This is a genomic window from Brevibacterium sp. HMSC08F02, from assembly GCF_001807555.1.
GTDB lineage: Bacteria > Actinomycetota > Actinomycetes > Actinomycetales > Brevibacteriaceae > Brevibacterium > Brevibacterium ravenspurgense.
Genome location: NZ_KV789343.1, coordinates 1 through 57,671, shown reverse-complemented (window position 1 = coordinate 57,671; position 57,671 = coordinate 1). Strand labels below are relative to the sequence as shown.

Here is a 57,671-nt window from a genome sequence, read left to right as displayed (position 1 = left end):
CAGAGAACAGCCAGCGGCTGTCAGCCCTGCAGACAGCGCGGGCCCAAAAGGGCCTTGAGGTCACCGAAGAGGCTCGGGCCGCTGGTCACACTGCAGGAACTGTCCAAACGCATAAGGGTGGTGCGTCCAGGTTCCTTGATAGCCAGGCGCACCTCTGTGGCCCCGCGGTTGGACCGCAGGATGTCACCGAGCTGGGTGACCAACTGTTCGCTCAGCAGCGAGTGCGGAACGGTGAGCACGAGGGGGCGGTCCTCGGGGTCAGTGACATCCGGAATCGTCATCGACTGGGCCATGAGCGACGTCGGCCGGTCATCCGACTGGCGGACCCGGCCGGTGATCGTCACCACCAGGTCGATGGCCAACAGCGAGGCAACGGGTTCGTAGACGTCGCCGAAGAACATGATCTCCAGGCTCGCTTCCAAGTCCTCGACCGTGACGATGGCATAGGGCTTGCCGGAGTTCTTCGACACTTTGCGCTGCACCTGCGTGATGATGCCGCACACCGTCACATTCGAACCGTCGCGCACGTGGCTTTCAGGATCCAGCAGCTGCACAATCGACGTATCGGCTTCGCTCGCCAACACACCCTCGAGTCCGTTGAGCGGGTGATCCGACACGTACAAGCCGATCATTTCGCGCTCAAAGGCGAGCTTTTCCTTCTTGTCCCATTCGGGCCTGTCCGGCACGGGGACCGAGAATTCAGCTCCCTCGCCTTCACCCAAACCGGCAAACAGGTCGAACTGGCCGACAGCCTCCTGCCGTTTGACGCCGATGACCGAGTCCACAGCTTCCTCGTGGATCTCGACCAGAGCGCGCCTGGTTTCACCGAGAGAGTCAAAAGCGCCCGATTTGATGAGCGATTCCACCGTGCGCTTATTGCACACGTGGGAGGGCACTTTGTCCAGGAAATCCGAGAACGAGGTGAAGTCGTCCTTTTCAGCGCGGGCGTTGACGATTCCATCAACCACGTTGTCGCCCACATTGCGCACGGCACCCATGCCGAAGCGAATGTCGTCGCCGACCGGTGTGAAGTTCAGCTGCGATTCGTTGACGTCCGGCGGCAGCACCGTAATGTGCATCTTCCGGCACTCGTTGAGGTAGAGGGCAAGCTTGTCCTTGTTGTCAGCAACCGAGGTCAGCAGCGCCGCCATGTACTCGGCCGGATAGTGCGCCTTGAGGTAGGCGGTCCAGTAGGACACCACACCGTAGGCGGCGGAGTGCGCCTTGTTGAACGCGTAGTCCGAGAACGGCAGCAAGATGTCCCACAGCGCCTGCGCAGCTTCTTTCGAGTAGCCGCGTTCCTTCATGCCGCCGAAGAAGCCCTCCTGCTGGGCATCCAGTTCGGCCTTTTTCTTCTTGCCCATAGCGCGGCGCAGAATATCTGCCTGACCGAGCGAATATCCGGCGACCTTCTGCGCGATCGCCATGACCTGCTCCTGGTAGATGATCAGGCCGTAGGTCGTGTCGAGGATCTCTGCCAGGGGTTCGGCAAGTTCCGGGTGGATTGGGGTGATCGGCTGGAGACCGTTTTTGCGCTTGGCGTAGTTGGTGTGTGAATCCGCGCCCATGGGGCCTGGGCGGTACAGGGCCAGGGTTGCCGAAATGTCTTCGAAGTTGTCCGGCTTCATCAGCCGCAGCAGACCTTGCAGTCCCCCGCCGTCCAGCTGGAACACACCGAGGGTGTCCCCGCGGGCCAGAAGTTCGTAGGTCGCCCGGTCATCCAGTTCGAGGGTTTCCAGATCGAGGTCGAAGTCGCGGTTGACCTTGATGTTCTCAATCGCGTCCGAAATGATCGTCAGGTTCCGCAGCCCCAAGAAGTCCATCTTGATCAGTCCGAGGCCCTCGGCTGTCGGATAGTCGAACTGCGTGATGACCTGGCCGTCCTGAATACGGCGCATGATCGGGATGACGTCGATGATCGGCGCTGAGGACATGATGACGCCGGCGGCGTGCACACCCCACTGCCGTTTCAGGCCCTCCAGGCCAAGTGCTGTGTCGAAGACTTCGCGTGCTTCCGGATCGTTTTCGATGAACGTACGGAAGTCCCCGGCTTCCCCATAGCGAGGCGCCTTGGGGTTTTCGATATCGGCCAGGGGAATGTCCTTGGCCATGACCGCCGGCGGAAGCTCCTTTGTCAGCCGCTCCCCCAGCGAGAACGGTTTGCCGAGCACGCGCGCGGAGTCCTTCAGCGCCTGCTTGGTTTTGATGGTGCCGAAGGTGACGATCATCGAAACGTATTCGGAGCCGTATTTGCGGGTTACGTATTCGATGACCTCGCCGCGTCGACGGTCGTCGAAGTCGACGTCGAAGTCGGGCATCGACACGCGGTCGGGGTTGAGGAACCGTTCGAAGATCAGTCCGTGTTCAAGCGGATTGAGGTCGGTGATGCGCAGGGCGTAGGCGACCATGGAGCCCGCACCGGAGCCTCGGCCGGGGCCTACGCGAATGCCGTTGTCCTTCGCCCAGTTGATGAAGTCGGCAACCACGAGGAAGTAGCCGGGGAATCCCATATTCGAGATGATTCCGAGCTCATAGTCCGCCTGCTTGCGCACATCGTCGGGAATGCCGTCGGGGAACCTGTAGTGCAGACCCTTGTCGACTTCCTTGTACAGCCAGGACTCTTCGTCTTCGCCATCGGGTGTGGGGAACTTCGGCATGAAGTTCGCATTCGTGTCAAAAGACACATCACACATTTCGGCAATGCGCAGGGTGTTGTCGCAGGCCTCCGGCATTTCTTTGAACAGGGCCCGCATTTCGGCCGCGGATTTCAGGTAGTAGCCGGTGCCGGAGAACGCAAAGCGCGAACCGCCCTGATCGTAGGTCGGTTCGATGAGCTTCGAACCGGATTGGATGGCCAGGAGCGCTTCGTGGGCTTTTGCGTCAGATTCGTGGGTGTAGTGGAGGTCGTTGGTTGCCACGAGCGGCAGGTCGAGGCGTTTGGCGATCTCGAGGAGGTCTTTGGACACGCGCTTTTCAATGCTGAGCCCGTGGTCCATGATTTCGCAGAAGAAGTTCTCTTTGCCGAAGATGTCTTGGAACTCCGCTGCGGCGGCAAGTGCCTCATCGAACTGACCGAGGCGCAGGCGCGTCTGCACTTCTCCGGAAGGGCATCCGGTTGTTGCGATGATGCCCTCGGAGTACTGCGACAGCAGTTCCCGGTCCAAACGGGGCCATTTGCCGAAAACCGAGTCAAGAGAAGCCATGGAGGCGGCTTTGAACAGGTTCGACATTCCTCGGTTGTCGCGTGCCCACATGGTCATGTGGGTGTACGCACCGCCGCCGGATACGTCGTCGCCGCGCTGGGCTTCGTCAGTCCGCCATTTGACGCGGGTCTTGTCGTGCCGGGAGGTTCCCGGTGTCACATAGGCTTCCAGGCCGATGATCGGCTTGATTTCATTGGCGACAGCCTGCGAGTAGAAGTCGAACGCACCGAAAAGGTAGCCGTGATCGGTGATCGCAATCGAATCCATACCGCTGGCTTTGACAGCCTGCATGAGATCACTGAGGCGTGCCGCCCCGTCGAGCATCGAGTATTCGGTGTGAACGTGCAGGTGCGAAAAGCTGTCAGCCACGGATTCTGCTCTCCTTACTCGCCGGCGGCAGCGCGCAGGTGGTCGAGCGCGTTCTGCAGATCAGCCGGGTACTGGGATTCGAATTCTACGTACTCCCCCGATTCGGGATGTACGAACCCCAGTCGCACGGCGTGCAGCCATTGCCGCTCAAGCCCCAGTCGTTGGGCCAAGACCGGGTCGGCTCCGTAGGGAAGGTCACCGCAGCACGGGTGTTTCGTAGCGGACATGTGCACGCGAATCTGGTGGGTGCGCCCGGTTTCCAAATCGATTTCGAGCAGACTGGCTGACCTAAAAGCTTCCAGCAGCGTGTAGTGGGTGATGGCGTGTTTGCCTTCTGACCGGACCGCGTACAGGCCGTCACGGCGCGGATGGCGTCCAATGGAGGCTTCAATTGTTCCGACCACGGGATCTGGCAGCCCCTGAACGAGCGCGTGGTAGGTCTTGTCGACTTCCCTCTGTTTGAAGGCCCGTTTGAGGACAGAGTAGGCGTGTTCGCCTTTTGCGACGACCATGACTCCCGAGGTGCCAACGTCAAGGCGGTGCACGATGCCCTGGCGTTCCGCGGCTCCGCTCGTGGCGATCTTGTGCCCGGCTGCCGCAAGACCGCCGATGACCGTCGGCCCTGACCAACCGGCTGCGGCATGAGCCGCGACGCCGATCGGTTTGTCTACGACGATGATGGCGGGGTCTTCGTAGAGGATCTTCATGCCGGGCACGGGGTCAGCCACGATGCTCAGCGGTTTTTCCGGTTCTGGCATGATGACATCGACGCGAGCTCCGCCGGTCACACGCGAAGACTTCTGGGCGAGAGTGCCGTCAATGTGCACTCCGCCCTCAGCCGCAATCTGGGCGGCTTTGGACCGTGACAGGCCCAAAAGCCTCGACAGTGCGGCGTCGATGCGTTCACCGTCAAGACCTTCGGGAATGAGAAAAGAGCGCTCAGTCATGGTTCTCCTGCGGTTGAGCCTGCGCTTCGTCCAGCGGGGTGCCCTTGAGTGCAGCCAGCATGAGAATGGCCGCCGCCCCGGTGATCGCGATGTCGGCAACATTGCACACGAAGAAATGCAGGTCAATGAAGTCGACAACCGCGCCGTGGAAGAAACCCGGTGGCCGAAACAGGCGGTCGAACAGGTTGCCCAGCAGGCCTCCCTGCAGAAGCCCGAGTCCAACCGCCCACAGCGGTGAGCGCAAACGGCGGGCCGCAATCACGATTGCAAAGAACACGGCAACGGCAATCGCGCTGAAAATCCACGTGCTCGATGCGCCCATGCCGAAGGCCGCACCGGGATTGCGCAGGAACGCGAATCCCACAAGGTCCCCGATGACTGCAATGCGCGGCTGGCCTTCAAGTACCATGACTGCGATCGCCTTGGTCGCTTGGTCAAGTGCGAAGGCCAAGGCTGCTATGCCGGCCAACAGCAGACGTGCTGAGCGTCGAGTCACGGTTCTCCTGGGAAGCTGCGTTCAGGGATCGGATACAAGCAGAGGCGGCCATCAGAAGATGGCCGCCTCTGTCATGTGAGAGATCAGAGTGAGTTCGAGTTTCCGCCCACCTTGCTGCCGGAAAGGGTTTCCGGTGCGAGGGTGCCCGAGCTTTCGAGGTCGCGGAGCTGGTCCGACAGGTAGCTCTTGAGGCGGGTGCGGTACTGGCGTTCGAAGTTCTGCAGACCGTCGATTTCGCGTTCGAGCGAAGCCTTCTGGTTCTCCAGCTGGCTCAGCGTTTCGTCGCGCTTCTTTTCGGCGGCCGACAGGATGTCAGCGGACTTCTTTTCGGCTTCGCCGATCAGCTTGTCGCGGGTGCGCTCACCTTCGGCAACGTGTTCGTCGTGGACGCGCTGGGCCAGAGCGATCAGGCCGTGAGCGTCCTGGTCGCCGCCCTGTGCGGCGGGAGCAGCAGCAGACGCACCGACGGCGGCGCCGGCAACACCGGCGGAAACGGCCGGGGCGGCAGGAGCCTTGGGAGCTTCCTTGGCTTCAGGAGCTTCCTTAGCGGCTGCTTCTTCCTTAGGCTTGTCAGCCTTCTCAGCCTTGTCGGCTTCGACCGGAGCAGAGGTTTCGGTCTTGGCGGGAGCCTGCGGAGCAGTTGCAGGAGCAGCCTCAGCCTTCTTTTCAGCCTTGGGAGCTTCAGCCGGAGCAGAGGCGGGAGCCTTCTTCGACTGCAGTTCTTCAACCTTGGCTTCGGCAGCCGAGAGCTTCTGGCGAAGATCGTCGTTTTCGGTGTAAAGACGGCGCAGTTCAACTACGACCTCGTCAAGGAAGTCGTCGACTTCGTCCTGGTCGTAACCTTCACGGAACTTAACGTGCTGGAACCGCTTGTTAACTACGTCTTCAGGCGTAAGCGCCATGAGCCCACCTTTTATCGAGATTACAGTTGCTACATCGATGAACGATATTAAACAACACTTTAGACCACAGCGAGGCGTTTTGTCTTTTCGAATGCCTGCTCAGGCCGGCTGAATTGTGATTTTTTGCAGAACTTCGCTATGTGAAAGCCACTGCTACAGCATTGTGTAGCCGAAGCGAATGAGCATCCCGGCGAGAACCTGCACCGCGATGAAGACGATGATGAAACCCAGGTCAAGGGCAATGCCTCCCAAGCGCAGCGGGGGAATCACCTTGCGAACCGCTTTCACCGGCGGATCCGTCAGTGTGTAGATGATTTCAGCGACTGCCAGCATGAAGCCCTGCGGCCGCCAGTCACGGCTGAAAACCTGAATCAGATCAAAAATCACGCGCGCGATGAGCACGTAGACGTACAGGTTGAGCAACATGCCCACGATGATGAATGGATAACCCACTCTGTGCCCTTTCCAATGAAGAAGGCGGCGGGTGTTGCCCCGCCGCCCCCTAGAGTACCCGGAGTACCCGGTCGGTTCTCTCAGCTCTGGTTGAAGAAGCTCGCCTGCGAATCTTCTTCACCGTCAGCTTCTGCGGTCACTTCGATGTTCTCGGGTGTCAGGAGGAACACCGAGTTCGTGACCTTTTCGATGGAACCGCGCAGGCCGAAGATCAGGCCGGCAGAGAAGTCCACGAGCCGCTTGGAGTTCGCTTCGTCCATAGCGGACAGGTTCATGATGACCGGCACGCCTTCACGGAAGGTGGTGCCGATGATCTTGGCGTCGTTGTACGAACGGGGGTGAATCGTCTGAATGCGAGACATAGTTGAGGGTGCCGCCGTTTCTACCGGGCGCACGGATGCGCGGATGGGAGTGACCTGCGCGGGTTCGGGAGCAGGTTCATTCGGGACGATCGAGGTTGGCTCGGACGCCGGTTCAGCCTGCTCGGGCTGTTCAGCGCGCACTTCTTCGTGCGCGTAGGCGTCGTCGTACTCTTCTTCGCCGAAGCCGAAGTAGTTGCCGATCTTCTTCAGAGTAGACACGGGACCTCCTGGTGCCGTCCGGGGGAAACTCTTTCCACGAAACTATCGCAGAGCGAGTACAAATAGATCGATCATCTAAGGCGTGTCGCGGCGTGATTCAAACCATGCGACAACAGCCATCCGGCCGGTGGTCTGTTCGCGCCGGTAGGAGTACAGCTCAGAAGCTTCATATGTGCAGGTGCGCGAAAACTCCGCGATCTCAACACCCGACTGCACCAGCTGATGAGCAACTCCGCCCGCTACGTCGATCGCGGCTGTTCCCGCAGCGGAAACTGCTCCGGCAACCGGGCAGACTTCCATAGCCTCGGCGCGCATCCGATCAGGAACCTCATAACAGCGAGGGCAGATGGACGGGCCGATGTAGGCGAAGATGCTTCGGGCACCCGCCTCGCGCATTTCTTCGACAGCGCGCACCGCAACGCCGTCCAGCATGCCGCGGCGTCCCGCGTGCACAACTCCGATGTGTCCAGTGTCCGGTGCAGCGAGTGCCACGGGAACGCAGTCAGCGGTCAGTACGGCCAACCCGATTCCCGCCAAAGACGTGATCTGCGCATCGGCCTGCGGCCCTTCAGCGACGTCGCCTTCCGTCTGCACGTGGTGGACGTCAGTTCCGTGCACCTGGCTGACGAAGCTGATCTTGTCGGCCGAAAGCGACAGTGCCGCAGCCAACGCGGAACGGTTGGCGTCGACGAGGGTGTCGTCGTCGCCAACCGAACGGCCCAGATTGAGCGAACTGAAGCGGCCAGAGCTGTAGCCGCCCCAGCGGTCGGTGAAAGCCACGTGGGCTTTCCCCGCTGAACCGCTGAGAACGTGCCTGGCCTGCAGCACTGCGTTACTTCAGGAAAGAGGGAATGTCGAGCGAATCGCCGCCGAAGTCATCGCGCTCATCCGGCAGTTCCTGCGGGATGTCGTTCTTCGGTTCAGCTTCAGTGACCTCCGGAGCAGGGCTCTCTTCGCGAGCTGCCTGCGCCGTGGCGGCGGTCTGTGCGGAAGGCACAGCCGGCGCGGCCTGCTGGCCTTCGCGGTCGCCCTTAGGGGTCGGGTCGAAGCCAGCGGCGATGACGGTCACGCGGACTTCGTCACCCAGGGCCGAGTCGATGACATTGCCAAAGATGATGTTTGCTTCGGGGTGAGCGGCTTCCTGCACGAGGCGGGCAGCTTCGTTGACCTCGAACAGGCCGAGGTCTTCGCCACCCTGGACGAGCATGAGCACGCCGTGCGCACCGTCGATGCTGGCCTCCAGAAGCGGCGAGGAGATGGCAGCTTCCGAAGCCTGGATCGCGCGGTCTTCGCCGACTGCCGAGCCAATGCCCATGAGCGCCGTGCCGGCGTCCTGCATAACCGACTTGACGTCAGCGAAGTCGAGGTTGATGTAGCCGGGAGTGGAAATGAGGTCCGTGATGCCTTGCACACCGGAGCGCAGGACTTCGTCTGCGGCGTTGAACGCTTCGACGATTGTGACGTTCTTGTCGGAAATCGACAGGAGGCGGTCGTTCGGGATGACGATGAGCGTGTCGACTTCTTCACGCAGTGCGGCAATGCCGGCCTCGGCCTGTTCCGAACGGCGGCGCCCCTCGAATGTGAAGGGACGTGTGACAACGCCGATCGTCAGAGCCCCCAGGCTGCGTGCGATGCGCGCAACAACGGGAGCCGCACCGGTGCCCGTGCCACCGCCTTCGCCGGCGGTGACGAAGACCATGTCGGCGCCTTCGAGCGCTTCCTTGATGGCGTCTTCGGAGTCTTCTGCGGCGCGCTTGCCGATCTCAGGATCAGCGCCTGCGCCGAGGCCGCGGGTAAGTTCGCGGCCGATTTCGATTTTGGTGTCTGCTTCGGACAGAACAAGGGCCTGGGCATCGGTGTTGATTGCGATGAACTCAACTCCGCGCAGACCGGCGTCGATCATGCGCTGGACAGCGTTGACACCACCACCGCCGGTGCCGGCAACTTTGATCTCAGCTCCGGAATTGGGGTATTCAGCCAAGTCGATTCCTCTTTCAGCGGTCGATGCCGATAATGGTCTTCGTCAGAACGGTATTAAAGCCGCTATGCGTGTGCAACCACCCGCGCGGTGTGTCTTAGACGGTCAGTCTTGGGAGTCTGCTTCCCGCGGCAGACGAGCCCACGCCGGCGCGTCCTCTTTTGTCGCGGGGACTGCTGTGCTCTGCACGTCAATGACCGGTGGTTCGTCTTCCATGATTGTGCGCGCCGTCGTGAGTTTCGCTTTGATATCCGTCGGCTCGCCGAGTATGACTGCGACCGTATAGTCCTCTTTGGGCCGCATGATCACAGCCGTCCGCGTGGAGCTCTTCACGGCGACGGCCTCGGTCTGCTTGAGGTTCTCCCCCAGGCTGCTGACAACCGTGGACGCGATTTCGATCCCCTCCCGGTCAGCAGTTCCGACGAACATGGGAACGTCTTGCGGTTTGTCATCGGGGTTGCCCAACACGACTGCTTCGCGGTCGTAGATCTCCCAGGCTTCTCCGCGCTTAACCGTGAACGCCGGCTGTCTGTCGTGCACTTTCACCCGGAGTGAACGAGGTCCGGCAGGACTGATGTCAAAGCTGCGCGCCAGCGGAAACTCTTCCGCAAGCTCATCTTTCAGCCGCTGGGATCGCAGCTGCGGCAGCGGTGTCCCTTCGTGCTTTTGAAGCATGAAGGCAGCCACTTCATCGCCGTCGACGAGCTGCGCGCCCTCAGCTTTGACGTCCGTGAGCGCAAGCAGCGGGGAAAACCATACGACCGCTCCCAGAGCGAGCACAGCAACAGCAGCGACGACCCCGTACAGGATCCGCCGCACCCGCAGAGAACGGTGTTCTCTGCGTCGCTCGTCGAGGCTCGCGGTGTTCATCGCCTGCTCAGCGAATCCAGGATTTCCGGTCCGACGATCGTCACGTCCCCCGCCCCCGCGGTGATGACCACGTCACCGGGCCGGCAGCGCCCCGCAACCAGGTCTGCCACCTCGGCAAAGGACGGAACAAAAGTGACCTTGTCAGCCGACAGCGGCACCTCGGCGGCGACAATAGCCCCGGTCACGCCCGGGATCGGGTCTTCGCGAGCCGGATAGACATCCATGACGATGACGTCGTCAGCCAGACCCAGCGCCTCGCCGAACTCGCGGCGGAAGTTCTGAGTGCGGCTGTACAGGTGCGGCTGGAACACAACGCGGACGCTGCGCTCTGGGTCAACTACCTGCTTGGCCGCGGTCAGCAGGTTGTGCAACTCCGTGGGATGGTGGGCGTAGTCGTCAAAAACCCGCACGCCCCTCTGCGTTCCTTTGAGCTCAAAGCGCCGTTTGGTGCCGCCGAAGCGGCCTAAGCCTTCGGCTGCAGCGTCAACGTCGAGGCCGAGTTCAGCCACGATCGTCAGTGCGGCAGCCGCGTTGCGCAGGTTGTACAGCCCCGGCAGGCTCAATTCGTACGGGCCGGATCGACCGTCTGCGGTCTCCAGTGCGAAGCTCTGAGACTGGTGTGTGTGGTGGGCGTCGACGATCCGCACGTCAGCGTCTTCCGAGGTGCCGTAGGTGATGACGCTGACTCCTCGGCTGCGTGCCAAGTCGGCCACTTCCCGGCTGCCGGCATCGTCGGCACACGCAATGAGCACTCCCCCGTTCTCTTCGACCCGGTGAGCGAACTGTGCAAAAGCCTCGCGGACCTTCTCCCAGCTGCCGTAGTGGTCGAGGTGGTCAGCCTCAACATTGGTCACGACGGCAATTTCGGGACTGTACAGAAGGAACGAACCGTCTGACTCATCGGCTTCCGCAACAAAGACGTCGCCGGTTCCGCTGTGCGCGTTCGTGCCCGCCGCCGTCAGCACTCCCCCGATGACGAATGACGGGTCGGCCCCGCAGGCCTGCAGCGCCACCGTCGCCATCGACGTGGTGGTTGTTTTCCCGTGGGTTCCGGCAATCGCGACCGTGCGGTACCCATCCATGAGCGAAGCAAGCGCCTCGGAACGGTGAATGACGGGGATTCCCTTGCTGCGGGCGGCGGCAAGCTCGGGGTTGCTTTCACGGATTGCGGACGACACGACGATAGTTCCCGCACCGTCGACGGCTTCTGCACTGTGCCCGATGTTGATCTGGGCTCCCTGTGCGCGCAGAGCCGTGACGACGGAGGAGTCTTTGGCATCAGAGCCAGTGACGGAACATCCGCGCATCAGCATGACGCGCGCGATGCCGGACATCCCTGCTCCGCCGATGCCGATGAAGTGGATGGGCTCGCTGAGGGCGGGTTTCATTCAGCTCTCCTTTGTGCCGCGCTCACGGCGCGTTTGGCGGGCGGGTGGGTACTCGCGCCCGGGGTGCGCAATGCCTGCGGCGGCGAAGATCTTCTTCGTCATCGCCCGGTCGGCGTTGACGGGGAACTCCAGTCCGCGGGCCGCTGCACTCATCTTTTCCAGCTGTTCGGGGTTTCGCAGCAGCGGCAGGACAGTGCTGCGCACGCTTTCGGCAGTGAAGTCGGCATTGTCGATCAGAATTGACGCGCCGGCAGCCACAGAGTCAGCGGCGTTGCGCTTCTGCTCTCCGTTGCCGATTGCCAGCGGCACATAAACGGCCGGCACTTCTGCGACCGTCACTTCGGCTACTGTTCCCGCACCCGAACGACACACGATGAGGTCCGCGGCAGCATAGGCGTTTTCCATACCGTCAACGTATTCGACGACGTGGTAGTCAGGGCTGTCCTTCGCTGCTTCGCGCAGTTCATCGGCTTTGCCAGCACCCGTGATGTGCAGAACCTGGATTCCGGTGAACTCTGCCGCGGTCTGGACGAAAGCCTCGTTGATCTTCTGCGCGCCAGAGGACCCTCCCGTGACAACGAGGGTCGTCATATCCGGGTTGATGCCGAGCCGTTCGGCCGCCTGCGCACGCTGCCGCCTGTCGCTGCGGTCAACCTGGGCGATTTCAATGCGCATGGGCATGCCCACCTGCTCGCCGGCCATGGGGGTCGAAGCGAAGGTGAAGCCGATGTTCGATGCCTCGGCGTACCGGGCACCGAGCTTGTTGGCCATGCCGGGAACCGCGTTCGCTTCGTGCAGAATAATCGGGATGCCCAGTGATTTGGCAGCCAGGTACGCCGGCGGGCACACGTAACCGCCCACGCCGACGACAACATCTGTCTTCTGCTTCTTCAGCAGACGGCGCACCTGGCGGATGCTGGAGGTGAACTGGAACGGAAAGGTGAGAATCTTAGGGCTCAGTCCTCGTGGGAAGGGCACCTTCGGGATTGTCTGCAGGCGGTAGCCCGCCTGCGGAACCAGTCGCTTCTCCAGTCCTTCGTCTGTCCCCAGCATGAGGATGTCAGAGTCAGGGTCCTGGAACCGCAGGTCTTCGGCAATCGACAGCATCGGAGCTACGTGCCCCGTTGTGCCGCCGCCGGCAAAGAGAACGTTGACCAAATTCAGCTCCTCCTCTTAAGGAACGACAGCGAGCCCCAGAACCGGGACCGCCGCTCACGCAGAGCATCGGCGACCCCCTCCTCTGAACGGGCAAAGGACAGCAGAAGACCAGCGGCGATGAGTGCCGCGAGCATCGACGACCCACCGTAGGACACAAAGGGAAGCGGCACGCCGATCACCGGGGCGATGCCCGCAACAACCGCGATGTTGACCGCGGCCTGGCCGATCAGCCAAGCGAAGACAGCCGCGGATGCCGTCTGCACAAAAACACTTGTGGACTGCACCATGAGCCGGTAGATCCCAAAGCCAAGGACGGCAAACAGCGCAATCACTGCGGCTGCGCCCAGCAGGCCGAGCTCTTCGCCGATGATTGCGAAGATGAAGTCGTTGTGGGCTTCTGGCAGCCACGACCATTTTTCGCGGCTGGCACCAAGACCGACACCCAGCCAGCCTCCGGAGGCCAGTGCGTACAGACCGTGGTCTGACTGCCAGTGCGCACCCAGCGGATCCCCGGAATCACCGCCACGGCCAGAAAGCATGGCCATCACGCGGGTCATGCGGTTCTCGCTAGTCAAGACGAAGAAGGCGACGATCCCGGCCGCGGCTGTGGCCAAACCGAAAATCCAGCGTTTGGGAAGACCGCCGATCACCAGTGCCGTGCCCAAGATCAGGAACAGGACCATGACCGTTCCCAGGTCCTGCCCCGCAATGACCAGGCCCACCGTACAGCCGGCGAAAAGCAGAAAGCCCACCATGTTCTTAAAGGTGAACGGCCTGCGAACCATCAATGCCATGTAGCGGGCAGTGAAGAGCGCCAGGGCAATCTTGACGAACTCCGCCGGCTGGATCTGCACAGGTCCCACCCGGATCCAGTTGCGGTTGCCGTTGATCTCAACTCCCAGCGGCGTGAGCGGCAGAACCTGCAGGATCATTGCTGCGATCAGAACGGGATAGGCCAGTCTGAAGCTCGCTTTCACGGGCGTGAACGACACGGCGACCATGAGGGTCAGGCCGAATGCCGCGTAGATCGCCTGGCGCAGGAAAACCGAAAAAGCCGAAGACACGCTGGCATCACCGGAGGTGACTGACGATGCCGAGAGCACCATGAGCAGGCCGAAGCCGGTCAGTGCTGTGACGGGAATGAGAATCAGGTAGAACGTTGTCGTCTTCTGCGCAAGCAGGCGCTGCCACCGGTCGGAAAGCTCGGTGATCTGTGTTCGGAAGCCCCTCCGCCGGGTGGGGGCGGATCCGGTCACGACAGAGCACCTCGCACAGCGTCGGCAAACAGATCGCCGCGCGTTGCGTAATTGAGGAACTGGTCCATGCTGGCCGACGCCGGCGCCAAGAGCACCGTGTCGCCGTCTTCGGCGTACTGGCCGGCGGCTGCCACCGCCCGCCGCATGACATCTGCTCCGCGAGTTCGGCTGTCCTCCACGATGTCGGGCCCTGATGGCGGCACGACCGTGTAATCGACGTCCGCGGCTTCAAGAGCAGAAATCAGCTCGGATGAATCAGTGCCGATGACGACGGCGGTGCGAATCCGGTCGGCAAATGTCTGGACCAGGTCGGTGAAGTCTGCCCCCTTGGCCAGTCCTCCGGCGATCCACACGATTGATTCGTGTGCGGCCAAAGCGGCGGCAGCGGCATGCGGGTTGGTGGCTTTTGAGTCGTCCACCCAGGTCACGCCGTCAGCTTCTGCCACGATCGCGCTGCGGTGATCGCCCACTTGATGATTGCGCAGCCCATCACGGACGGCCGCGGGTTCAACGCCGATGCTGCGAGCCAAGGCGGCGGCCGCCAAAGCATTGAGAACCTGATGGTCAGCTGGTTTTGCACCGGGTGTTCCGGAGGCCTGCGCGACGTCGTCCAGCGAACCGAGTTCCTGTGCAGATGTCTGGCGGCGCTGGGCAAAGGCCCGGTCGGCGAGGATCTCTCCGACAACGCCGAGCTCGCCAACACGGGGTGTGTCCAGACGGAAGCCCACCGCGCGAGCCCCTTCGATCACTTCGGCTTCCTCGACGAGTTCACGCGTTACGGGATCCTCGCAGCTGTAGACGCACGCCAGCTGGACATTGGAGTAGACTTTCGCCTTGTCGGCCACATAGCCGTCCCAGCCGCCGTGCCAGTCGAGGTGGTCATCGGCCAGGTTGAGAACGGCAGCCGAATGGGCGGCCATGGAGAACTGCCAGTGCAGCTGGAAGCTCGACAGTTCGATCGCCAGAACCTCAGCACCCGGATCGAGCACAGCTTCCAGCAGCGGGGCACCGATATTGCCGCAGGCCCGCGACTGCAGACCCTGTGCCCTCAGCATTGAATCAAGCATCGAGGTGGTGGTCGTCTTGCCGTTGGTTCCGGTGACGACAAGCCACGGGGCGCTGTTGGCTCCCCGCACCCGCCAGGCGAGCTCCACCTCGCCGATGACCGGAATGTCGTGTTCGGCAGCCTCAACCAACAGGGGCTGGTCGGGACGCCAGCCCGGCGAGGTGCACACGAGGTCGGGCAGACGACCCGAGCTGGTGCGCGGCAGCTTCTCGACATGTTCGGGTCCGCGGCGGATATCGACGTCGAAGACCCGCAGGATTGTTTCGTGTTCCGATTCGTCACGCTGGTCATCAGCGTCGACGACGATGACTTCGGCACCCCGCTCAGCCAGGTGCACCGCCATGGGGTAGCCGGAAACGCCCAACCCGGTCACGCACACGACGATGCCGGCAAGCGACGACTCCGGGCCGTGGATAGCCGCCGGGATCCGCTCTTTGTTCGGATAGTCGACAGGTTCGGCACCCGGTGGGCTGATGGCGGGAATGAGCATCAGCTGTTCACCGGCGGGATCACCGGAGGGCGTGAGCGCGTCATCAGCCAATGTGCGACACCCACTCCCCGTAGAACAGCGCGACGCCGATGACCGCGAACACCAGCGCAACAATCCAGAAGCGGATGACGATCGTCACTTCGGCCCAGCCTTTGAGCTCAAAGTGGTGCTGCAGCGGGGCCATGCGGAAAATGCGTTTGCCCGTCAGCTTGAACGAGCCCACCTGCAGAATCACCGACAGGGTGATGATGACGAACAGACCACCCAGAATGACAAGCAGGATTTCCGTGCGCGACAGGATCGCCAGACCGCCGAAAGCACCGCCGATCGCCAGCGAGCCGGTGTCGCCCATGAAGATCTTCGCGGGTGATGCGTTCCACCACAGGAAGCCCACGCAGGCGGCCGCGATGGCTGCGGCGACAATAGCGAGGTCGCGCGGGTCGCGAACCTCATAGCAGCCAGCGCGGGCTGAGGACATGAGGTCACAGTTCTGTGTGGACTGCCACGAGGTCATGAGGACATAGGCGGCAAACACAATCGCAGAGGCGCCCGCAGCCAAACCGTCGAGACCATCGGTGAGGTTGACCGCGTTCGAAACTGCGGTGACGATGAGGTTCGCCCAGATGATGAACAGAACCAGGCCCACCCCGAAGCCGGCGAACGCGAGGTCGAAGCGGGTGTCGCGGAAAATCGAGATCGCGGTGGTTGCGGGAGTCTGCCCGTAGGCATTCGGGAAGAACAGCGCGGCAACGGCAAAGGTCACTCCGACGAAGGCCTGCCCGATCATCTTGGGCACCGGGCGCAGACCAAGGGAGCGCTTCTTGGAGATTTTGATGAAGTCGTCCAAGAAGCCGACAACGCCCAGCCCCGTCATGAGCCACAGGACCAGCAGACCCGACACTGTCGGCGTGGAGCCGGTCAGCAGGTGCGCCAGGAAGTAGGCCACGAGGGTCGCCAGGATGATGACGACACCGCCCATTGTGGGAGTGCCCCGCTTGGTTGCGTGGGACGCAGGACCGTCGTCGCGAACGAACTGACCGTAGTTCTTCTTGACGAGGATCTTGATGTACTGCGGCGTGCCCAGCAGCGTCAGCAGCAGGGCAAAGCACGGGGCGAGGACGACTGCGATCATTGGGCTACAGAAACTCCTGCGAATTCGTCTCCCAGGTATCGCAGACCGGCGTCGCGGGAGGACTTGAACAGAACAATGTCACCGGGTTCGACTTCGGAAGCCAGAAGTTCTCGCGCTTCCGTGACCGTGGGCACCCAGGCCGCCTCGCTGCCCCAGGATCCTTCGAGGTTGGCAGCCTGGTAGATGGGCAGGGCGCCCTGTCCGACGGCGATGGTGCGGGTGATGTTGAGACGGACCACCAGGTGGCCGATCTCGTAGTGAGCCGCCGCGGATTCGTCACCGAGCTCGAGCATTTCGCCAAGCACCGCGAAGGTCCTGCGCGGCGGATGATCGGCATCACCGGCGCCCATGGCGGCAAGCGTCTTCAGGGCGGCGCGCATTGAATCGGGGTTGGCGTTGTAGGCATCGTTGAGCACGGTCACGCCGTCAGGCGAGTCGATGAGCTCCATGCGCCAGCGGCTGGCCGCACCGGACGTAGCCAGGATGGTGGCGATGTCTTTCGGCGCAACCCCGCACAGGTGTGCAATGGCCGAAGCGGCCAAAGCGTTGGTCACGTGGTGTTCGCCCAGCAGCGCAAGTTCGATGTGGAGTGGTTCGTCGTGGTCAGGCAGGTGCAGATCGAACGCCGTGCGACCGGATGGCTGGATGTCGACGTTGGACGCCCACACGCCTTCGTCAGGGTTCGAACCGAAGAACAGGGTGTCAACACCTTCGGCGAGAACTGACTGCATGGAGCGCACGCGCGGGTCATTGCCGTTGAGCACCGCGGTTCCGCCGGGCACGAGCGCTTCAATAAGCTCCGCTTTTGCCCGTGCCGTGTTCTCAATCGAGCCGAAGACCCCGGCGTGGGCCGAGCCGACTCCGAGCTCAACGCCGATGTCGGGACGCACGAGCGAGGTCAGGTAGGCGAGGTTGCCGATGTTGCGCGCACCCATTTCAAGCACGAGGAAGCGGGTGTCAGCGTCAGCGCGCAGCGCCGTGAGCGGCACACCGACTTCGTTGTTGTAGGAATTCGGCGGCCACACGGTCTCGCCGGCTGTTGACAGCAGTGCTGCCGCGAGGTCTTTGACGGTGGTCTTTCCGGCAGAACCGGTGATTGCGACGACTGTGAGTTCGCCTGAGCTGCGAAGGGCTTCGACGTTCGCTTTGGCCAGCTGACCGAGAGCGGCCGTTGCATCGTCGACAACACAGGACGGCAGGTGTTCGCCGTCGACGGATGGGACGGCCTCGGCGATGACGAGGGCCGCACCGGCCTGTACGGCCGCCGCGGCGAATTCGAGGCCGTCGTGGTTTTCGCCGGTGCGCGCAACGTAGATGTCGCCCGGCGCCACTTCGCGGGAGTCGGTGACGACACCGGCGCACAGAACCGTGTCCGGTGTGATTCCGTAGAGTTCGCCGCCGGTCGCGGCGGCGATTTCTTCAGCAGTGAATTCCTTCATATACCTTCAGACCTTACCGGGTGGCGGCGGAAGAACCGCGCTGTGAAACGGCGGTGCGTGTTATCTCACGATCGTCAAACGGCAGCTTGGTATCGCCGTAGTCCTGGCCGGGCTCGTGTCCCTTGCCCGCCACCAGCACGGTGCCGCTCTCACCCGCTGCCGCAACACCGGCCTCAATTGCCTCGCGCCTGCTGGCGTACTCGACGATCGCGTCAGCGGCTGCCCGGCTGGTGCCGTCAGCCACTGCTGCGCGGGCGCCGGCAATCACTTCAGCGCGGATCGTCACGGGGTCTTCGCTGCGCGGGTTGTCGTCGGTGATGATGACGACGTCGGCGTTTTCTGCCGCGGCCCGCCCCATGAGGGGGCGTTTGCTGTGGTCGCGTTCTCCACCGGCACCGCACACCACAACCAGCGGCTGGCCCGAAAGCCCCGCCAGCGCCTTTTCTATAGCGTCGGGTGTGTGGGAGTAGTCGACGATGGCGCGCGGAGCCTGTTCTGAGACGACTTCCATCCGGCCCGGCACATTGACGCTGAAGCCTTCGGCTGCCGTTGCGAGTTCGTCAGCGGACACACCGGATTCGAGCAGCATGGCCATTGCCAGCGCGGTGTTGCTGATGTTGAAATCGCCCGGCAGCGGGCTCTTCGCCCGAAGACTCACGGAAGACCCGCGGAGGGTGAAGGCAAGACCGTCGATGTCTTCGATCCTGTAGTCCGCATTGTCTTCGGGACGAGCGGAGACGGTGACGACGGGAATCTGTGAGTCATTCACCAACTGACGTGCCCAGTCGTCAGCCAGCACGATGACGCCGCGCGATGCGAACTGCGGCGTGAACAGGAGCGCTTTTGCCCGGTAGTACTCCTCCATGGTCCCGTGGAAGTCCAGGTGGTCCTGGGACAGGTTGGTGAAGCCGGCCACCGTGAAGTGTGCGCCGTCGACCCGGTGTTGGCTAAGCGCGTGGGAGGACACCTCCATGGAGCAGGCGTCAGCGCCCTGGTCGCGCATGTTTTTGAACAGACGGTGCAGGTCGGGGGCTTCCGGGGTGGTTCGCACACTGGGCTGTTCCTGGCCGGCGATGACGGTCGCGACAGTTCCGATCAGCCCTGTTGTTCTGCCGATGCTGCGCAGCAGAGCGTCGAGGATGAAGGTGCTCGTGGTTTTGCCGTTGGTTCCGGTGATGCCGAATAGGGCGGGCGTCTGCGGGCCTGTTCCGTAGATCGCGGCCGCGATGTCACCGAGAATCGCACGAGGTGCCGGGTGGGTCAGCACGGGGAGGTCACCAGCTGACGCCGGTAGGAGGTCGTGGCCGGCTGGGTCCGTGAGGATTGCCGCGGCACCGCGGTCGAGTGCCTGCTGGGCGAACTGGGCTCCGTGGGCGTTCGCGCCCGGCAGTGCTGCGTAGAGACCGCCGGGTTCGACGGTTCGGGAGTCCAGACTCACACTGTTCACGGTGGTGTTCCCGTCACCGTGAACAGCTGCGCCGCCGGGGAGTTCGCTCAGCTTCATCATTTCCATTCTTTCGGAATCAGTTTCGGTTCTTCGGTTGATGGGGCGACACCCATCTGCCGCAGCGCGTATCCGGTGACCTCGGAGAACACCGGTGCAGCGGATGTACCACCGTAGTACCCCTTGGTGGGTCGCTGCAGGGTCACACTCACAGCGACCTTGGGGTTTTCTGCCGGTGCGAATCCGGAGAAGTTCGCGGTGTAGCCGCTCTCCCGGTCTTTGCCGGCGGCGATCTGCGCGGTTCCGGTTTTGCCCGCGGTCCTGTAGCCCTTGACCCGGGCGGATGTTCCCGTGCCATCGGCAACGACGGCTTCGAGCATGGTTCCCACAGAATCCGCTGTCTCTTCGCTGACGACGCGAGTGCCCTCTTTCGGCGGGATTTCTGAGACCCTGCCGGAGTCGCTCACTGTGCCCTTGACGAGCTGCTGGGGTACGCGCACTCCTCCGTTGCCCAGGGTCGCAAACACGGAAGCGCTCTGCAGCGTGGTCGCGGACAGCCCCTGGCCGAACATGACGGTGTACTCGGTGCGGCCGTCCCACTTGTCATAGGGATGCACGATGCCCTTCGCCGCTCCGGGAAAGTCGATGCCGCTGGATTCACCCAGACCGAACTTCTTCAGATAGTCGTAGCGCTGCTGCAGGCTGAGCTTCTGCCCCGCCATGAGCGTTCCGGTATTGGATGACTTTTCGATGATCCCGGAGAACGTCAGCTTCTCGTCCTCGTGCGGACTGGAATCACGGAACTCTTCGCCGTTGGGCGCTTTCCATTTGTCCGGCACCGTGAATTTGCTTTCAGGTGTGACCAGGCCTTCTTCTATGAGCGCTGCGGCCGTGATGGCCTTTCCGCTTGAGCCGGGCTCTACGGGGTCGGTGAAAGCGCGTGTGCCCCGGTCGGGACCGCCCACGCCGCCGGGGTTGTTGGGATCGACTGTGGGTGCCTGCGCAACGGCAAGAAGCCGGCCGGTGCCGATCTCCTCAATGACGACTGTGCCCCATTCGGCGTTGTGCTTCTTCACCGCTTCGGCGATGGAGCGCTGAGCGAACATCTGAATCTGTGGATCAATGGTCAGCTCTAGGCCCGTGCCGTTGACCGGCGGCGTGGTGTCGTTCTCACCCAGCGGAATGATGTCGCCCTTCAGGCCCTTTTCGAACTGCCTGCTGCCGTCCTTGCCCTGCAGCTGCTTTTGGTGCTGCAGTTCGAGCCCGGCAAGCGGAACTCCGTCGGAGCCGACCCACCCGATGAGGTTGCCGGCGACAGCGCCGGAGGGGTAAGAGCGCACAGTGTACTTTTCGGCTGTGATACCGGGGATCTCGAGATCCTGGATTTCGCGCCACACTTCGCTGGTGATGCCGGTGGCTACGGGGTTCCACCTTTTATCGCCGCTGAGCTTCGGGAAGATCAGCCCGGCTTCCGTGCCCAGGACAGGAGCCATAGCCTTTGCTGCGCCCCAGGCGCCGAGCGGGTTGTCGTCCTCGTCCTTATACGCTGCGACGTTCACCTGGTCGACGACGATCTGGTACCGGTCCGCGTTGTCGGCAAGCACTGTCCCGTCGGCGCCGAGGATGACGCCGCGGTCCGCCGGCAGAGGTTGGGTGACCAGGCGGCCGGCCAGAGCCCGCGAGGCAATCTGAGAAGCGTCAAGCCCTTGGATCCACACGAGTCTGCCGAGAATGCCGACCAGCACGAACACTGACAAGAAGGCAATGAGCCGCGTGCGGATCGTGAAACCGCGCTGCCGCTTGGCCTTGCCAGGCCGAGAAGAACGCGGATTCATACTCTTCCTTACTTGTCGGCTGGTTCTTTTGGCTCTTGGAGTTTCGGCGGGGTGAGCGTCCCACTGCTGCCGCCTACAACCGGCAGCTTTTCGTCAGATTTCAGATTCGGCTTGATGTCGTCGCGGGCGTCTTTGCGGGGGCCCGGAACTTGGGCTTCGGGAGCTTTGCCTTCGCCTTTTGGCGCATCGACTATTGTGCCATCTTCGCGGATGAACTTAACGGATTCCGCGGGCTTCATACCCTGAGCTTTCGCTGTGTCTTCAACGTTCTGCGGGCTCATCCGGTAGGAAAGGTCTTCGGCGAGTCGGTCACGGTCATCCGTCAGCTGGTCGCGTTCGACGGTGAGCTCCTGCACCCGGTACGTGCTGTGGTTGATGAAGATGTTGGTCACCAGGATGAGTGCAAGCCCCACAACGACCGTGGCGATGCAGATGAGGGGAAAAGACGATCGGGCCTCGGCGATTTCCGGTACGACGAGGCGGAGCTTCGGCTTGTTCTGCTCTGTTTGTCTGCGCGGGCTGCTCTGGGGAGCGGCCGTTGTGACTGCGTGGCTCATTGCGGCTTCTCCTTGGTTTTCTGCACTGCCCGCAAGCGCACACTCGCGGCACGGGGGTTGATGCTGATCTCTTCGGCATCGGCCTTTTCTGCTCCCCTTGTGAGGTCTTTCAGCCAGGGCTGCAGATGTTCGGGCACGACGGGCAGTTCCGGCGGCGCGGAGCTGACGGTTCCTGCCCGGAAGATCTTTTTGACGATGGTGTCTTCGAGCGACTGGTAGGACTCGACGACAGCGGTTCCGCCCACGTGCAGCCCATCCAGGGCCTGTGGAAGTGCGGAGCGGAGAATGTCGAGTTCCGCGTTGACTTCGATGCGCAGGGCCTGGAAGGTGCGCTTAGCCGGGTGGGAGCGTTTGCGCTGGCCTTTGGGTTCGGGGATGACCCGCTGGAGCATCTCGGCCAGCTGGTCGGTGGTTTCCCACGGCCTTTCCTGGCGGTCTTCAACGATGACGGATGCGATTTTGGCCGCCCAGCGCTCTTCGCCGTAGTCAGAGATGATTCGGGCCAGCTCCGCCTGTGAATAGGTGTTGAGAACATCTGCCGCGGTCAGGGTGTCTTCTGCGTTCATCCGCATGTCGAGTGCGGTAGCGCGCGAATAGCTGAAGCCGCGATCGTCATCGTCCAGCTGCAGCGAGCTCACGCCCAGATCGAAGAGAACGCCGGCCAGGCGCTCACTGCGCTGCTCGAGAATCGCGCTGAGTTCGTCATCGCACGCGTGCACCGCCGTGAAGCGCTCACCGAATCGTTCGAGCCTCTTGCTGGCAATGGCTATTGCCTCGGGGTCTCTGTCGATGCCCAGAACGCGCACGTCATCGCTTGATTCGAGAATGCCTTCCGAGTGTCCGCCCATGCCGAGCGTCATGTCCGCAACAACGGGGGTCTCCCCCGCAGCGCGGGCAGCGTCAATGCCGACTGTCAGCAGCTGAACGCACCTGTCCAGGAGGACGGGTACGTGCGGGTAGTCGCTCACTGTCCTCCTCCTTCGTGTTCTTCGCGGCTGTTGGACCTAAGACCCCGTCCGGCCGTGCCCTGGCACCGGGGAAGTGTGTCAGGACCCCTCGGCTTTGGAATCGGGGAAGTATTCCAAAACCTTGTCTTCGGTCGGACGGAGTCTTCGGACCAACAATCAGAAGACTCCGGGAATCACCTCGTCGGTGCGGTCGGCGAATCCCTGCTCGGTGTCTGCGAGGTATTCCTCCCACAGAGCCGAATCCCAGATCTCAGCACGGTTTCCCATGCCGATCACTGCGACATCGCGGTCAAGCGATGCGTACCGGCGCAGGATCTGCGGAATGGTGAACCGCCCCTGCTTGTCCGGCTGCTCGGCCGAAGCTCCGGAGAGAAACACGCGGAGGTAGTCCCTGGCGTCCTTGCTCGTCATGGGAGCGGCGCGAAGCTGCTCGTGGACGGTTTCAAACTCCCGGGTCGAGAACAGGGTGAGGCAGCGCTCTTGACCCCGGGTGATGACCAGGCCCCCGGCCAGTTCCTCACGAAACTTTGCGGGCAGGAGAAGACGACCCTTGTCATCGAGCCGCTGAAAGTGCGTGCCCAAGAACATGTCGTCTCACCCCTTTCGAAGCCACTCGACTCCGATGAGCCCCACTATACTCCACTTTCCCCCACCATGTCCTCCCCAGGGAAGAAATACCCGCTTAGAATCTGCATTTCCCCTGGTCACAGAGGTGGTGGAAAGTGGGGTGACCAGACCAAAGGGGCGCGAAAAAGACCACCCAACAGGCACCTCGGGAGAAGAAAACCCACGAAAAACACGCCAAAACACCCCTATGGAGGGCCGCAGGGAGGAAAGTGGGGGCGCGTGGGGAGGAAAGTGGAGTGACCCGGTGGAGGGAAGTGGGGTGAAAAGTGGAGCGGCCTTCGGCTGTGGGGCAGAATGGAGCGCATGACGACACCAGCGCCCGAAGACATTCAGCACTACGGAGAAATCGCCTCGCGGCTGACAACCGCGGTCAGCTCAGTCCTCGACGGCAAGGCCGACACTGTTCGCCTGGCCATCACATCGCTGTTCGCGGGCGGCCACCTGCTGCTGGAAGACGTTCCCGGCGTCGGCAAAACCCTGCTGGCCAAAGCGCTCAGCCGCTCGGTCGGCGGCAGCGTGCGCCGCATCCAGTTCACCCCTGACCTGTTGCCCTCGGATGTTCTGGGCGTCAACCTGTTCAACCAGGAGACCCGCCAGTTCGAGTTCCGCGCCGGCCCGATCTTCTCCAACATCGTCATCGCCGATGAAATCAACCGCGCCTCCCCCAAAACTCAGTCAGCGCTGCTGGAGGCCATGGCCGAATCCCAGGCGACAATCGATGGGACCACGTACCTCATGCCCGACCCGTTCATGGTCGTGGCAACCCAGAACCCCATTGAAATGGAAGGCACCTACGCCCTGCCGGAAGCTCAGCGCGACCGTTTTCTCATGCGCACCTCGGTGGGCTACCCCTCGCTGGCGGACGAAGTCTCGATGCTCGGCTCACACGTGGGCCCCGATCCACTCGACCAGCTTGGAGCCGTGACCACAACAGAAGAGCTCACGGCACTGCGCCAGGCAGTTGCGGCTCTCCCCGCGACCGATGAGCTGCGCACCTACATCGTGGGCCTGGTCGCCGAAACCCGCAGCGATGCCTCGATCCGCATGGGTGTTTCTCCGCGTGGGTCGGTGGCTCTGCTGCGCGCAGCACAGGCCAACGCGGTGCTCGAGGGCCGCGGCTATGTCACACCGCACGACGTGCAGACAATGGCCGTGCCGGTCCTTTCTCACCGCATCATCGCCCAGGACACCGACGCTCCCGATGTTGCCGAGCAGCTGATCGCCGACATCATCAGGAGGGTGCCTGTTTCGGCATGAGGATCAACACCTCCGGCTGGGTTTTCGTCATCCTCGGGGCGGCGCTCATCATCGCCGCCTACCGCTTCGGCTTTCCGGGGCTGCTTCCCGTGGGCATCGTGTTCATCGGGCTTGTCGTGTTCAGTCTGCTGGCAGCACTGCTCACCAGTTCGCAGCTGAGTGCCAAGCTGGTGGCTGATGCGCCGGCCCTGGACGGAACCGCCATCACCAAAGTGGGCGATGAACTGGTCGTCACGGTGCGCGCGGCGAACCGTCTGCCCACTCCCCTGCTTCCCTTTGATCTCACTCTGCACGCGAAGCCGGGCTTCGGACCTGATCAGGATGCGCACTTGGGCTCCCTGCCCGCGCGAGGGTACGCGGACGTGCAGGCTGTTTTCGTGCCCACTCACCGTGGGATGACCGGGATTGAGAAGCTGTCGGCCGCTGTCGCCGGGCCGTTTGGTCTGGCCTCCTCAATGCGGTCGGTTCCCGGTTCACTGGATGTTGCGGCAGCACCGGCCGAGGTGCCTGTCGGCTATCCGCAGTCCCTGTCGGCTCACCTGTCGCGCATCTCGAGTGACCGCGTGTCACGCGGTCGCGGAACACGTGACTACTTCACACGCGAATACGCTCCCGGCGACGATCTGCGCCATATTCACTGGAAGACCACGGCCCGGCTGGGCGAACTGGCGGTCCGCCAGGAAGCAGAAGAGGAACACGCCACCGCGATTGTCGTCCTCGACGGCGGGCTGCCCGCACCTGCGGACGGCGAATCATCGGAGCCCAGCCCGCAGTTTGAAACGCTTGCAGCCGCCGCGGCGGCTGCCGTGCGCGCCTACTTCGCCGCCGGCTATGACATCCGCCTGCTGTGCGGGGAAGACGACGTCCGGGTCGAGGCCCGTTCACTCGATCTTCCGCACGCAGAACTGGCGATTTCCCAGGCTGATGGCCGAAGCGTGCCCGCGGGCGTGCGTCTGCCGCAGAACGTCGAAACAGTCATCGTGTGTGCCGACCGAAGCAGCCTGAGCGTGAACGTTCCGGCCCGCGCCCACGTGTGGGCCGCCGATTTGCTTGAGATCCCCGCCGCTGGAACCGAGCCCGCTGTCCCCAAACGGTGGACGCTGACAGCAGGGAGGGGTCGCTGATGCAGGTGGTCCGCTCCCTCCTCCTGTTTGCCGCGCTGTCGCTGGCCGCATATGCCACGACCGCCATGTTCTCCGGGCTCGAACTGCTTGTGCCGGTCGTTTCGATCATCGGCATCACCCTGCTTGTGGGATGGCTGGCGCGCATGGTCCGCAAGGTGGCCGAATCCGGACTCGCGGTTCTCGTGCAGTTCCTCGCGGCGAGCTTTGCAGTGCTCTTCATCTGCGTGCCCGATTCGCTCATCGCGGGCTTCATACCGGGCCCGTCGTCGATTTCGGCTCTCGTGTCGTCTGTCAGCGCCGGCTTTGAGGATGTCGCGACCAAGCAGATTCCGCTGGAGGCCACCGGCGGCCTCATCACCATCTTCACTCTGGGCTTCGGGTTCCTAGCGCTCATCATCGACGGCCTGGTGTCAGACCTGCGCATATCAAAGGTCCCCGCCTTCCTGCTGCTGACGGTGTGGGCTTTCCCCGTGTACTTCGCCTCGGTGCACACGCAGCCGGTCCACATGGCAGCCATCAGTGCGGCCTTCATCATCGTGCTGCTCACCGAGTACGCCAGCTCTGTCCTCACAGCGCACACCGGAGTGGGCTCGACTGCCGGCCATGAGAAGCACACGGCCGCAAGCCGGCCCGGCGCAGAAGCCCTGCGCCAGCGCGGCACCGTGGTCGGTCGGGCGAAGAACGGCCTGCGCAGGTTCCCCGGAACCGCGCTGCTGGCGGGCGCTTTGGCGCTCCTGCTGGGCATGGGCCTGCCGACCGTCCTGCCGGCAATCACGGCAACACCCCACTACTCCAGTGAGCGCGCTGAGGATCTCACGATCATCAACCCGTTCCTCACCATCCGCAACGACCTGCAGAACCCCTCCACTGACCCCGTCTTCACCTACACGACGACCGACCCGGGTGCCGGAGAGCCCATCCGCCTGACCTCGGTCAGCGAGTTCGACGGCGAAGTGTGGAAACCCGCGGAGTTCCCCCTCAGCCGGTCGCGCACCGCTGACGGCGGTCTGTCCAATGCGCACTCGCAGGCTCCCGCGGGTGTTCAGCAGAGCACTGAGTTTTCGATCGGCGCACTTGACCAGGCGTATCTGCCGGCTCCCTTTGCTCCCACGCAGACTCATGATGCGGGTCCGCAGTGGCTGTACGACCCGGAGACGCTCACGATTGTGGGCAGCGGAGTGACTTCGCGCGGGCTGAACTATTCGGTCGACTACCTGTCCCTGCAGCCGACGGCGAAAGAGCTCGACGACGCCGGAGAGAATGCGGGACGTTCAGCTGACCAGAAGTACACCCAGCTGCCTGACGATGTCCCTGCGGTCATCACCGACACGGCACGCGAACTCACGAAGGACGCGGATTCGCAGTGGGCGAAGGCCGCTGCCATTCAGGCGTATTTCCGCGGCGGAGATTTCACCTATTCACTCGAAGCGCCGACTACGGCATCGAGTTCGGCGCTGGCGGACTTCATGAAGCAGAAGAAGGGCTACTGCGTGCAGTTCTCGGCTGCAATGGCGTCGATGACCCGCTCCCTGGGCATTCCCACGCGAATCGGCGTGGGCTTCACCGCAGGCTCTGAGATCGGCGACGGCGAATATCAGGTGACTCTGGCCGAGGCTCACGCGTGGCCGGAGCTGTACTTCGACGGCATCGGCTGGGTGCGCTTCGAACCGACCCCCGGCGGTCCGGTCGGCGATATTCCCGCCTGGACGACTGCTGGCGGACAGTCAGAAGAACCTGACGATGAGCCGACGGAAGACCCGACTTCTGCAAGCCCCGAACCGACTCCGGAAGAAACCGAAGACGCCGGCAGCGAAGAGGACGACGAATCCGATGACACAGCGGAAGGGCCCGCTGAGGCCGCTGCCCCAATCCCGGCGTGGGTCTGGCTGCTTCTGGCCGCAGCGATCATCATTGCGCTGCTGTTTCTGCCGATGATTGTTCGTGCCGTTCAGCGCCGTCGCCGCCTGCGGGCGGGTGCGGCAGGCCTGTGGGACGAGATCACAGCGACCGCCGCCGATGCGGGGCTCGGCTTGCGCTCGTCAATGACGGCGCCGGCTGCTGCCGCCGCGCTGGCTGAGTACGCGCCTGATAGCGCGGCTGAACTGGCGAGTGCTGCACGGGCGTCGGACGCTCAGCGCTACGGCAACGCGGATGTTCAGCTGAGTGCAGATGACAGCCGCGGCCTGGTGGCGGATGTTCACGACGAGCTGTTCGGCCGTCTGTCCGGTTCGCAGCGAGTGCTGAAGACGCTGCTGCCGGCAAGCGTGTTCGACCGACGCCGATGAAGAAAGCCATAAACGCGTAAGCGGCGGTGGAAAACTCCACCGCCGCTTACGCGTTTATGTTCGTTTCAGCCCTCTTGGCGCCTGTCCCAGCGATCTTCCATGCGCTCCATGAAGGACGAGCGGCGCTTGGGCGCACCTGATTTGCGGGGCGCTGATCCTGTGCTGGACGAAGAAGCCGCGGCGTTTTCATCCGGGGTCACGGCGTAGTAGCCGCCGAAGACCATGGCTGCGAAGCCGACCACACCGCCGACAGCCGCCAGGGGCATGTTGAAGAAGAAAAGCGAGGCGATTGCGACAGCCAGGCCCACAACGAGAATGACGATGCCCAAAACCAGGCGGCGCGGCGAAAGGCGCAGGCCGGGAGCGTCCTCCGCAGGGCGCGAAATGTTCTGGGCGAAGCTGGGGTCTTCGCTCCGCAGCTGCTGTTCAAGCTGGTCGAGAAGCTGCTGTTCGTGATCTGAAAGAGCCATGGTGTGAACTTCCTGCCCAAAACTTTCTGAAGTCGATACGACTAATGATAGTGCCACATGAGTCTTTGAACTCCATGGGCGGGAGAAAAAGTCCCTACTCCGGGCGCAGGAGTGAGGCGGGAGAGATAGCTCCCTTGCCGAACTTCTTGCGGATTTCGTCGACCGCGATGTCCGATTCGCGTGTTGACCTGCCGCTGCTTTCCAGAGTCTCCTGCCTGCCGACAACCCCGACGGGCTGGAGGTTCGATGCCGCGACTCCCAGCAGCCTGGCCCCTGTGCGCTTGGCCGCGGCCGTCTCCAGAGGTCCGAGGAGAGCCTCGTACACCTCGCCCGTGACATCTGTCGGAGCCGGCAGGGTGACCGACCGGGTGATGGTGGTGAAGTCGGGTGACCGGAACTTCAGAGTGACAGTGCCGGCGGCGAGCCCCTCGGCCCGCACTCGGGCGGTCACTTTGTCAGCCAGACGAAGAAGTTCGGTGCGCAGGAGCTCCAGCTGGTAGATGTCGTCGTCGAATGTGCTCTCCGCACTGATCGAATGGTCTTTTGCCCTGTCGTGCACAGTCCGGTGATCGCGCCCCTGCGCGTAGCCGACGAGTGCCGGCCCGGCCGAACCGAGGGTCTTCGCTGCCCACGCCGGTGTTTGGCGGGCCAAATCGCCGATTGTGCGGATGCCGTAGCGCGACAGGGTTTCGTGCGTGGCTCGGCCAACCCCCGGCAGCGCTGTGACGGGCATCGACTCCATGAACTGAGCTTCTTTCCCCACCGGCACCACCAGCTGGCCGTTGGGTTTGGCCCTGGCTGACGCGATCTTGGCAACGACCATCGCTTTGGACAGCCCAATGGAGGACGGCAGACCCATCCTTTCGGCAATCGTCTGCCGCAGGTGCAGGGCGATGCGCGCGGGACTGCCGAGCCTGCGCACCGCACCGGACACATCGATGTAGCCCTCATCGACGCTGACACGGCTGAAGTCCGGGGTGACGTCGCTGACAACAGCAAAAACACGGTCTGAATACTCGGAGTAGACGCCCTTCGTCGGTGGCACGACAACCGCGTTCGGGCACAGCGCCAGGGCACGGCCGATCGGCATGGCCGAGTGCACTCCGTAGGCCCGGGCCTCATAGCTGGCTGAGGCCACCACTCCCCTCCCGCTGCGACCGCCGACTATGACGGGACGGTCGATGAGCGAAGGGTCGAGGAGGCGTTCAACGGACACGAAGAACGCGTCCATGTCCAGATGGAGAATTGTGCAGCCGGTGTCGTCATCACCCAGGCCCGTCAGATCACCGCCCGTGCGGTCCAGCTGCTTTCTGCTCATGCGTCCCCCTCTGCGCATCGTACACGGACAGAAACCCGGGGAGAGGCCCGTTTCATCCCGCGTCCAACCCAGGCCGCGGCCCGTTTAGGCTTAGGGCATGAGCCTTACAGAACCGTCTGATGTCCGCCGCCAGGTCGATGCCGCTCTGCGCGAGGGCCTGAACAGCACCGCCAGCCGCTTCACAGCGCTGTCGCCGACCGCTGAACACCTGATGCGGCCGATTCTGGACTTCACGGCCTCCGGCAAGCGCATCCGCGCTCTGGCCGCCTGGTGGGGCTTTGAGATTGCCGGCGGCAGCGCTGAGACCTACCCCGGCATCGCAAATGCCGCCGCGGCTGTCGAACTTCTGCACGCCGCAGCTCTCATTCACGACGACGTGATTGATGCATCCGACACCCGCCGGGGTGCTCCGTCGGTGCACCGGCAGTTCGAAGCCCTGCACAGGAACGACGGCTTTGCCGGCGACAGCGAACACTTCGGAATCGCCACGGCAATTGTCGCCGGCGACCTCTGCTTGGCCCTGTCAGAAGAGTTCTGGTCGATGACCGGCCTGCCGGATGCGACGTCACCGGCTGCACTGGAGGCGCGCAACGACCTGCGCCGGGATGTCATGTTCGGACAGTTCCTCGACATCTACGTACAGGACGCCCCCGTTCCGGCCGCCGACGTCACGGACCGCGCCTGGGAAGTCCTCACCTACAAAACCGCAAAGTATTCCGTCGAACAGCCCTTTGCCGTCGGCGCATCGATTGCCGGAGCAGATGAGGCGGTCATTGACGCGCTGCGTGCTTTCGCCCTGCCCCTGGGTCGGGCCTTTCAGCTGCGCGATGACGAACTCGGCGTTTTCGGCGACCCGGAGGTCACCGGCAAGCCCGCGGGCGATGACCTGCGTCAGGGCAAGAAGACCGTGTTGGTGGGCTACACCCTCGAGGCTCTGCCGGAGGGTGAGCGCGATTGGTTTGTCAGCACCCTGGCGGCTGAGCGCAAAACCGCTGAGGACATCGCGCGCATGACCGACCTGATCCGCTCTTCCGGTGCGCTTGAGCGCATGGAGCAGCTCATTGCGCGGGAAGTTGCCGATTCCGAGGCGGCACTCGACAGGCTCAGTGAACTCGGTCTGGACGCCGAAGGACACAAGGTGCTGCGCGGCTACGCGCAGTCCCTCACCGTTCGCTCAAGCTGAGGGTCCGGAATCCCGGGCCGACTCAGATGGCCAGCGCCTGAGCGCGCCGGCGGATCTCAGATTTTTCGCCGCGGCGCAGGAAGTCAATGGCCCGCCCGGGCAGGGTGTCGTCTTCTTCGTACAGCCAGGCGATCGCCTCGTCGTCCGAGAATCCGGCGTCGGACAGCAGAACAAGAGTTCCGCGCAGAGCAGGCACGGGCTGGCCGTCTTTTATGAAGAGCGCCGGAATCCGCATGGTGGGCGGAGTTCCGGATTTCAGGCCCAGAAGAATACGGTCCTCGATCTTGCGGTGGACTTTTGTCACCGGCACGTCGAGAAGCTCAGCAGCTTCTGCTGCGGTCACCCATTCGTCAACGATCTCTTCAGCTTTTTTCACACTTCAAGCCTACGGCACGACCACTGTCTGAGGCGTGACGGCCGAACGGTCGGATGATCCGACACGCCGCCGGGCCTGGCTGTGCCCGCCAACCGGTGCACCTAACCTGGGGGCATACCAACTTCCCCACAGAAAGCGTCCCATGCAGCGAGACACCAGGCGCGACCCTACAGGTGCGCCCGCGCCGGGTTTCACCTCGGGAACCATCACTGAGGCCGTACCCGTCACCCACGGCGGTCGCACCTACCGTGTGCGCACGGGCGACACCGTCATCAGCGTGGCAAAAAAGCACGGCGTTTCGGCTCCCGCTCTCATCGAACTGAACGATCTGCGCGGACGCACCTCACTGACACCCGGACAGATCCTCTCCCTGCCCGAAAAGAACGTCCCACCGCCGCCTGCCGGCCACACCGTCAAACCCGGCGACACCCTCGAATCCATCGCCCGCCAACACGGCACCTCGACCGCGGCACTGCAGCGGGCCAACGCAATGGGAACCTCCGTTCTCATTACCGTTGGAGAAGTCCTCGCCCTGTCCGGTTCCGGTGCCACGAGCGCCCGCGTCAAACCCACCCTGCCGGAAAAGCTGCCGAACATTCCCCACTCCGTCGATGGACGGGAATACCCGGAGGACGTGCTGATGGCGGCCCGGCTGAATAAGGCCCAGCTCATGCGCCGTCCTTCTCCGTCACGCGCCTGGGTGCGCAAAACGATCCTTCGCCTGGCCGGTGAAATCGGTGTTGACGGACCACTGGCACTGGCCGTTGCAACCCAAGAATCCGGGCTGAACCACCGGCTGGTCTCCCCGGTCAACGGCATCGGCATCATGCAGCTGACACCGCGGGCAGGCCAGTGGGCCTCATCGCTCATCGGCCGTCGTCTGGACATCCTCGACCCTGAAAACAACATCGTCGCAGGGCTTGCGATCCTGCGCAGGCTCTTGGCGACAACCGACAACCGCTCGGCCGCCGTCGCCGCCTACTACCAGGGTGCCGCCAGCATTGAGCAGACGGGAATGGCGCCGGACACGCGTTCGTTCGTGCGCACCGTCGACATCCTCACCGAACGCTACAGCCACGATTCGGAGGTGCCGCATGGCACAGATCCGTGATCAGCTGATCGGCGTCGTCCTCGACGGCCGCTACCGCATCGAATCCGTTGTCGCCCGCGGCGGCATGGCCATGGTGTACCGCGGAACCGACCTGCGGCTTGACCGTGAGATCGCGGTCAAGGTCATGCACGCGCACCTGGCGAGCGACCCCTCGTTTGTTGAGCGCTTCGAACGCGAGGCGATGAACGCCGCCCGGCTGTCCCACCCCAACCTCATCGCGGTAAACGATCAGTCCCGCGATGGGGACGTCGTGTATCTGGTCATGGAGTACCTCGAGTCGGTCACTCTGCGCAAGGAACTGAAGTTCCGCGGCCGTTTCACACCCCGCCAGGCCATCAGCGTCGTCGACGCGATCCTCGCCGCACTCGAAGCTGTTCACGAAGCCGGGATGATCCACCGCGACCTCAAACCCGACAACGTGCTTCTGGGCACCGACGGGCAGATCAAGCTCGCTGACTTCGGACTCGCCCGCGCTGTGACGAGCGAAACCACGACGAAAACGCTCATCGGCACTGTCGGCTATGTCGCACCGGAACTCGTCACGCGCAGCGGCGCTGATGAGCGCACAGACCTCTACACGCTGGGCATCATGTTCTACGAGATGCTCACCGGTTCCCAGCCGTACACGGACGACGTCCCGATTCAGGTGGCCTACCGTCACGTGCACGACCGTGTGACAGCACCGTCGAAGGCAGTTCCCGGTCTCAGCCCCCAGCTGGATGCTCTTGTCCTGTGGGCGACGAGCCCCAAGCCGGACGACCGCCCGGAAAGCGCCACTGCAATGCGCCAGGCTCTTGGCGAGGCGCGGTTGGCAATGACGGATGAGCAGCTGGACTTCGGCGGCACATCGGATGCGGCGGATCCCACCGAACCGGCGCTCACAGCAACCGCCGACATTGACGAGCAGATCGGTCTCGAAGCACCCGAACCGGTCCCCGGCACGGGTGAGATTCCCAAGCTCTCCACTGACGAAACGCCTGCCGAAGTCGATTCGACCAGCGAGATCCCCGGCACGCTGACCGCCGCCGCGGTTTCGGCTGACGGCACTCCCCCGGTCGACCTTCCACCCATACAGGACGAACCGACTGCCGTGGGAGAACTCGAATCTGACGATGAGCCGCGCGACTCACGCCGCCGCCGTCCTGTCTTCGTTGGGCTGGTTGCGGCTGTCGCTGCTGTTGGCCTGGCGGGCACGTTCGGCATTGCAAAAGCCTCCGGTGTGATCGGGGGCGAAACCGAGCAGGAAGTCGTCATGGCTGCGGTTCCCCAGATCGAGGCAGGCACTGCCGAGGCTGAGGCTCGGCAGATTCTGGAGCAGGCCGGCTTCGCTGTCAGCACCGAGACCCGCAAGCACGCCGACATCGCCAAGGGCACCGTCATTGAGACGCGCCCCGCCGCGGGTGAACAGCTGCAGGAAGGATCATCGGTCACTCTTGTCACCTCGGATGGTCCTGAAATGGTCGCAGTTCCCACACTCGTCGGAAAAACAGAGGACGAAGCGACAAAGGCTCTGGAAGACGCCGGCCTGAAAAAGGGCAAGGTCTCGACCGTCGAAGGGCAGGGCAAGAAGGGCCGCGTCGTCTCCCAAAGCACCCAGGCCGAAGCCCAAGCCGAGAAGGGCAGCGCGGTCGACATAACGGTGTCCAGCGGACCCAAGACGATCGCCATCCCGGACTTGCGAGGGCAGGACTACGAAGCCTCGTATAAGCGTCTGCTGGGCATGGGCTTCCGGGTTGCGCGCGATGACGTCTACAGCGAATACACGCCCAAGGGCAAGGTTGTGGCCATGTACCCCGGCCCCGGCAAGAAGAGGACTGCGGATACCCTGGTGATCCTCAAAGTCTCCAAGGGCAAGGAGCCACCGAAGGACGACAAGCCGAAGGACGAAAAGAAGAAAGACGACAAGCCGAAAGACTGACGCTCAGTCTGCTGCTCTTCGCGGCTCAGTCCGCCTCCATCAGCTTCGTGTGGCACAAGCAAAGCCGCCGGGAGATTTCTCTCCCGGCGGCTTTGCTCTTCTATGTCAGGTGCTTCAGTCCGTTCCCTCCGTGAGGTACTCGGCCACCTGGAATGCCATTTCGAGTGACTGGTCGTGGTTCAGGCGCGGGTCCACAAGAGTTTCGTAGCGGCGCTGCAGACCCTCTTCATCGATGTTGGCTCCGCCGCCCATGACTTCCGTGACGTCGTTGCCTGTGAGCTCAACATGGATGCCGCCAGGCACCGTGCCGACTTCCTGGTGGGCGCGGAAGAACCCGGTGACTTCGCCCATGACGTCCTCAAAGCGGCGGGTCTTGTAGCCGTTGGAGGCCGTAATGGTGTTGCCGTGCATCGGGTCGCACATCCAGGGGACTTGCGGGAGGTCGTCCTTGACAGCTGCAAGCAGCTTGGGAAGTGCCTCGCCGATTGTCTGCGCGCCCATCCGGGTGATGAAGGTCAGACGCCCGGGTTCGCCTTCCGGGTCAAGCTTTTCGGCCAAGCGCAGAGCGTCGTCTGCCGTTGCGTTGGGGCCGAGCTTCACGCCGATGGGGTTCTTCACGCGCGACAGGAAGTCGACGTGAGCACCGTCGATGTCGCGTGTGCGTTCGCCGATCCACAGGAAGTGGCCGGAAACGTCGTAGGGGTCACCCGTGCGCGAGTCAATGCGCGTGAGTGCCTGCTCGTATTCCAGGAGCAGAGCTTCGTGGGCCGAGTAGAACTCGACGGTCCGCATAGCGTCGAAGTCGACACCGCAGGCGTCCATGAAGCGCAGTGCTCGGTCGATGTCGCCGGCCATTTTTTCGTAGCGGACGTAGTTTTCGTTCGCCCCGAGGAATCCGCGGTTCCACTGGTGCACCTGGCGCAGGTCCGCGAAACCGCCCTTGGTAAAGGCGCGCATGAGGTTCAGGGTCGAGGCTGATGCGTGGTAGGCGTCGAGCAGACGGACCGGGTCGGGTCGTCGAGCCTCTTCTGTGAATTCGTGGGAGTTGACGATGTCCCCGCGGTAGCTGGGCAGCGTCACGCCGTCCCGGGTTTCAACATCGGATGAGCGCGGCTTGGCGTACTGGCCGGCCATGCGCCCCATCTTGACGACGGGAACGGCAGCGCCGTAGGTGAGCACAGCGGCCATCTGGAGGATCGTCTGAACGCGACGGCGAATGCTGTCGGCGGTGGAGTCTTCGAAGGATTCGGCGCAGTCTCCGCCGGCAAGCAGGAACGCTTCGCCGCGCGAGGCAGCTGCAATCTGGGCTTTCAGCTGGTCGGCTTCGCCTGCGAACACCAGCGGCGGGACCCTGCGCAGCTGTTCAAGCGCGCCTTCAAGTTCTTCAGCGTCGGTGTACTTCGGCTGCTGTTTGGGGTCGAGATCGCGCCAGGCGTCGAGACCTTTGAGGGTTTCCTCGGAGGCGCGGGCATCGCCGGCCAGCTCGAACATCGGGTTAACGCTTTTCACAATCATCCACTCTCTGCTGTCAGCATGGGCGATCTGCACTCCGGTCCGCAGAGTTCCGGAGCATTCGGAATTCCTCAGTATAGGTGGGTCAGGATTCGCCTTCGAAGTCTTCGGGTGACACGTGGTCAAGGAACTCGCGGAACTGGGCGACTTCTTCTTCGTCAGGCTCCGGACCTTCGATTCCGGCCTGCCCCATCAGCTCCGCGGTGGTATAGACGGGGCATCCTGCAACAAGCGCCATTGCGACCGCATCGGATGGGCGCGCTGACACCGTGCGTCCCCGGCGGGTGCGAAGCTCCGCATAGTAGGTGTGGGAGTCAGCTTCCGTGATGTGCACGGACTCGAGAGTGTCGCCGTACTCCTCGATGAGGTTGACCATGAGGTTGTGCGACAGCGGCCGAGGCGGAGTCACCCCGCGCAGTGCGATGCCGATGGCATTGGCTTCCGAAGATCCGATCCAGATGGGCAGGAAGCGCGCCTGGGCGGCTTCCTTCAGAAGCAGGATCGGCTGATTCGCCGGCAGTTCGATGCGAACTCCGACGACTTCGAGTTGAATTTCAGTCACGCAGTCCTCGGGCGCTGTTGGAAGATCATGCGGAATTTGCCAATCTGCACGTCGGCGCCGTTCTGCAGTTCCACTTCGTCAATGAGCTCACGGCCCACGTAGGTGCCGTTGAGCGATCCGGTGTCGCGCAGGGTGAAGCCCGACGGTGTGCGGACGAATTCAGCGTGCTTGCGCGACACCGTCACGTCGTCCAGGAAGATGTCCGCGTTGGGGCTGCGGCCGACGGTGACGACATCGGTGTCAAGCAGGATCTGGGCACCCGCGTCAGGTCCGGAGACAACGACGAGCAGCGCGTCGGTTTCCTGCAGGTGGCCGACGTCGGGAACGGGACGGATTTCGCCGGTGCGCGGGTCAAGAATGCCGCTGATGGGCGCCGGCTGAGCCGCCCGTGTCTGGTGTGCCGTGGTTTCCGGCTGCTCTGCGCCGTTTCCTTCCGGGTTTCCGGGCTGGGGCTGCTGAGTCATCAAGCACCTTCACTTTCGACGTGCGCACTGTATGCATCGGCGTCAAGCAGCGCTTCGACTTCCGAGGGATCGGCAAGGGCCACTTCCAGCATCCATCCATCACCGTAGGGGTCGCTGTTGATGATTTCGGGTTCGTCCTCAAGTGCGTCGTTGACGCGCAGGACTTCACCGGAGACGGGAGCCTTGAGGTCGGAGACGCTCTTGGTCGATTCAACCTCGCCGAAGTCTTCTCCGGCCTCCAGGGTGTCGCCGACTTCGGGCAGGTCCACGAAGACAACGTCGCCGAGCTGGTCCTGAGCAAAGTCGGTGATGCCGATGCGCACGGTGGCAGCATCAGCAGTGGCGTCGACCCATTCGTGGTCCCGCGAGTATTTGAGATTCTGCGTTGCTGCAGCGTCAGACATGTCTTCTCCTTGCTCAGGCTTACTCAAACCTACCTTTCAGCTCCGAAGATAACATCTGCGCAACAGCAGACGCCGTATATTGCGAAGCTGAAATGATACGGCAAGTTCATCGTATCAACTTTGAGTCCTGCGTCTCACACACCGGCCCGTAATTATTGCCCGATCAGCGATTCCTGCACGTCCGCCTCGTCCCCTGTGCGCAACTGACCGTGCCGACCGAAACATGAGCACACATCCCGTTTTGCCTTCCATGAAACAACTCGCTACTATTTACAAGGCTCAACGCCACGGGCTATGGCGCAGCTTGGTAGCGCGCTTGACTGGGGGTCAAGAGGTCGTGGGTTCAAATCCCGCTAGCCCGACGGAAAAGCCCATGTCAGACACTGTTTCTGACCTGGGTTTCGTCATGTCCGGAGTCGTTCGCGACTACGCCCGGCGCCTCCCGCTCCTCCGGCCAGGGCCGGGCTTCCAGCCAGCAAGAACCCTGCCAGGCACTTTCTTTTGCGAAGCATTAGTGCTCCTTCTGAAGTGTGTTTCGCACCGGAATGTCCGGTGATAGGAACATAGGTGCCTCGCAAGACCGCTCTCACCCCTCATTCGAGGTATATGGAGCCCGGCCGGCTTCACCTATGCCGAGATATCGATTGCCCTCAGATGTCACAGGACACGGATACCGGGGTGGGCCCGCGAACATGACTGACACTTCTCGCGATTACCCTATGCCCTTGGTTGAGACCGCCCCTGAGGTGCTTCCATGCCTCTTAGGTCGAGTAGAAGCGGTACTGAAGGGCGCGGACGATGAGTTGAGCCAGATTCTCCGCCTGAAGTTTTTCTCGCAGATGCTTCGCCTGTGTCTTCGCCGTCCAAACGGAGATGCCCTGGGTCTCGGCTATCTCCTCGTATCCGCGCCCCTCGCAGATCAGAGTGAGCACTTCATGCTCGCGTTCGGTAATTTGAGGACTCACTGCAGGGGCGTCAGGTAGGGCGTCGCCGGCGATGACGATGTCTCGCGCGAGGAACTTCAACATGCTGGGGTCGTCTCCACGTGCAGCAGCGCGGACCGTTTCGCGCAGAGTTGATTCGGAGCAAGTCTTATTCACCGCAGCGGCCGCACCCGCTTCGAGAGCACGTGCGAGCCCTGGCCCCGGGGAGACGGTGCTGAGGATGATCACAGTCGCGTCTGGGTCGAGCTTACGAATGCGAAGGGTCGCATCCACGCCGCTGATCCCGTCGGGCATATTGACGTCCATGAGGACCACATCTGGACGGTGCTGCCGGTAGCTTTCAACGGCTTCTTCACCGCTATGAACTGGCGGGAGCACACTCATGTCGGGCTCAGTGACAAGCGCGTAGGAGAGCGCTCGTGTGGTCCATTGGTCGTCGTCCACGATGAGCACCGAAAGGCGTCCGTGAGCGCTCGGCGCTTGCACCGGGATGTGGCGGCTTGAAGGGTTCATTTGCAGTACTTCTGAAACTTCTTCTTGTCGATGACGCGCCAGATAACGCACTTGTAGGGATTTCGCGTGGGGCTGACGACGATTTCATCAGTTGCCGATACCGAGTGGATGGACACGGTGGCGGGGGCGCGTTCGACTGGGGCGGTCAGGGGGGAGAGTTGAAGAGCAGCAGCAGTCGAGAGGGCGACGATGAGTTTCATGCTCTAAGAGCACGCCAATTCCACCTCCTCGGACATCCCTCATACGAGGTATCTACATTGCGACCCCGTTCCCTACGGGAATCGCGACCTTAATCGCGAACATCCCCTCGTCATGAGACGTGCTCAAACGCCCTCCTGCACGTTCCACCCGCGCGCTGAGACTTCGGGGCGTACGCGTAGGTGCTTGCAGAGCTGGATTGGACGCTTCGAACTCGATCCATATCTCCATCTGTTTCTCAACCTGCTCGACAGATATCGCGCATGAGGACGTTGCTGAGGAGTGTTTGACCATGTTCGTAGCGAGCTCCTTGAGAATGAACTGAGCCGTCTCAAGCGTCTCTGCAGGCGCGTCACTCGGCAGAGCTTCAACGCGGATCCCAATATCGAACCCGCCTGCCTCTGCAGCTGAACCGATCATCTCCGCAGCCTTGAGTATCTCAACGTCGAATGCCCTCATGGTCCGTCGTCCATCAAGATCGCCGGTGAGTCGGGCCAGCAGCACACGAAGCTGCTGCTGCGTGTGTACATTGACCAGCGCCAACTCCGTGATTCTCGAATCGGAGCGATCCTCCATACGGGCCTCAACACCGAGCATCCGAATGATCGCTGCCTCCGCGGCCAGACCGTGAGAGACAGTGTCGTGCGTATCGAGCGCGAGTTCCAACCGCATCCTCTCTACGTTTCTCTCGTGTGAGCGTGCCTGTGCTGTTCTCATCAAGATCTCAGACTGGATACGCTGCTCAAATGCTGCTGCTGCAAGTCCGAGGATCACAGCAAGTAGCCACCCGAAAGCCATCGTAAAGAGCGACTCACCATCCCCTTCCCAGATTCCCACTGCCGTATGGGCAACCACGATCCCGAATAGCAGCAGCGTCAGTAAGGAAAACGAACGGATCCGCAGCTGACTCAGGACAAGCGCGATCGCGGCTCCAGCAACGGTCGGAAATGGATTGACGAACTCGGGGAAGGTGATCCCAAAGACAACGAATAGCACTAACCCCATCAAGCCAGCGGTGAGCGGGACGAAACAGACGCTGACAATCAGGATCGCCCCGAGAACCTGGAACGCAACATACTGAGGATTCGACGATTCCATTGCCGCCGGCATGAGTCCTGCAACGCTGATAAGGAGCAATAGCACTCGGAAGGGTAGGTCCACGAACCTCGGACCTCTCATGAAACTGATCCATTTCGGCGTCGCCGCGCGTGAGGGTCTCACGACGAATTGTCTCGTCACCACCGAATATTGTCCTTCTTTCGCCTCCAGGAGAATCATCAGTGTCTTTACGGTAGCGGTGAACGAGGCTCGGACCAGCGTCATGGAGGTCACAGTTCGATACACCTGCGACTCAACCCACGACGCTGTTCCCGACGACGGATGCAACGGCTATTGGGCTCATCGCGTTCGAGGCTGCAGTAGGTGTGTACTGCCCGGTCTCTACCAGGGGCCGGAGGGGAGGACGTTGTGCGTGAGGTTGCGTAATTCGAGCACGGTGCCGCGGGGGTGCTCGATACGACCAATGATCGCCGCCGTGAGCCTGCTTCCGGTGCCGGGGCTCGACGGTGTCCCACAGCCATACCCAACGGCAGTCTGCGCAGGGGGCAACTGTGGGCCCTGACCTGCAGCATGTGGGGTCCGAAGGAGACGTGGAGCAACGGCGTGCAAGGGCCGGACGGTAAACGTGACGTCTATCGTCCGGCCCTTGCACGCCGACTCAAGGAGCGGAGCTGCCTGAAAACCGCTAGTTCTGACCGACTGCTTCGTCTCGTGGCTCTGATTCACACACCGATGTGTGTTCCTTACGTCGAGCTCGCCTAACCATCCAAATTACGGTTCCGGTGATGACCAAGATGATAGCTATCACCAGGACAACCCCGAATATGTCCCATGCGTCTGGTACTAGAGGATTCATCTAGATCACGATTCCTTTCAGTTCCACCCATTGAAGGTTACTTTGCCGCCGGCGTTGGCCTTAAGAGTCTGATAGCCCTCGCGGGTCGACCAATTCATCCCCTTGATGGCCCCACGTTCAATGCGGACCTTGCATTTGAAGGTTGCCGTCGAGGACGTAAAGGCTTTGCTCTGCTTGCTTACGGTCACGTTCTTGCCAGGCACGATGTTTTTGACGACCTGGCACCCATAATCGGTGATCTTGGTGATTTTACCCTTGTTGGACGAGTATTTCCCCAGACCTTCGGGCGTGTCAATGAAGCGGGTCTAGTTTTCATATTCTTTTCTCCGGTGTGCAAGTAGACGCCACTAGAGCGCCGGATGTGTCGACATCAAACTGTCCTTCACCCTGTCTGCACTTTAGATTGCGACTTTGGTCTGTTGCATACCTCAAACGAGGTAAAACCGCTTCGGAAGGTTGTGCTGGCAGGTGAGACGTGTCACACGTTTGGCTGTGACAGGGCGTCTATCTCGCCGCCGAACGCCTGTGGCGCACCGACGCGCGCATCACGCAGATGCACCACACCCCCACGACGGGGTCGTCGACCTCGCCACCGATGGTCATCACGAGGGGCCCTTCGTCACCGACGGCTAGGCGGCCGAGGTGGCTTGGTCCCATCGAGCCACCTCGGGAGCGTTCCGCACCTGCTCGCATTCACGAGCCACAACGAGCGAAGGACCGAGGCTATCCCCACGCCGGACTTCACTCACGGCTCGTGGGAGCGACGGCCAGACAGGGGCTAGATTGACTTTCGGGACATAGCGCGCCTGAAAGGCCTGGCCCCTGGTCGGCGCCACGTCGGGTCAGAAGGTAGGAGTCACCTGCCGACCCACGTGCACTTCGCCTACGCAGCGGCGTCAGTGCCGGCTTTGTTCGCCGCCTGCCACACCGCATTCACATAGGCCTCATCGGGGTTGTAGGAGAAAACCGCCTTCGTCCACTCCTCCGGTGTCGTGATGCTGCGCTCGGCACACAGGTAGGCCGCGGCTGTCACGGCTGCATCGTCATAGCTGTGCGGGTCTTTCTTGCCGTCGCCGTTCGCGTCGACTGCCATCTTGTCCCAGACGCTGGGCAGGAACTGCATGGGTCCGACCGCCCGATCGTGCTCATTGTCCCCGTCGAGCCGTCCCCCGTCGGTGTCGGTGATGACAGCCGTGCCGCGCACAGAGCCGTCGAGCTTCGGCCCGAAGATCTCCGGCCCCACCACCCCGGTGTCATCGACGGTGGACCCGCCGATGGTGCCGTGGGCTGTTTCGACGAACCCGATGCCCGCCAGCGTGGTCCATCCCAAACCGCATTCGGGATGTTCCCTGCCCGCCCACGCTTCGGCGGTGACATAAGACTGCAGAGCACGCGCCGGTATCCCGGTCTTTTCGGCTGTTGCTGTCAGCCATGGCGATTCGAGCTGTGGCGGCTGAGGGCTCTGCTTTTCATCAGCGGGGAGGTCAGGTGATTCGGGGCGCTCCGGCACTGGAGGTGGAGTCGAGTGGGTCGCGAAGTCATCGTTCTGCAGCTGAACCACCAGAAGGCCGCCGAGCACAAGACTTGCGATTCCCAGCAGAGCGCACACAACCGCTGTCGCGTGCTTCATCGGCGTCTCCGCGTCAGGATGCCGATGGGCACGGCAAGCAGAACCCCTCCGAGGCCGAAAGCGCCGCCTGCCACCAGCCACAGCAGCGGCGAGCGCTGCGCCTGTCGCTGCTGTGGCTGGACGGCCTGCGGAGCAGCGGCGGCTGACACCAGGCTGTAGGCGCCTTCGCAGCGTTCGAGCGCCGCGTCGACCGCACTGCCTTTGTCGGAGCGCAGTTCGCCCACGCTCACGTTGAGCTTCGTGTCTTTTCCGTCGATCCGCAGGCCGAGCGTGTATTGGCCTGGCTGTGAGAAGCTCAGCGTCGGCATCATTGTGCTCTGCGCGGGCACTGAGAAGCTTTCGCCCTCTTGGGCCAGAAGCTCTTCTGCGCCGACCGGGTCGATTGTCAGCAGCGAGACGCTGCCGGGGCCGTCGACTTCGGACAGCTCAATCTGCTTGTCCGCATCGCCGGCCGTGAACTGCAGCTGCGGGCTGCCGGGCAGACCCGTGCGCCACTCCCCCTGCTGCTTGGCGTCTGCGGCAATTCCCATTGCCGTGGCGCTTTCTGCTTCGGCGATTCCACTCCGAATGGTGCGGGCGTCGCCGTCGCACATCATCGCGTAGGCCGGCAGGGCTTCGGGGAGGGCCGGTTTTTCGTCGGCTGTTCCGGTTTCCCAAGAGGGCGTCGCGCGAAACTGCGGGGGCGGCTGTTGCTCACCGGGGTTCTCTCCTTGACTCTGTTCTTCTGACGAGGCGGAGCTGGGCTGATCTTCTGGCTCGCCCGGGTGGTCCTCGTGTGGGGGCTGACCCGGCTGGTCGACCGCGGGCAGCGACTCGACCGAATCCGGGCACTCTATGTCTGCTTCTGGTCCAAGTGCGGATCGCTGACCCAGGAGGACTTTTTCCACGCGGGGACTGGTGCGCTCCCCGTCGCGAACACCAATGCAATAAACACCGGCGGGACCGGTGACGGGCACCTCGAGGGCACCTCCGTGTGTCCAGTGGGCTGTCAGCGGCACGGGCCTGCCGAGGATGCGCAGCGCGTAGGCATCCGCGAAGCTCAGTTCGTCGCCGGCGAGGACGGCTCTTCCGGCAGCAGGGAATTCGACGGTTCCTCCCGTCTTCCCCTCAACGCGGATCTGCGCTTCGCCTTTCGGTTCGGCAGCGGCGGCCGTCCCAGGGGCGAGCACAGCGAGAGCACACGCAGCAGCAACAGCCCAGCGGCACATCGTCATGCGGACCTCAACCGGAAGATGAGTCCGTGGCGCGGAGCCGCCAGCCATGCCACACAGAAGACTGCGGTGAGCACAAGAACGATTGTGCCGCCGACCGGGGTGTCAAGAGTCCAGGACAGCCACAGGCCGATGAACGCTGACACCGCACCGATGGTCGGCGCGAGTACGAACATGACTGACAGACGCTCTGTCAGCATCCGCGCTGCAGCGGCTGGCGTAATGAGCAGACCGAGCACGAGGATGTTGCCCACCGTCTGAATGGAGAAGACGACGGCCAGAGTTACACACACGTAGAGCAGCATGTCGATCCAGAACACGCGAATGCCCTGCACGGCGGCGAACTCTCGGTCGAGGCTGACGGCGACGAGCTGCTGGTGGAAAACCGCCAGAAGCACCGCAATAAAAGCTCCAACAGCCGCGACGATCACGAGGTCGCGCACCGGGACTCCCGTCAGGGAGCCGAACAGGAAGTCGGTGAGGGATCCCGCGTATCCGGGCGCCCGGGAGATGATGACGATGCCCAGACCGAAGGCCGCCACGAGGAACACACCGATGACGGAGTCTTCCCGCAGTCTGCGCAGCTGCGACACCACGGCAACGGCCAGCGAGGTCACGAGCCCCGCAATGATGCCGCCCAGTGCAAGGTCGGCTCCGATGACGAAGGCGGTCGCAAGGCCTGGGAAGACGGCGTGCGAAACGGCGTCGCCAATGAAGCTCATCCCGCGCAGCACAACGTAGGTGCCGACGATTCCGCACAGTGCTGCGGCCAGGACGGCCATGGCGAGCGCACGGGGCAGGAATGCCAGCTGCGGGTTGAACAGGTCGGTGAAGAAGTCCAGGGGCGTCACACTGCCTCCAGAAGGGAGGATGTCGCGTCGATGCCGAAGACGTCAGCCCACAGTTCACGGCTGCGGATGTCCTCTGTCGCGCCGTGTGCGCGCACGGTTCCGTCGAACAGCACACAGTGGGAGCAGGTGCGCAGGGCCGCCGGCAGGTCGTGGGTGGACATGAAGATGGCGGTGCCGTTGCCTGCGAGGTCGGTGAAGACCTCGGTGAGGAACTCCTGTGTCGGCATGTCGACTCCGGTGAACGGTTCGTCAAGCAGGAGAACATCGGCTCCTCCCACGAGTGCGCGCGCTACGAGAACACGCTGTTTCTGCCCACCCGAGAGCGCACCGACGGGCCGGTCGGCGAAGTCGGCTAGGTGGACGTGAGCCAGGGCTCGCTCGACCGCCCGGTAGTGCTCGACCGGCCGCAGCAGGCGCCTGGGCAGCCCCGTCATGACGGCGGTGGCCACCGTGACGGGAAAGTCCCACGCGAAGGACTGGTGCTGCGGCACGTAGCCGGGGCGGTTCTTCCTGGAGATGGGCTTGCCGTTGACCGTGATGGTTCCAGATGACGGGATGGTGCCGAGGATGGAGCGCAGCAGGGTTGTTTTGCCCGCACCGTTGGGTCCCAGCAGCGCGGTGAACTCCCCGGCCCGGATCTTAAGGTCGGCACCGCGGACGATTGTCCGCCCACCCAGTGAAGCCGTGACCCCGTCAAGTGTCAGCAGCGGTTCACTCACGGCGGTCACCTGTGGCCCTGCGGCGTCGGTTGATGACGGCGATGACGGTGAAGAAAACAGCGGCGAGCACTGCAACAGCACCGATGCCGATGGCGATGAGAACCGCCGGGTCGGCGCCCTCAGCGGCGCTGTCTGCCTGCTGTGCGCTGTCTTGTTCGCCTGATGCCGGCTGCGTGGCTTCTGCCTGTGCTGCTTCCTTGGGGTCGGCGTCATCGCCGACGGCCAGCCGGATGGTCTGCGTGTCTTCGCTCGTGGTGCCGTCGCTGCGCTTGGAGCTCAGGCTGACGGTCACCAAGTAGATGCCGGGCTTCGTGAAGACCCAGTTGGCGTGCGTGTGGGTGTTGAGGTCGACATTGACGTCAGCAGCTTTGTCTGCCGTCCACAGAACATCGGGTTCGCCGAAATCGCCGTTCTGCAGGAACAGGCTCACCTTCCCCGGTCCCTGTGCGCCGGTGAAGCGCAGGGTGACGTTGTCAACCGCGCCGTCGAGGAATGCAGGGTCCTGTGTGTTCCAGCCCAGCCACGGCACTCCGGGCTGTTCGACCTGGGGAATGATCCACACGTCCTCCCCGGTCGAGGCGCCGGTGAAGTCGTACTGGTCTCCTTCTGGGATCTGTGTCTTGGCGGTGTCGCCGACTTGGAGGACGAGGTCGTCCAGGTGCCGCCACACCGGGGTGCTTTCGGTGTCATCGCGCGCGGCGAAAACGAGTCCGCCCTCGACGATCTTCGGGCCCAGGTCGATGTGGCCTTCTGAGCGCACGACCTGCTCGCTGCCGAATGCTTCGTCACTGGTGACTTTCTGCTCCAGTCCGTCTTGGCCGCCGTCGGCCGGTGCAGCTGCTGCTGATGTTCCGCTGGCGACGATGGCTGCGGTCATGGCGGCGGCGAGAATGCCTGAGAGTCTCTTTGCGATGTTCATGGTGCGAGGCAGCCTTTCAGAGTGCGGGCGTTGGTGCGCATGAGTTCGATGTAGCTGGATACGTGATTGTCAAAGGTGTCGGAGTAGAGCGTGCAGACTTCGGCTCCTTCCGCGGCGGCCGCATCTGTCAGCGCGGGTGAGCGGCCCATCGGCTCCAGGAACACGGCAGGGATGTCGAGGTTCCGGATGGTGTCGCCGAGTCTGCGCCGGTCTGCGGCAGACGGTTCTGCTCCCGGGTGAGGACTTGCGAAGCCGGCGATTGAGAGCCCGTAGGCATCCGCAAAGTACCGGTACGCGTCGTGCGCTGTGACAATGTGCCGCCTGTGTTTGGGTATTGCGTCGATGTCGCGACGCACCTCGTCATCCAGCTGGTCGAGCTGATCGATGTACTCCGCGGCATTCGCCCTGTAGGTTTCAGCATTGGCGGGATCGGCACGGCTGAAGACATCGCGGATGACCTTGACGTAGGCGATTGCGTTGTCTGCTGACAGCCACATGTGCGGGTCGATTTCCCCGTGGACGTGTTTGCCGAGCACAGCCTGCGGCAGCAGGTAGGTGGGTGTGCCTGCAGGGCCGAGGAACGATGCTCCGCGCGGGATGTCCCTCCACGCGCTGTTGGTCACGGATACGACGGTTTCCGCCGGGTCCAGGTACTCCAGTCCCCCGCCCTTTTTGTCCACGGCCAGGGCGAATCTGCCGGCATCGGCATCGACCGTGATGTCGGCGTGACCCCCATCGACAACCCTGCGGTCTTTCATTTCCGGGATCGTCGCGGGGTCTTTGCCGACGACGACTGCAAATTCGCCGCTGGCCAGCCGCTCTTCGCGGCTGTCTTCTGCGCGCGCGGCCAAACCGGCGGAGAACCGCAGCCGGTAGACCCCAGGTTTGCTGAAGGCCCAGGACACGTGGGTGTGGGCCGCCGGCGGCAGACTCACCAGATCTTCCTGGCCGAAGCCGTCAGTCGTGTCGAACAGCACGTCCGTCTGGCCCAGCGAACGCGTGAGGAACGTGTGCGCTGAAGCTCCTTCCGGCACGGAAGCCCCCGTCATCCTCAGACGCACCTCGGAACTGCGGTCGGCACCTCGAGAATCCGCGGTGCCGTGCACTCGCAGCCCCAACCACACGGTGTCCAGGTGCACGTCTTCAACAAGCGGGATGACGTTGGCTCCGTGTTTCACAGCGCTTTCGGCCACCGCCGCGTTGATTGCAGTTTTCGGCAGGTTCGCATCGACCGTCGTGATGAGCCGGTGCTCTTCGAGCATCTGGTAGTTCGTCAGGGCGACGTCGGCGTAGACGATGCTGCGTACGTCCCGCAGGGTCGGCTCGTAGCTGTGCGGGTCGGCTCCCTTGGGCACGAGCGGCTGGACCTGGGCGGCATCACCTGCGACGTGGGAGGCCAGGTCGGCGATGATGCCGGTCGTGGCGACCACGCGCAGCTGTTCTGCGCTGCTGGGCAGACCCGTTGCACAGCCGGTCAGGGCGAGGGCCGCGGCGCTTGCTGCCGCGACCCTCAGCAGTCGGCGGACCTTCACTTGGAGGTGCGACGACGCTGGATCCAGACGGCGGCCGCACCGACGGTCAGCAGGCCAAGACCGACAGCGCCGGTCGCGCCGAGGCCGTTCACGCCGGTTCGGGGCAGCGCGCACGGATCACCCGCTGGCTGCTGTGCTGGCGAGGCGGAATCATCAGCGGTCTGCTCCCCCGTCTGAGGTGTGGCGCCGTCTGTTGGCTGCTCCCCAGCCGGCTGCTGACCCTCAGCTGACTGCTGATCGGCTTTGATGCTGCCGCCGGCCTGTGCGCCGCCTCCGACGTTGAAGTGCAGGGTGCCGTCGGCCGTCGTGGTGCCACCGGACTTCAGCGCCACGGTGAACCGGATGGTGGCGGTGTAGGTGCCGGGCTTTGTGAACGCCCAGAAACCGTGCTGGTGTGTTCCCACCGGCACCTGGTAGGAGTCGCCGGCCTTGCTGAACACACGGGTGGCGCTGCCGCCGCCGAGTCCGCTGCCGCCGAGGAAGACGTGCATCTGGCCGGGACCGCTGACATTGGTCAGAGTCATCGTGACTTTTGATGCGCGGTTCATGATTTCGGGGTCCTGGGTGTTCCAGCCCAGCCACGGGACGCGGTCTTCCTGCTGCTGCGAAATCATGTACACCTGCGATCCCGCGGAACCGAGGAACTCGTAGCCGGCCGGAACAGGCTTCTTTGCGGCCTGGCCGATGATGAATTCAACGTCGTCAGGGTTGCGCCACACCGGCGGTGCGGTGCGGTCATCCTTGATCTGTGCGGAGGCCTGTCCACCGTTCAGTCGCGCTCCGAAGTCGAAGTGACCGGCTTCTGCGCGCACGCGCTGGCCCTTTGGAGCTGTGCTGCCCTGGGCACCAGTGCCGTTTGTGCCTCCCGCGGAGGATCCGCCGGACGCACCGGTGCTTCCGGCGGCGTCACCACCGGTACCACCACCGGCTGACGCATCTGGCACACACGGCTGGGGTGCCGATCCAGCCGGCTGCGCTGCAGGCTGTGCGCCAGGGGCCGCGGGCGCGGCTGCCGTACCGCCGGCGGACGGAGCACCGTTTGACTCCGCGTCTTTCTTTCCGGCCTGCTTGCTCTGCTCTTTGCCCTCGATGTCAATTGTCACCGGCTCCGAGACAGTCTGCGCACCGGTTTTTGCCACAGCCAGTGCGCGGACCTGCATGTCGCGGTAGTCGTCTGTCAGCTTCGGCAGGACGAGTGTGTTTCCAGCAGCACCCTGGTAGCTGCGCCAGCTGTCACCGCGCTGCTTGGTCTGCCACTGGACCTGAACGTCGGTCTTCGCCCCCACTTTCGCGGTCAGCTTCGGCTGGTCCCCAAGCTTGTAGGAGTCTTTGTCCTTCGTGACCTTCACGGTGTCCGGTGCGAGTTCAGGGGTGCCAGAGTCCGTGGGCGGGTTCGGCTGGTTGGGCGCCTGGCCCTCTCCGGGGCCCGAGGTGCCGCCCCCGGGACCGCTGGGCGGCTGCGTACCGTCGGGCTTGTCCGGGTTCGGCTGGCCATCCGAATCGTCGGTGGGCTTCTTCAGTTCGTCAATGCCGGATTGGCCGACTGCGAAGACGTATTCCTTTTCGTCAGCGGTTTTCTTTCCGTCAACGGTGGCCTCGGCGGAGAAGACCAGACGGTAGACACCGGGTTTGGTGAAGGTCCAGTTGGCGTGAACGTGTGCTCCCAGCGACTGGTCGAAGCTGGCGTGCTTGGGATCTGATGAGGACAGGATGCGCTTGGTCCCGAACAGACCGGCCTGGAAGATCTCGACCTGCGCACCTTCCGGCAGGGAGGACTTCTTCTGGTTCAGGCGCATCGTGACGTGGTCTCCGTCGACCATGCCCTCACGGATTTCTTCGGTGTTCCAGCCAGCCCAGATCCCGTCGTGGTTCTGAGTTTCGGGAATCATCCAGGCGTCCTTGCCGGCCGCACCGGTGAATTCGAAGCCTTCGGCGGGCACCTGGGTTTTGAGGGCGTCGGTCACGTGGAACGCGACGTCTTCCGGCGCGAGGCGCTGCCCGTTCCCGGAAGCGAGGTCGGCCTTCGTGAACAGGCGCATGTTCTTTTGACTGTCAAGGCACATGGAAACCGCGTCCGTGTGCTCTTTTTCAAGCGCCAGCCGTTCATGGTCGGCTTTGTTCTGCGCGGCCGGAGGGCACACTGCCTTTGCGGCAGCTCCTTCGGCAGCGTTGACTGGGACGGTCGGCATAAAAGCTGAAGCGCTGATTGCAGCGGCCGCGAGCGCGGCGGTCATGGGGTGCGGACGAACCACGGTGTTTCCTCACTGTCAATGAGACTGTCAACGGGCTTTAGCTCCGCACAGGCTAGGCCGCAGCGCGCATGCCTGTCATAGAAAGCCATCGACATATGTGCACATTGCTATACGCTGCTCTTTTCAAGACTGAAACCGCGTGATTGACTGTGTGCACATCCCTGACAGTTATTTCATAGTGCCCCCGAGGAGTCCCCATGCCGAAGCTGAGCCAGCGCGCTGCCAATGTTCCCGATTCCGGTATTCGCGCAGTCTTCGAACTCGCCGCAAAAATGGACAATGTCATCGACCTGTCTGTCGGCGAACCCAGCCTGCCTGTATCGGAGCACGTGAAGAAGGCCGGCGCTGACGCCTGGCTGCGCGACGACCTGAGCTACACCGCCAACCAGGGCATTGACGAACTGCGTGAAACTCTTGCCCAGAAGCTGCGCACCTACAACGGCTACACGGTCGATCCCGATCAGATTAACGTCGCTGCCGGCGGTTCGCAGGCGCTCAACGTGGCCATGAGCATGGCGCTCGACCCGGGTGACGAAATCCTCGTGCCAGACCCCGGATACGCCACGTTCTTCATGACTCCCATGCTCATGAGCGCCACACCGGTTGCCTACCACCTGAACCCCGAAGACGGATTCCTGCCGCGCCTTGACGTGCTCGAGGGTCTCGTGACCGAGAAGACGAAGGCGATTCTCATCAACAGCCCGTCCAACCCTCTGGGCACTGTCATCCCGCCTGCCCTTATTGAGCAGATCATGGACTTCGCCAAGCGCCACGACCTGTGGGTCATCAGCGATGAGGTCTACGAGCACATTCTGTTCGAAGACGCGCAGGTTCCCTTCACCTCGCCGGCGGTGTTCGACACCGACGGCCGGGTGATGTCGGTGTACTCGCTGTCGAAGAGCTACGCGCTCACGGGTGCCCGCCTGGGCTACCTGGTGCTGCCCAAGGGCCTCGACGTGCGCTTTGCCGCGGTCCAGGAAGCCAATGCAAGCTGTGTCAACACTCCGTCGCAGTACGCTGCGATTGCCGCGGTTGCAGGCCCGCAGGACGACCTCGAAGCTGCGCGTGACCACTACACCGAGAACCGGCGTGCCGCTCTCGAAGTGCTTGATGAGCTCGGCATTGAATACGTCAACCCCGCCGGCGGTTTCTACCTTTTCGTCAACGTCAGCCACGACTCCGCCGGCGATGTCGGCGCATGGGCGCAGAACTTCCTGCGGGAGCACCGCGTGGCGGTCGCTCCGGGCACCGCGTTCGGCAGCTTCGGCGAAGGCTGGGTGCGCGTCTGCTTTGCCGGCGACCGTGACGCTCTCGTGGAGGGCCTGCGCCGCTTCCCGGCGAAGAACGCCTGATACGCAAGCCGGCTCTCCCCTGACCCCAGCCAGAAGAAGCACGAGGTGCCGCTCACCTGAGCGGCACCTCGTGCTTTTTGGTGGGGACTTCCGGAGCGCTCAGCCGCGGAAGTACGTCAGCTGGTGAGTTGAGACCAGCAAGTGTCCTTCGGAGCTGAACAGGCGGGCGCTCTGATCTGCTGTTCCTCCGCCGAAGCGCTGTGCGCGGCCCTGGCAGAGCACGTATTCACCCGCGGATGCGTATTCTTCCGGCGTGCCCAGGAAGTACGTGGTCAGTGAGATCGTGGCTGCCGGGTGCGGTTTGCCGGTGCGCAGAAAGATGCGCGGGAAGAAGGAATCCGCTGCACTGGCCAAAGAGGGCGCGTCCCAGTGGCGGCTGGGTGTGTGGCGCAGCCAGTAGACGGATTCGGAGTCGTCGTGTTCGCGGCCCAGCTCATAGGCGCCGCGGGCAAAGCGGAACTCGTAGTTGTCCAGCCAGCGCAGATCATTCACGGGCGGAGCCGACACGCACTCTTCTGGGCCCGGCACCTGCGGCAAACGCGCTTCTTGATGTGCAAAGGTGTCACGTTCGGATGTGAAGACCACGCTGCCGGTGACCGGTGTGCTCTCCCCCTGCGTAATCCGCACGTTCCAGTGCTGGTTCGAGTTGTTCGTCTGCACCAGTTCCAGGTGAATGTCGAACTCGCCGTACTCCACAGGTGATGTGTAGTTGAGAGTTTGGGCGGCAGGATTCCCCTGTGCTGCGGGGTGCTGCTGAACTGCGGCCAGCAGCTGTGCTGCCGTGATCCCGCCGAAGGGGCCGACCATGTTGTTGTAGGCGGGGTGGGTTGCTGCGCGCAGCGTGGCGCCGGAACCATCAGAACTGGTGGTAGTGAAGCGGACGGCTTCGTCCAGAGGATGTGTCATCTGCGCTCGCTGAGATCGGCCAACAGTACATATGTGCCCTCGCCGAAGCCCACGTCTGTGAAGCCCAGCCGGCCGAAGAGCTCCTGAGCTTCGTTCGCTTCGGCTATTGCGGCGCTGACGGCGGTCGCGCCGGACATGCGGGCAAGTGAGAGCACTCCGCCCAGAAGCTTCGTGCCCAGGCCTTCGCCCTGGTGTTCTTCGGCAACCGCGATGTAGACCTGGGGAATGCCCTCACCGACAAAGCCCGCTGCGGCCGGGCCGTCGTCTTTCAGCCACGCCGCTCCGACAGGCTGACCCGAAACGCGGGCAATGAGCCCCTGATCGCAGTCAGCGGGCGCACCGGGAACCATGTCCGCAAAGGGACGCAGCTGTTCTTCGCTGCCGGGTTCAAGAGGTGTGATGTCCATGGCACTCACTGTAGCTTCTCCGCGCGGATGATCCACGTGTCCGCCCGCATGCGCACACCCAGGCCGATTGCGCGGAAGGCCACGAAGCCGATCGCAAAGCACGCCCACAGCACCACGATGCTCGGCCACAGGGCTTCCGCGGTGAAAGCCAAAACTGCGAAGCCCGCACAGGCACCCACTTGAGCAAGCGCCAGGTAGCGGGCATCCTCTGCCCCCATGAGGATGCCGTCGATTGTGAAGACATAGCCGGCCAACGGCAGGCTGATGGCCAACACGATCACCAGCTGCAGCGTGATGTCGATGACCTGCGGGTCTGACGTGAAGAAAAGGCCCACCCACGGTGATACCGCGGCGAGGAGTGCTCCGACAATGCAGCCGAAGCCCACTCCCCACAGAACCAGACGGCGGTTGACTGCGTGGACCATCGCCCGATCCCGCCGGCCGATCTGCAGGCCCACGAGAGCCTGACCCGCTATGGCCAGCGAATCAAGCACGAGCGCCAAGGAATTGAAGAGCGTCTGCGCGATCTGCAGGGCGGCGAGTTCAGCCGTGCCGCGCACAGCAGCGAGGCTCACCAGGATGATGAGCGCGGTCCGCAGAGCCGCATTGCGCAGCAGCAGCCATCCGGAGGTGCGGGCGGCAAACAGCACGCCCGCCCAGTCGGGCCGCAGACTTGCCCCGTACCGGGTTGCTGCGCGAAAAGCGATAACCACATACACGGTGCACATGAGCCCGTGGGCAGTCACCGTCCCCAAAGCAGAACCGGCAACCCCCATGTCGAGCCCGTAGATGAAAAGGGCGTTCAGCGCGATGTTGACCCCGAAACCGCCGACAGCGACTATCAGCGGGGTGCGCGTATCCTGCAGACCCCGCAGAAGGCCCGTCGCCGCAATGACGACGAGCATGAACGGAAGCCCCCACCACGAAATCGTGAGATACGAGACCGCGCCCGGCACCACCTCGGGAGCCGGACCGATGAGCTCTACGACGCTCTCCAGAAAAGGCAGACCCGCAGCGAGCAGCACCGCGGAGGTGACAAGAGCCAACCACATGCCGTCGAAACCGGCCGAAACGGCGCCTCGGGTGTCACCGCGGCCGAGCCGGCGCGCCACCCGCGGGGTCGTGGCGTAAGCCAGGAAGATCATGAGCCCCAGAACGGTTTGGACGACAGCACCGGCAACGGCCAAGCTGCCCAGAGCATCAGCACCCAGGTGGCCCACCATCGCGGTGTCAGCCAGAAGAAAAACAGGCTCCGCGGCCAACGCACCGAGCGCGGGCAGGGCCAGCCGGATGATTTCGCGGTTAAGAGAGACAGGCGGTTGTGACATCGCCGAAAGTCTAGCGCCCCGCATGACAGCGCCGGTCTCCCGAAGGCTCAGAGCCCTGAGAAGACCGGCGTGTGCGGTGGTGGGTGCAGTGACGCGTCAGCGGGCAGTGCGTCAGTCGGCGGCGCGTCAGCCGGCAGTGCCGGCGGCTTCAGCGGCTTCGGCAGCCGTGCGACGGACCTCACGGCGCAGAATCTTGCCGCTGGCGTTCTTCGGAACCTCATCGATGAACGTCACGCTGTGCGGAGCCTTGTAAGCGGCGAGGCGTTCCCGGCAGAAGGCGATGAGTTCGTCCTCGCTTGCCTGCTGGCCGTCTTTGAGGCTGACAAATGCAGCGACGGTTTCGCCCCGGTACTCATCGGGTGCGCCGACGACGGCGGCTTCCATCACGGCGGGGTGACGGTACAGGACGTCTTCGACCTCGCGCGGCCACACCTTGTAGCCGGAGCTGTTGATCATGTCCTTCACGCGGTCGATGATGAACAGCCAGCCGTCCTCGTTCATGTAGCCCACGTCCCCGGTGCGCAGTTCGCCGCCGGGAATATTGGCCGCGGTGGCTTCGGGATTGTTGAGGTAGGACCGTGCGATGATGGGACCGCTCACACAGATTTCGCCGACCTCGCCGGGACCGACCTCGTTGCCGTCAAGGTCGATGATCCGATACATCGTGGCCGCCAGCGGCAGGCCAGCAGACAGAGTACCGGTCCTTTCGTCAACGGGTGCGCGCATTCCCTGCGGCACAGCCGCGGACTGGCCGGAGGTTTCCGTCAGGCCGTACCCCTGGCCGACGTAGTGTCCCGTGCGCTCTTCGAACTTTTCAACGAGCGCTTCCGGTACGGGTGCTCCGCCGGAGTTGATCGCGGTGAAGCTGTCGAACTCAGTGCCGGTGAACTCAGGGTGGGCCAAGAGTGCGAGAAATGCGGTTGTCGGGCCGGCCATAGCGTGCGGCTTCTCTTCACGCAGCATGCGCAGCACCGAGGACGGTTCAAACCGGTAGTTCATGATGAGCGTGCTCGCACACGCGACGGCTGCCAGCATCTGGGTGACGAAGCCCGTAATGTGGAAGACCGGAGCCAGAGTGAAGTAGGAGTGCTCCGGGCCGTAGCCGTTCTGGATTTTTGCCATCTGGGCGTTGTGGGCGATGGCCACGTGCAGGATCTCGGCACCTTTTGAACGGCCGGACGTTCCCGAGGTGTAGCCGATCATTGCCGGGTCTTTTGGGCCGACCGGGGGTTCAGTGGGAACACTGTCGGTGTTTCCGCTCTCGAGGACCGTGCGGATGGCAGTGAGGAAATCGGTCTGACCGGTATCCGTGTTCTGCATCAGCGGGGCGATGGCAGGCGGCAGCTGGCCGGTGATGAAGTCGTCTTCGCTGACGGTGAAGATCTGCGGGATGTGCTGCGCCCACTGCGCGACCCTGTCGTTCCAGGCGTGAGCGGACACGACAATCGCCTTAGGCTGCGAGTCGTTGAAGATGTGTTCGAGCTCGCCCCGATACATGGGGTTGAGCGGGACCACCTGGCCGCCGAGCTTCCATGCGGCAAACACCGCAATCGGGAACGCGGGCACGTTCTGCATGTACAGGCCCAGTCTGTCGCCGGCACCGAAGCCGCTATCGGCAAGAACCTGTGCAAAAGCCCGCGCGTAGGCGTCGAATTCACGGTAGGTGATGGTCGTGCCCCAATAGCGGATCGCGGGACCATCGGAATTGGTGCGCACCGCCTCGTCCAGCAGATGAAGCATCGTGGTGTCGGGAATCGGGCGGCCATAGCCTTCGTGCTGCGCACCGGTCTTCAACCATGGGCGTTCGTCAAACCAGCTCATTGTCGTCCTTTCACGTCTTTGTGAAACGCAGCGCCGACACAGGGCCTTCACTCCTCACACAATAAGACAGGTTCCGTGGGCTGCGACAGATGCAAATACGTTGAAACCGCACCGTGGGTGCTGCTCGCTGCAGGTGAGAGGTGAAGGAGGCTCCGCCTCGGCGCTGCCTTGTGGGCTGCCGAGGCGGAGCCTCCTTCTTCGATTCCTGCCTAGTCAGTCTGCTGTAACGGAGGGGTGCCACCGGGCTTCCATGGTGGGATCCACTTTCGTGGCACGCGGCCAGTTTCGAATCCGTCAATACCACGCTCGTAGAGTCCATCGAGTACCTGTTGAGTGGTCAAGAACCATTCGTTGCGAAGGCCTTGATGCCAGTGCAGGGAGGTGAATTCGCTGTGACCAGTGATGTCGACGGTGAACCCTGTGTAGCCTTCGATGGGTGTGCCGTCGCGGTCGTAGAAGTCGATGTCGTAGAGACCGAATCCTTCGACTCCCAGGTCGGACAGCGCTTGAGCAAAGCGGTTGGATACCAGCGGAACGATGCCCCACAGGATGTCACCGTGACGCTTCCCTCGAGAGTTTTCATCTCTCACCGCCCAGACTCTAAAGGGAAGCTCTTCTGCTCTGCCGGCAGCGATGACGTCGTAGATGTCTTCACCGTCGTCAGTGAGGTAGGGGCCCAGGTCAGCTTTGCCCTCCCACTCCATATCGACCCACAGATCGGCCCGCGCTGATTTTCCGAAGATCTGGACCCATGGCTGCTTCGCTGTTGGTTCACCTAGCATCGGAACACGTTCCTCTTCCTATATGAGTTATCGATCTTCTTGCGGTATTCGAGTATCTGACTTTTCGACGCCGATGGATTTCGCTTAAAGAAGGCTTCCCAGCGTTTGTTATATTCATGCGCTAGAGACTGGTGATTGTTCTTGACACCTTTTTGGAAATCCACCACCGCGCGTATTTCGGATCATGGATGTTGAGTCCCGCCCTTTTGAATTGGAATCGATCCGTTTCTGGAATTCCAAGCGGGCGCGTGGTCGGTTGTTCATGTGGTTTTCTACGTACTCAAGGTCTGCGGGTATGTGGATGCTCAGCCATTTCTTTGCCTTGATCCCATGTCAGGGACTGCTTCAAGTTCTCCGGCAGAGCTCCTAATTTCTCTACCAACCCTTCACAGAACGCATCAATCCTGCTTTTCGCGGGTTCCATCCAAATCAAGAGCAGGTAATTCGAGTAGCGCTCAACGACTGTTCCGATGCATGACGCGCCGTTCTTGCCGATAATCAGATCGCCTTCCCAATGGCCTGGCACGCTGCGCAGCCCAGCGTCTTCAGGTCGCTGGCTGATATTGATCATGTTCTTGTTCTGTCCCCGTTTCCCGCCACCGGTACGACGAGGTTTGCGCACTGATCGGCCTGTGCGCAGCCGGGCTTTCAATTCACACTGTAAGCGTCCCACAATCTGTCCTGGAGAATAGTTCTCATCCAGTCGCTGCTGCACCCACTGACGCAAACGCTGATCAGCTGCGAACTTCGACGGTTTCGGCCGGCGACGAGCATTCCACGCTGAACGATGCGCTCGTGCAGCCCGGAATTGATGACGGGTTTTCGCATACGTGTTATTCCGAATCTCACGACTGATCGTTGACGGCGCACGCCCTAACTGAGCAGCAACCTTTCGAATCGATAAACCAGTCGCCAGCAGCGCCTGAATCTGACAGCGCTCCTCATACGACAACAACCGCCGCGGATTCTTCCACGCCGGTGGTTTCATCCCACCCACAGAAGCCGAATACCGCAAAGCCGCCGTTTCCAACATCCCTACATCTTCATACGACGCTCTCATAGGCCAACCCTGCCAGAACCGAGCCACCGCATCATGATCCATCCACCACACAAACATCGAACACAGCACAACACCCTCCACAAGAAATCAGGCGTTGCAACCACCACCTGACGCCTCTGATCTACAACGCCCCTTGTGAGAAGCTGTTCCTGGAATAAGGGGCTCTTCCGGTTTCAGAGTGCGTGACG

The 57,671-nt window shown here is 62.8% G+C and carries 50 protein-coding genes and 1 tRNA gene; 8 read left to right on the top strand and 43 right to left on the bottom strand.

Annotated features, from left to right (window positions below; genetic code table 11):
* Nucleotides 1-20: 20 nt before the first annotated feature.
* From dnaE to mraZ, 20 genes are all read right to left on the bottom strand, one after another.
* Entirely contained in the window at nucleotides 21-3,527 is a 3,507-nt protein-coding gene (gene dnaE / locus HMPREF3172_RS01315) for a DNA polymerase III subunit alpha (RefSeq protein WP_070514865.1), read from the bottom strand.
* 59 nt (nucleotides 3,528-3,586) lie between these two features.
* The gene (locus tag HMPREF3172_RS01310; protein ID WP_019175259.1) at nucleotides 3,587-4,519 is read right to left on the bottom strand and encodes an RluA family pseudouridine synthase; all 933 of its coding nucleotides are present in this window, start codon (nucleotides 4,517-4,519) and stop codon (nucleotides 3,587-3,589) included.
* Nucleotides 4,512-5,015 (bottom strand): signal peptidase II, encoded by a 504-nt coding sequence (locus HMPREF3172_RS01305; protein ID WP_070514842.1) that lies wholly within the window; start codon nucleotides 5,013-5,015, stop codon nucleotides 4,512-4,514. Before HMPREF3172_RS01305 ends, HMPREF3172_RS01310 begins: the two co-directional genes overlap by 8 nt.
* 83 nt (nucleotides 5,016-5,098) lie before the next feature.
* Nucleotides 5,099-5,917, bottom strand: coding sequence for a DivIVA domain-containing protein (locus HMPREF3172_RS01300; RefSeq protein WP_070514840.1), 819 nt, complete (start codon nucleotides 5,915-5,917; stop codon nucleotides 5,099-5,101).
* Between the two features lie 153 nt (nucleotides 5,918-6,070).
* Nucleotides 6,071-6,370, bottom strand: coding sequence for a YggT family protein (locus tag HMPREF3172_RS01295; RefSeq protein ID WP_019175262.1), 300 nt, complete (start codon nucleotides 6,368-6,370; stop codon nucleotides 6,071-6,073).
* 80 nt (nucleotides 6,371-6,450) lie between these two features.
* Nucleotides 6,451-6,951, bottom strand: coding sequence for a cell division protein SepF (locus HMPREF3172_RS01290; RefSeq protein WP_019175263.1), 501 nt, complete (start codon nucleotides 6,949-6,951; stop codon nucleotides 6,451-6,453).
* A 75-nt stretch (nucleotides 6,952-7,026) separates the two neighbouring features.
* Nucleotides 7,027-7,731, bottom strand: a complete 705-nt coding sequence (pgeF, locus tag HMPREF3172_RS01285) for a peptidoglycan editing factor PgeF (protein WP_338076229.1) — start codon at nucleotides 7,729-7,731, stop codon at nucleotides 7,027-7,029.
* Between the two features lie 52 nt (nucleotides 7,732-7,783).
* A complete protein-coding gene (gene ftsZ, locus HMPREF3172_RS01280; protein ID WP_061941281.1) occupies nucleotides 7,784-8,932 on the bottom strand; it encodes a cell division protein FtsZ in 1,149 nt (382 codons plus the stop codon).
* Between the two features lie 102 nt (nucleotides 8,933-9,034).
* A complete protein-coding gene (locus HMPREF3172_RS01275) occupies nucleotides 9,035-9,799 on the bottom strand; it encodes a cell division protein FtsQ/DivIB (RefSeq protein ID WP_070514837.1) in 765 nt (254 codons plus the stop codon).
* The gene (gene murC, locus HMPREF3172_RS01270; protein WP_070514835.1) at nucleotides 9,796-11,187 is read right to left on the bottom strand and encodes a UDP-N-acetylmuramate--L-alanine ligase; all 1,392 of its coding nucleotides are present in this window, start codon (nucleotides 11,185-11,187) and stop codon (nucleotides 9,796-9,798) included. The genes HMPREF3172_RS01275 and murC overlap by 4 nt, the downstream gene beginning before the upstream one ends.
* Complete coding sequence (gene murG, locus HMPREF3172_RS01265; protein ID WP_070514833.1) at nucleotides 11,188-12,345, bottom strand: undecaprenyldiphospho-muramoylpentapeptide beta-N-acetylglucosaminyltransferase; 1,158 nt, start codon at nucleotides 12,343-12,345, stop codon at nucleotides 11,188-11,190.
* A 2-nt stretch (nucleotides 12,346-12,347) separates the two neighbouring features.
* Entirely contained in the window at nucleotides 12,348-13,601 is a 1,254-nt protein-coding gene (locus tag HMPREF3172_RS01260; protein WP_070514832.1) for an FtsW/RodA/SpoVE family cell cycle protein, read from the bottom strand.
* Nucleotides 13,598-15,157, bottom strand: a complete 1,560-nt coding sequence (gene murD / locus HMPREF3172_RS01255) for a UDP-N-acetylmuramoyl-L-alanine--D-glutamate ligase (protein WP_070514863.1) — start codon at nucleotides 15,155-15,157, stop codon at nucleotides 13,598-13,600. Before murD ends, HMPREF3172_RS01260 begins: the two co-directional genes overlap by 4 nt.
* A gap of 43 nt (nucleotides 15,158-15,200) precedes the next feature.
* Nucleotides 15,201-16,289: a phospho-N-acetylmuramoyl-pentapeptide-transferase gene (mraY, locus tag HMPREF3172_RS01250; protein WP_019175271.1), complete on the bottom strand. Its 1,089-nt coding sequence runs from the start codon at nucleotides 16,287-16,289 to the stop codon at nucleotides 15,201-15,203.
* A complete protein-coding gene (gene murF, locus HMPREF3172_RS01245) occupies nucleotides 16,286-17,728 on the bottom strand; it encodes a UDP-N-acetylmuramoyl-tripeptide--D-alanyl-D-alanine ligase (protein WP_019175272.1) in 1,443 nt (480 codons plus the stop codon). The genes mraY and murF overlap by 4 nt, the downstream gene beginning before the upstream one ends.
* A gap of 13 nt (nucleotides 17,729-17,741) precedes the next feature.
* A complete protein-coding gene (locus HMPREF3172_RS01240) occupies nucleotides 17,742-19,235 on the bottom strand; it encodes a UDP-N-acetylmuramoyl-L-alanyl-D-glutamate--2,6-diaminopimelate ligase (protein ID WP_070514829.1) in 1,494 nt (497 codons plus the stop codon).
* Nucleotides 19,232-21,007: a peptidoglycan D,D-transpeptidase FtsI family protein gene (locus HMPREF3172_RS01235; protein WP_070514827.1), complete on the bottom strand. Its 1,776-nt coding sequence runs from the start codon at nucleotides 21,005-21,007 to the stop codon at nucleotides 19,232-19,234. The genes HMPREF3172_RS01240 and HMPREF3172_RS01235 overlap by 4 nt, the downstream gene beginning before the upstream one ends.
* A gap of 8 nt (nucleotides 21,008-21,015) precedes the next feature.
* On the bottom strand, nucleotides 21,016-21,564 hold the full coding sequence (locus HMPREF3172_RS01230) for a cell division protein FtsL (protein WP_019175275.1): 549 nt from the start codon (nucleotides 21,562-21,564) through the stop codon (nucleotides 21,016-21,018).
* On the bottom strand, nucleotides 21,561-22,532 hold the full coding sequence (gene rsmH / locus HMPREF3172_RS01225) for a 16S rRNA (cytosine(1402)-N(4))-methyltransferase RsmH (protein ID WP_070514826.1): 972 nt from the start codon (nucleotides 22,530-22,532) through the stop codon (nucleotides 21,561-21,563). The genes HMPREF3172_RS01230 and rsmH overlap by 4 nt, the downstream gene beginning before the upstream one ends.
* A gap of 156 nt (nucleotides 22,533-22,688) precedes the next feature.
* Nucleotides 22,689-23,120 (bottom strand): division/cell wall cluster transcriptional repressor MraZ, encoded by a 432-nt coding sequence (gene mraZ / locus HMPREF3172_RS01220; RefSeq protein WP_019175277.1) that lies wholly within the window; start codon nucleotides 23,118-23,120, stop codon nucleotides 22,689-22,691.
* Nucleotides 23,121-23,462: 342 nt separating this feature from the next.
* Between mraZ and HMPREF3172_RS01215 the strand changes: the two genes are divergently transcribed.
* The 3 genes from HMPREF3172_RS01215 to HMPREF3172_RS01205 are packed head-to-tail and all read left to right on the top strand — an operon-like array spanning nucleotide 23,463 to nucleotide 27,825.
* Nucleotides 23,463-24,416, top strand: a complete 954-nt coding sequence (locus HMPREF3172_RS01215) for an AAA family ATPase (protein ID WP_070514824.1) — start codon at nucleotides 23,463-23,465, stop codon at nucleotides 24,414-24,416.
* The gene (locus HMPREF3172_RS01210) at nucleotides 24,413-25,540 is read left to right on the top strand and encodes a DUF58 domain-containing protein (protein WP_070514822.1); all 1,128 of its coding nucleotides are present in this window, start codon (nucleotides 24,413-24,415) and stop codon (nucleotides 25,538-25,540) included. The genes HMPREF3172_RS01215 and HMPREF3172_RS01210 overlap by 4 nt, the downstream gene beginning before the upstream one ends.
* Complete coding sequence (locus HMPREF3172_RS01205) at nucleotides 25,540-27,825, top strand: transglutaminase TgpA family protein (RefSeq protein WP_070514819.1); 2,286 nt, start codon at nucleotides 25,540-25,542, stop codon at nucleotides 27,823-27,825. The genes HMPREF3172_RS01210 and HMPREF3172_RS01205 overlap by 1 nt, the downstream gene beginning before the upstream one ends.
* 65 nt (nucleotides 27,826-27,890) lie before the next feature.
* On the opposite strand, the gene HMPREF3172_RS01200 is transcribed toward HMPREF3172_RS01205, so the two are convergent.
* Entirely contained in the window at nucleotides 27,891-28,295 is a 405-nt protein-coding gene (locus HMPREF3172_RS01200) for a DUF3040 domain-containing protein (protein ID WP_070514817.1), read from the bottom strand.
* Between the two features lie 94 nt (nucleotides 28,296-28,389).
* A complete protein-coding gene (gene dinB / locus HMPREF3172_RS01195) occupies nucleotides 28,390-29,613 on the bottom strand; it encodes a DNA polymerase IV (protein ID WP_019175281.1) in 1,224 nt (407 codons plus the stop codon).
* A gap of 97 nt (nucleotides 29,614-29,710) precedes the next feature.
* On the opposite strand from dinB, the gene HMPREF3172_RS01190 reads away from it, so the two are divergent.
* On the top strand, nucleotides 29,711-30,796 hold the full coding sequence (locus HMPREF3172_RS01190; RefSeq protein WP_019175282.1) for a polyprenyl synthetase family protein: 1,086 nt from the start codon (nucleotides 29,711-29,713) through the stop codon (nucleotides 30,794-30,796).
* Between the two features lie 22 nt (nucleotides 30,797-30,818).
* Here HMPREF3172_RS01190 and HMPREF3172_RS01185 read toward each other — a convergent pair whose 3' ends face one another.
* Nucleotides 30,819-31,172 (bottom strand): Rv2175c family DNA-binding protein, encoded by a 354-nt coding sequence (locus HMPREF3172_RS01185; RefSeq protein ID WP_019175283.1) that lies wholly within the window; start codon nucleotides 31,170-31,172, stop codon nucleotides 30,819-30,821.
* Nucleotides 31,173-31,314: 142 nt separating this feature from the next.
* Between HMPREF3172_RS01185 and HMPREF3172_RS01180 the strand changes: the two genes are divergently transcribed.
* Nucleotides 31,315-32,283 (top strand): lytic transglycosylase, encoded by a 969-nt coding sequence (locus HMPREF3172_RS01180; protein WP_070514816.1) that lies wholly within the window; start codon nucleotides 31,315-31,317, stop codon nucleotides 32,281-32,283.
* Nucleotides 32,267-34,201 carry a Stk1 family PASTA domain-containing Ser/Thr kinase gene (gene pknB / locus HMPREF3172_RS01175; protein ID WP_070514815.1) on the top strand — a complete coding sequence of 645 codons (1,935 nt, stop codon included), beginning with the start codon at nucleotides 32,267-32,269 and terminating at the stop codon, nucleotides 34,199-34,201. Before HMPREF3172_RS01180 ends, pknB begins: the two co-directional genes overlap by 17 nt.
* 114 nt (nucleotides 34,202-34,315) lie before the next feature.
* On the opposite strand, the gene HMPREF3172_RS01170 is transcribed toward pknB, so the two are convergent.
* The 4 genes from HMPREF3172_RS01170 to gcvH form a co-directional block, all read right to left on the bottom strand.
* A complete protein-coding gene (locus tag HMPREF3172_RS01170) occupies nucleotides 34,316-35,692 on the bottom strand; it encodes a class II 3-deoxy-7-phosphoheptulonate synthase (protein WP_070514861.1) in 1,377 nt (458 codons plus the stop codon).
* 106 nt (nucleotides 35,693-35,798) lie between these two features.
* Nucleotides 35,799-36,275, bottom strand: a complete 477-nt coding sequence (locus tag HMPREF3172_RS01165) for a bifunctional nuclease family protein (RefSeq protein WP_070514813.1) — start codon at nucleotides 36,273-36,275, stop codon at nucleotides 35,799-35,801.
* Nucleotides 36,272-36,739 (bottom strand): FHA domain-containing protein, encoded by a 468-nt coding sequence (locus HMPREF3172_RS01160; RefSeq protein WP_083281346.1) that lies wholly within the window; start codon nucleotides 36,737-36,739, stop codon nucleotides 36,272-36,274. The genes HMPREF3172_RS01165 and HMPREF3172_RS01160 overlap by 4 nt, the downstream gene beginning before the upstream one ends.
* Nucleotides 36,739-37,143: a glycine cleavage system protein GcvH gene (gcvH, locus tag HMPREF3172_RS01155; RefSeq protein WP_070514811.1), complete on the bottom strand. Its 405-nt coding sequence runs from the start codon at nucleotides 37,141-37,143 to the stop codon at nucleotides 36,739-36,741. Before gcvH ends, HMPREF3172_RS01160 begins: the two co-directional genes overlap by 1 nt.
* A gap of 288 nt (nucleotides 37,144-37,431) precedes the next feature.
* On the opposite strand from gcvH, the gene HMPREF3172_RS01150 reads away from it, so the two are divergent.
* Nucleotides 37,432-37,505: transfer RNA gene (locus HMPREF3172_RS01150), tRNA-Pro, on the top strand.
* A gap of 399 nt (nucleotides 37,506-37,904) precedes the next feature.
* On the opposite strand, the gene HMPREF3172_RS01145 is transcribed toward HMPREF3172_RS01150, so the two are convergent.
* The 10 genes from HMPREF3172_RS01145 to HMPREF3172_RS01100 all read right to left on the bottom strand — a co-directional run bounded on the left by HMPREF3172_RS01145 (nucleotide 37,905) and on the right by HMPREF3172_RS01100 (nucleotide 49,827).
* Complete coding sequence (locus tag HMPREF3172_RS01145; RefSeq protein ID WP_256173096.1) at nucleotides 37,905-38,531, bottom strand: response regulator transcription factor; 627 nt, start codon at nucleotides 38,529-38,531, stop codon at nucleotides 37,905-37,907.
* 65 nt (nucleotides 38,532-38,596) lie between these two features.
* A complete protein-coding gene (locus HMPREF3172_RS01140; RefSeq protein WP_070514806.1) occupies nucleotides 38,597-38,800 on the bottom strand; it encodes a hypothetical protein in 204 nt (67 codons plus the stop codon).
* A gap of 52 nt (nucleotides 38,801-38,852) precedes the next feature.
* Nucleotides 38,853-40,130 carry a sensor histidine kinase gene (locus HMPREF3172_RS01135; protein WP_141741548.1) on the bottom strand — a complete coding sequence of 426 codons (1,278 nt, stop codon included), beginning with the start codon at nucleotides 40,128-40,130 and terminating at the stop codon, nucleotides 38,853-38,855.
* A gap of 1,466 nt (nucleotides 40,131-41,596) precedes the next feature.
* Entirely contained in the window at nucleotides 41,597-42,343 is a 747-nt protein-coding gene (locus HMPREF3172_RS01130; protein ID WP_070514802.1) for a lytic transglycosylase domain-containing protein, read from the bottom strand.
* On the bottom strand, nucleotides 42,340-43,557 hold the full coding sequence (locus HMPREF3172_RS01125; RefSeq protein WP_070514801.1) for a hypothetical protein: 1,218 nt from the start codon (nucleotides 43,555-43,557) through the stop codon (nucleotides 42,340-42,342). Before HMPREF3172_RS01125 ends, HMPREF3172_RS01130 begins: the two co-directional genes overlap by 4 nt.
* Nucleotides 43,554-44,405 (bottom strand): anchored repeat-type ABC transporter permease subunit, encoded by an 852-nt coding sequence (locus HMPREF3172_RS01120; RefSeq protein ID WP_061944397.1) that lies wholly within the window; start codon nucleotides 44,403-44,405, stop codon nucleotides 43,554-43,556. The genes HMPREF3172_RS01125 and HMPREF3172_RS01120 overlap by 4 nt, the downstream gene beginning before the upstream one ends.
* Nucleotides 44,402-45,124 (bottom strand): metal ABC transporter ATP-binding protein, encoded by a 723-nt coding sequence (locus HMPREF3172_RS01115; protein ID WP_231864046.1) that lies wholly within the window; start codon nucleotides 45,122-45,124, stop codon nucleotides 44,402-44,404. Before HMPREF3172_RS01115 ends, HMPREF3172_RS01120 begins: the two co-directional genes overlap by 4 nt.
* Nucleotides 45,117-46,043 (bottom strand): choice-of-anchor M domain-containing protein, encoded by a 927-nt coding sequence (locus HMPREF3172_RS01110; protein WP_083281345.1) that lies wholly within the window; start codon nucleotides 46,041-46,043, stop codon nucleotides 45,117-45,119. The genes HMPREF3172_RS01115 and HMPREF3172_RS01110 overlap by 8 nt, the downstream gene beginning before the upstream one ends.
* The gene (locus HMPREF3172_RS01105) at nucleotides 46,040-47,575 is read right to left on the bottom strand and encodes an anchored repeat ABC transporter, substrate-binding protein (RefSeq protein ID WP_070514799.1); all 1,536 of its coding nucleotides are present in this window, start codon (nucleotides 47,573-47,575) and stop codon (nucleotides 46,040-46,042) included. Before HMPREF3172_RS01105 ends, HMPREF3172_RS01110 begins: the two co-directional genes overlap by 4 nt.
* Complete coding sequence (locus HMPREF3172_RS01100; RefSeq protein WP_141741547.1) at nucleotides 47,572-49,827, bottom strand: TIGR03773 family transporter-associated surface protein; 2,256 nt, start codon at nucleotides 49,825-49,827, stop codon at nucleotides 47,572-47,574. The genes HMPREF3172_RS01105 and HMPREF3172_RS01100 overlap by 4 nt, the downstream gene beginning before the upstream one ends.
* 197 nt (nucleotides 49,828-50,024) lie before the next feature.
* Between HMPREF3172_RS01100 and HMPREF3172_RS01095 the strand changes: the two genes are divergently transcribed.
* On the top strand, nucleotides 50,025-51,179 hold the full coding sequence (locus HMPREF3172_RS01095; protein WP_070514796.1) for a pyridoxal phosphate-dependent aminotransferase: 1,155 nt from the start codon (nucleotides 50,025-50,027) through the stop codon (nucleotides 51,177-51,179).
* A gap of 99 nt (nucleotides 51,180-51,278) precedes the next feature.
* Here the strand turns inward: HMPREF3172_RS01095 and HMPREF3172_RS01090 are convergent, their stop codons facing one another.
* From HMPREF3172_RS01090 to HMPREF3172_RS10230, 6 genes are all read right to left on the bottom strand, one after another.
* Entirely contained in the window at nucleotides 51,279-52,085 is an 807-nt protein-coding gene (locus tag HMPREF3172_RS01090) for an acyl-CoA thioesterase (RefSeq protein ID WP_070514795.1), read from the bottom strand.
* Nucleotides 52,082-52,492, bottom strand: a complete 411-nt coding sequence (locus HMPREF3172_RS01085; protein ID WP_141741546.1) for a GNAT family N-acetyltransferase — start codon at nucleotides 52,490-52,492, stop codon at nucleotides 52,082-52,084. Before HMPREF3172_RS01085 ends, HMPREF3172_RS01090 begins: the two co-directional genes overlap by 4 nt.
* A gap of 5 nt (nucleotides 52,493-52,497) precedes the next feature.
* Nucleotides 52,498-53,820, bottom strand: coding sequence for an MATE family efflux transporter (locus HMPREF3172_RS01080; protein ID WP_070514794.1), 1,323 nt, complete (start codon nucleotides 53,818-53,820; stop codon nucleotides 52,498-52,500).
* A gap of 126 nt (nucleotides 53,821-53,946) precedes the next feature.
* Complete coding sequence (locus HMPREF3172_RS01075; protein ID WP_070514792.1) at nucleotides 53,947-55,641, bottom strand: AMP-binding protein; 1,695 nt, start codon at nucleotides 55,639-55,641, stop codon at nucleotides 53,947-53,949.
* Between the two features lie 209 nt (nucleotides 55,642-55,850).
* The gene (locus HMPREF3172_RS01070; protein ID WP_019175311.1) at nucleotides 55,851-56,423 is read right to left on the bottom strand and encodes a hypothetical protein; all 573 of its coding nucleotides are present in this window, start codon (nucleotides 56,421-56,423) and stop codon (nucleotides 55,851-55,853) included.
* A 280-nt stretch (nucleotides 56,424-56,703) separates the two neighbouring features.
* A complete protein-coding gene (locus HMPREF3172_RS10230) occupies nucleotides 56,704-57,483 on the bottom strand; it encodes an IS30 family transposase (protein WP_176746115.1) in 780 nt (259 codons plus the stop codon).
* Nucleotides 57,484-57,671: the final 188 nt, after the last annotated feature.

Coding starts and splice junctions, on each gene's coding strand:
- HMPREF3172_RS01095 (WP_070514796.1), top strand. CDS start 50,025: ATGCCGAAGCTGAGCCAGCGCGCTGCCAATGTTCCCGATTCCGGTATT.
- HMPREF3172_RS01075 (WP_070514792.1), bottom strand. CDS start 55,641: ATGAGCTGGTTTGACGAACGCCCATGGTTGAAGACCGGTGCGCAGCAC.
- murC (WP_070514835.1), bottom strand. CDS start 11,187: ATGAAACCCGCCCTCAGCGAGCCCATCCACTTCATCGGCATCGGCGGA.
- HMPREF3172_RS01180 (WP_070514816.1), top strand. CDS start 31,315: ATGCAGCGAGACACCAGGCGCGACCCTACAGGTGCGCCCGCGCCGGGT.
- HMPREF3172_RS01310 (WP_019175259.1), bottom strand. CDS start 4,519: ATGACTGAGCGCTCTTTTCTCATTCCCGAAGGTCTTGACGGTGAACGC.
- HMPREF3172_RS01275 (WP_070514837.1), bottom strand. CDS start 9,799: ATGAACACCGCGAGCCTCGACGAGCGACGCAGAGAACACCGTTCTCTG.
- HMPREF3172_RS01170 (WP_070514861.1), bottom strand. CDS start 35,692: ATGTTCGAGCTGGCCGGCGATGCCCGCGCCTCCGAGGAAACCCTCAAA.
- HMPREF3172_RS01070 (WP_019175311.1), bottom strand. CDS start 56,423: ATGCTAGGTGAACCAACAGCGAAGCAGCCATGGGTCCAGATCTTCGGA.
- HMPREF3172_RS01205 (WP_070514819.1), top strand. CDS start 25,540: ATGCAGGTGGTCCGCTCCCTCCTCCTGTTTGCCGCGCTGTCGCTGGCC.
- gcvH (WP_070514811.1), bottom strand. CDS start 37,143: ATGTCTGACGCTGCAGCAACGCAGAATCTCAAATACTCGCGGGACCAC.
- murF (WP_019175272.1), bottom strand. CDS start 17,728: ATGAAGGAATTCACTGCTGAAGAAATCGCCGCCGCGACCGGCGGCGAA.
- mraZ (WP_019175277.1), bottom strand. CDS start 23,120: ATGTTCTTGGGCACGCACTTTCAGCGGCTCGATGACAAGGGTCGTCTT.
- HMPREF3172_RS01215 (WP_070514824.1), top strand. CDS start 23,463: ATGACGACACCAGCGCCCGAAGACATTCAGCACTACGGAGAAATCGCC.
- HMPREF3172_RS01110 (WP_083281345.1), bottom strand. CDS start 46,043: ATGAACATCGCAAAGAGACTCTCAGGCATTCTCGCCGCCGCCATGACC.
- HMPREF3172_RS01090 (WP_070514795.1), bottom strand. CDS start 52,085: ATGACACATCCTCTGGACGAAGCCGTCCGCTTCACTACCACCAGTTCT.
- HMPREF3172_RS01130 (WP_070514802.1), bottom strand. CDS start 42,343: ATGAAGCACGCGACAGCGGTTGTGTGCGCTCTGCTGGGAATCGCAAGT.
- HMPREF3172_RS01230 (WP_019175275.1), bottom strand. CDS start 21,564: ATGAGCCACGCAGTCACAACGGCCGCTCCCCAGAGCAGCCCGCGCAGA.
- dinB (WP_019175281.1), bottom strand. CDS start 29,613: ATGAGCAGAAAGCAGCTGGACCGCACGGGCGGTGATCTGACGGGCCTG.
- HMPREF3172_RS01210 (WP_070514822.1), top strand. CDS start 24,413: ATGAGGATCAACACCTCCGGCTGGGTTTTCGTCATCCTCGGGGCGGCG.
- HMPREF3172_RS01125 (WP_070514801.1), bottom strand. CDS start 43,557: ATGACGATGTGCCGCTGGGCTGTTGCTGCTGCGTGTGCTCTCGCTGTG.
- HMPREF3172_RS01240 (WP_070514829.1), bottom strand. CDS start 19,235: ATGATGAAGCTGAGCGAACTCCCCGGCGGCGCAGCTGTTCACGGTGAC.
- HMPREF3172_RS01160 (WP_083281346.1), bottom strand. CDS start 36,739: ATGACTCAGCAGCCCCAGCCCGGAAACCCGGAAGGAAACGGCGCAGAG.
- HMPREF3172_RS01080 (WP_070514794.1), bottom strand. CDS start 53,820: ATGTCACAACCGCCTGTCTCTCTTAACCGCGAAATCATCCGGCTGGCC.
- HMPREF3172_RS01200 (WP_070514817.1), bottom strand. CDS start 28,295: ATGGCTCTTTCAGATCACGAACAGCAGCTTCTCGACCAGCTTGAACAG.
- HMPREF3172_RS10230 (WP_176746115.1), bottom strand. CDS start 57,483: ATGAGAGCGTCGTATGAAGATGTAGGGATGTTGGAAACGGCGGCTTTG.
- murD (WP_070514863.1), bottom strand. CDS start 15,157: ATGCTCATTCCCGCCATCAGCCCACCGGGTGCCGAACCTGTCGACTAT.
- HMPREF3172_RS01140 (WP_070514806.1), bottom strand. CDS start 38,800: ATGAAACTCATCGTCGCCCTCTCGACTGCTGCTGCTCTTCAACTCTCC.
- dnaE (WP_070514865.1), bottom strand. CDS start 3,527: ATGCTCGACGGGGCGGCACGCCTCAGTGATCTCATGCAGGCTGTCAAA.
- HMPREF3172_RS01085 (WP_141741546.1), bottom strand. CDS start 52,492: ATGGACATCACACCTCTTGAACCCGGCAGCGAAGAACAGCTGCGTCCC.
- HMPREF3172_RS01300 (WP_070514840.1), bottom strand. CDS start 5,917: ATGGCGCTTACGCCTGAAGACGTAGTTAACAAGCGGTTCCAGCACGTT.
- HMPREF3172_RS01190 (WP_019175282.1), top strand. CDS start 29,711: ATGAGCCTTACAGAACCGTCTGATGTCCGCCGCCAGGTCGATGCCGCT.
- HMPREF3172_RS01235 (WP_070514827.1), bottom strand. CDS start 21,007: ATGAATCCGCGTTCTTCTCGGCCTGGCAAGGCCAAGCGGCAGCGCGGT.
- mraY (WP_019175271.1), bottom strand. CDS start 16,289: ATGATCGCAGTCGTCCTCGCCCCGTGCTTTGCCCTGCTGCTGACGCTG.
- pknB (WP_070514815.1), top strand. CDS start 32,267: ATGGCACAGATCCGTGATCAGCTGATCGGCGTCGTCCTCGACGGCCGC.